The organism is Microbacterium sp. MYb62, from assembly GCF_002979475.1.
GTDB lineage: Bacteria > Actinomycetota > Actinomycetes > Actinomycetales > Microbacteriaceae > Microbacterium.
In genome coordinates, this window is record NZ_PCOY01000006.1 from 1 (window position 1) to 55961 (window position 55961).

Genomic DNA, 55961 nt, shown 5'->3' on the forward strand with positions numbered 1-55961 from the left:
TCGGCAGCGTCCGATGCTGCAGCACATCTATGAGCGTCGGGAAGAAGCCCTCCACCCCCTGACTGGCGTTACCCGTGACGTAGAAGATCCGCACACCGGTCGCGTTGTTGAGCCCGATCGCGAGGAGCACGATGGCGAACGCCGCCACGACGATGGGGATGTTCAGCGTGATGATGCTCGTGGCCTGGCCGATGCGGTCGGCGAGCTTGTACTGCCGCGATGCCGTGTAGACGCCGAGTGCGATGCCGAGGATCGTCGTGATGATGGTCGCGCCGAGAACCAGCTCGGCACTGACCCACATGCGGTACGAGACCTGCTCGTTCACGGATCCGCCGGTCGGGCTCACGCCCCAGTCCCAGCGGAGCAGGATGCCGGTGAGCCACGTCCACCACCGTTCGATCAGGGGGACGGTGTCGCTCAGATTGCGGGGCTCGAGGACATTGACGATCTGCTCTTCGGTGAGTGGAGGGCGTCGTCCCACGTAGTTGCTGCGCGGATCGAGGAATCCCCACGCCAGGAAATACGTGAGGTTCGTCGCGACCACGATCATCAGCAGCCAGCCGAGTGCTCGGCGGAGGAGGTACTTGATCAAGGGGTCAGTCTTTCTCTTCTACAGACGCGCTCGGGATCTTCCGACGCAACGCTGAGCCAGTTGGATTCTCAATCACCATCCACCGTCTTCCGCGATGCGACGGGCCATCACGGGGTCTGTGACGGAGTCTTATCGCTTACGGGATCCGGTGTCAGGATTTATCCCGGGCAACTTCGGGAGACTATCACCGGTATGCCGGAATCGGGGATTAGCACCCCCTGACCGTACAATCGAGTGGACATGTCCCCACGCGCTCACACCCCGCTTCAGCCTGCTTCGACGCCCGCTGCGCAGATCCGCAATTTCTGCATCATCGCCCACATCGATCACGGCAAGTCGACCCTCGCCGACCGCATGCTCCAGATCACCGGAGTCGTCTCGGATCGAGACATGCGCGCGCAGTACCTCGACCGCATGGACATCGAACGCGAGCGCGGCATCACGATCAAGAGTCAAGCGGTGCGCATGCCCTGGGAGCTCGACGGCCAGACCGTCGCGCTGAACATGATCGACACGCCTGGCCACGTCGACTTCACCTATGAGGTCTCCCGCTCGCTCGCCGCCTGCGAAGGAGCGATCCTGCTCGTCGACGCGGCGCAGGGGATCGAGGCGCAGACACTCGCGAACCTGTACCTGGCGCTGGAGAACGACCTCCACATCATCCCGGTGCTGAACAAGATCGATCTGCCGGGAGCCGACCCGGAGAAGTACGCGAAGGAGCTCGCGTCACTCATCGGCGGCAAGCCGGAGGATGTGCTGCGTGTCTCCGGGAAGACCGGCGTCGGCGTCGAGGAGCTGCTCGACCGCCTGGTCAAGGAGATCCCCGCCCCGAAGGGCGATGCGGATGCACCTGCCAGGGCGATGATCTTCGACTCCGTGTACGACGCCTACCGCGGCGTGGTCACCTACGTGCGCATGGTGGACGGAAGCCTGTCACCGCGCGAGCGCATCCAGATGATGTCGACCGGCGCGAACCACGAAGCGCTCGAAGTCGGTGTGTCGAGTCCTGAGCCGACGCCGACCAAGGGGCTGGGCGTGGGCGAGGTGGGCTACCTCATCACGGGCGTGAAGGATGTGCGGCAGTCGAAGGTCGGCGACACCATCACGACGTCGCGGAAGCCGGCGGCGCAGGCCCTGCCCGGCTACACCGACCCCAAGCCGATGGTCTTCTCCGGCCTCTACCCGATCGACGGCAGCGACTACGCCGAGCTGCGTGAAGCGCTCGACAAGCTCAAGCTCTCGGATGCGTCCCTCGTGTACGAACCCGAGACCTCGGTGGCGCTCGGCTTCGGCTTCCGCTGCGGTTTCCTCGGTCTGCTGCACCTGGAGATCATCACGGAGCGTCTGGCTCGCGAGTTCGACCTCGACCTCATCACGACCGCACCCAGTGTGATCTACGAGGTCCTCACCAGCGACACCGGCGAGACCGTGACCGTGACGAACCCGAGCGAGTACCCGGACGGGCGCATCGGCTCGGTGTCAGAGCCGATGGTCAAGGCCGCGATCCTGCTGCCCAAGGACTACGTCGGCACCGTCATGGAACTGTGCCAGTCGCGCCGAGGAACCCTGCTCGGTATGGAGTACTTCTCCGAGGAGCGCGTCGAGCTGCGCTACAACATGCCGCTCGGCGAGATCGTGTTCGACTTCTTCGATCAGCTGAAGTCGAAGACGCAGGGCTACGCCTCACTCGACTACGAGCCCTCCGGACAGCAGGAGGCCGACCTCGTGAAGGTCGACATCCTCCTCCAGGGCGAGAAGGTCGACGCGTTCAGCTCGATCGTGCACCGTGACAAGGCCTACGCCTACGGCACGATGATGGCCGAGCGCCTGCGCAAGCTCATCCCTCGCCAGCAGTTCGAAGTGCCCATCCAGGCCGCGATCGGCGCGCGCATCATCGCCCGCGAGACCATCCGTGCGATCCGCAAGGACGTGCTCGCCAAGTGCTACGGCGGTGACATCACCCGCAAGCGCAAGCTCCTCGAGAAGCAGAAGGAGGGCAAGAAGCGCATGAAGATGGTCGGTCGCGTCGAGGTCCCGCAGGAGGCGTTCATCGCCGCACTGTCCGGCGACGTCGAGGGCAAGGACAAGAAGTAGAACGTGCCGTTTCCGGCGTACGAGCGCGGGATGACGCGTCACCCGATCGCCAGTGCGCCGGAGGGGATGCGGGTGTCCGAGCACTCGACCGTGGTCGCGCCTGCAGAGCGTGATGCCGTGGCGGCAGTGGTCAGGTCGTGGGAGTTCAAGCGCCGGGCCGGATTCGAGGTTCCGGCAGACGCACCGACTCCCGGTCTCGAGGGGATGCTCGCGAAGCGGCTCTTCGGCATCCGATTCGTCGAGCCCGTGCGCGTGGTCTGGGCCGATGAGAGCGGATTCGGCTACGAGACGCGACCCGGGCACCCGATCTATGGCGAGGAGTCGTTCCGGATCGACGAGGGGGGAGTGTTCACGGCGCGGTCCGTCTCCCGCCCGTCGACCTGGTTCTGGCGGCTGCTCGCGCCGGCGCTGCGCCTGGTCCAGCGCGCCACCCACGCCCGCTACGTGCGGATCGTGCAGGCTGCCGCGGCCTCTTCGCGCTGAGGGTCCGGAGCAGCGGGCCGTTCGGCACGCTCCGAGAAGCCCGTCAGGCGGGTATGTGTCGGCTTGCGGCGCGTGGGGGGTGTTCGCTCAGGTAACGCGAAGTAGGGTGGAAGTCATGCGGCGCGGGACTTTCCGAGACGACACGGTGGACTATGCGGCCGTGGGTGCGACCCATGCGCCGGATCTGATGCAGTACCCCCCGGAGCGCAGCATCCCGGCGGAGGAATCCTGGCGGATCGGCAGTGGCGTCGAGCGCTTCCAGACCGCCGGCGAGGCCCTTCTCTCGTGGACCGCCCAGCGTGCTGCGGGTCTGTCCGTCGAAGACGTCCGTCCCGCTCCCGGCCCTGCCTATGCGGGGGTGAGCTTCGATGCCGAGGGCAACCCGATCGCACCGAGCAAGCGCGACGTCGAGCCGCGATACGACGCGGAGGGCATGCCGTTCGTCGGCGCGGGGATGACCCTGCACCTGCGCGGACGCGTGGGTGGCATGCGAGCCGACTCCGAACTCCGCGTGATCTCGGTGACGGAGGAGACCCGACGCATCGGCTTCGTCCTCGGGACGGTCGGCGGATCGGTCGTCAGCGGCGAGGAGTCCTTCGACGTCGACTGGCGCGAGGACAATGACGAGGTCTGGTTCACGGTCCGTGCCTTCGATGCGCCGAACGGCCTGCTCTACCGCACGATCCCCGCGCTCGTGAAGCGCCGTCGCCGCGAGCTCTTCGCGCGCTACCTCCGCGCGATCTCCCCGCTGTACGCGACCCCCCTCTGATGGCGGGACCGCTTCCCCTGGGCGATCCTGCGCCGACGGACGGCCATCTGCCCGTCGACCTGCCCATCGACACGAGCGTGCCGTTCTCGGCCTACCTGCACATCCCCTTCTGCACGGTGCGCTGCGGGTATTGCGACTTCAACACCTACACGTCGACCGAGCTGCGCGGGGCGAAACAGGAGGACTACGCGTCGACCCTGATCGCCGAGATCGCCCTCGCCCGTCGGGTGCTGTCCGACGCAGGGGCGCTGCGGCCCCTCGACACCGTCTTCTTCGGCGGCGGCACGCCGACGCTGCTGCCCGCGGGCGACCTCGCACGCATGCTCGAGGCCGCGACCGGCGCCTTCGGCCTGGTCGAGGGCGCCGAGGTCACCGTCGAGGCGAACCCCGACACGGTGACCCCCGCGGTCGCGCGGACGCTCGCCGAGGCCGGTGTCACGCGGATGTCGGTCGGCATGCAGTCGGCTGTGCCGCATGTGCTCGCGGCCCTCGACCGCACGCACCGCCCGGAGAACGTGCGCACCGCCGTCGCCGCCGCGAAGGACGCCGGCCTCGCGGTGAGTGTCGACCTGATCTACGGGGCACCGGGGGAGTCGCTCGCCGACTGGGAGGCCTCACTCGACGCCGCTCTCGAGCTCGAATCCGACCACATCTCCGCGTACGCGCTCATCATCGAGGACGGGACGAAGCTCGCCCGTCAGATCCGCCGCGGCGAGGTCACGACCCCCGACGACGACCTGCAGGCGGACATGTACGAGCTCGCCGATGCGCGCCTCGCGGCCGGCGGCTTCGACTGGTACGAGGTGAGCAACTGGGCGCGCTCATCGGCAGGCGCAGGCTCGGGTGACAACCGTTCGCGGCACAATCTCGCCTATTGGCGCGGCAACGACTGGTGGGGTTTCGGGCCGGGCGCGCACAGCCACATGGCGGGCCTGCGCTGGTGGAACGTGAAGCATCCGGCGGCGTACGCGCAACGGCTCGCAGCGTCGGAATCCCCGGCGGCCGGCACCGAGCGACCGGATGACGAGTCCCGGACCCTGGAGCGCATCCTGCTGCTCAGCCGCATCCGTGAGGGGATCGCCGTCGAGGATGTGCCGGCCGGGAACCGGAGCCGCGTCGCCGGACTCATGGCCGACGGACTCATCGACCCGGTCGCCGCCCTTCAGGGGCGCATCCGGCTGACGCTCCGCGGACGCCTCCTCGCCGACGCCGTCGTGCGCGAGCTGACGGACTGAAGTCGGCGGGGGTCATCCCGGGAGCAGATCCATCCCCGCGGTGCGGCGCTGCGACACCGTCGTGCTGACGGTGTCGAAGAGACGCGTCCGGCGCTCGGAACCGTAGGACGGCCAACCGGGGTCGCCGTCGGTGACGAAGCCGACCCACGCGGCGTTCATCTCGGCGGCGAGCTGCGGCGGGGCTTCGGGCCCGGCCATGCGTCTGGCTTCTTCATCGCCGAGGCGGTCGAACACGAATCCGAGCTCGAGCGCATGGGCGGCGCGCAGATCGCGCACCGGACTCGACCATGCGAACTCGTAGACGTACGTCGACGCAGGGCGCGCCGCCGCCACACGGCTCAGGGGCGCCCGCAGCATCAGATCCGTGACGAGCTGCCCGAACACCTCGCCGGTGCTCGCTCCGGGGAACGCGGACCGGTATTCGGCCACCGCGCGACGGGGGATCCGCGAGAGGAGCCGGGCGGCCTGCAGCTTGAGCTCGCTGATCCCGGCCAGTGCCTCGGGCGGGAACCACAGGCGATACTCGTCCGTGTTGCTGCCGATCAGAAGGGGGGTGTCGATGGTCCCGAGCACCTCGTGCGGCGATCGTGGCAGACTCTCCTGGTCGATGGCGAACTGGAACCCCGGCGCTCCGCCGAGCGGTGACGAGCCCGCGGACTGGGCCTTGCGCGCATCGAGCAGCTGCTCGGGCGTCAGGGCGGCGAACGAGTCCCGGTCGGTGCGGACACCGAGCCGCTTCGCGAGCTGCGCCGTCACCCGTCCCGCCTTCTTCGCCGTCTGCGCCTGGAGCGGACCCGACTCGATGATCGCGCGGTCGATCAGAGCCCGGGAGTCGTCGCGCGACAGGAGACCCGCGACGATGGCCCCGCCGGCGGACTCGCCCATGGCCGTGATCCTGGCCGGGTCGCCGCCGAAGGCCGTGATCTCGCGGTGCACCCATTCCAGCGCCGCCGCGGCATCGCGCAGACCGAGGTTGCGAGGAGCCCCGTCCAGGACCGAGAAGCCCTCCGAGCCGAGACGGTAGTTGATCGAGACGAAGACGATGCCGGCCTTCGCGAACACCGTGCCGTCGTAGAGCGGCAGTGCGGCGGTGCCGCGTTCGAGCGCCCCGCCGTGGATCCACAGGAGGACAGGGGCCGCGGAGGCGTCGGCGGGGGCCCAGACGTTCGCGGTGAGGATGTCGTCGCCGGCGATGCGCACGGATCCCAGCAGCTCTCCGATCGCGCCCGCGTACGGGACCTGAGGCGGCGTCGGGCCGAACGCCGTCGCCTCCCGCGGACCCTCCCATGGGGCGACCGGCTGCGGAGCGCGGAACCTGTTCTCCCGGAACGGGGCGGCTGCGTACGGGATGCCGAGATAGCGGACGATCCCGTCCCGCTCTGAGCCGCGGACGATGCCGCTCGACGGGGTGGCCTGGGGCGAGGTGGTCATGAGCGTCATCCTAGAGTTGTGCGCCGGTGGTACGGAGGATACGGAGCTGCACGGGGTAGGATTGGCACTCTGAACGTCCGAGTGCCAACGGAAGGGAAGGGTGATGGTCACCGAGCGAGGACTCCAGGTTCTCCGCGCGATCGTGCAGGACTACGTCGAGACCCACGAACCCGTCGGCAGCCGCTCCATCGTGGACCGCCATTCCTTCGGAGTCTCGGCGGCGACGATCCGCAACGACATGGCGTTGCTCGAGGACGAGGAGCTCATCACCGCTCCGCACACCTCGTCCGGCCGTGTGCCCACCGACAAGGGTTACCGCGTCTTCGTGAATCATCTGGCCCAGCTGCGGCCGCTCTCGTCAGCCCAGCGCTCCGCGATCGAGTCGTTCCTGGGTGAACCGGCCGATCTCGACGATCTGATGGTTCGCACCGTGCGGGTGCTGACACAGCTCACCGGGCAGGTCGCACTCGCGCAGTACCCGTCGTTCGCGCGCGCCCACGTCACCCACGTCGAACTCGTGGCGCTCGCGCCGAACAGACTGCTGATCGTGCTCGTGACCGATGCCGGCGGCGTGTCGCAGCGCATGGCGCTCGTGCCCGAGGCGATCGACGAGAGCGACCTGGCGGCGCTGCGCGCGCGCTTGGCCGCGCTGATCACCGGGCAGGCGATCAGCGAGGCATCGGATCGGCTGCAGACGCTGATCGCCGCCGAGGAGACGCCGAAGGACCGCGTCCTGCGAACGCTCGCCGTCGTCGTGATGGACGAGCTCAGCGGCTTCCGGCAGGAGCGCCTGGTGATGGCGGGCGCCGCGACGCTCGCACGTCGCGAGCACGACTTCCGCGGCAGCATCCATCCGCTCCTGGAAGCGATCGAGGAGCAGGTGACGCTGCTGCGTCTGATGAGCGAGATGGTCACGGACGAGCACGGTCTCGCGGCCAGCATCGGCACGGAGAATGCGCCGTTCGGCCTCGGCGAGGCATCGATCGTCGCCAGCAACTACGCCGCGCCCAGTGGCACGGCGCGGGTCGGCGTGATGGGGCCGACCCGAATGGACTACCCGAGCAATCTCGCGGCAGCGCGGGCGGTCGCCCGCTACCTGTCGCGGATGCTCGATGAAGACGAGGCCGGCCGCTGACGCGGTCGCCACGAGAAGACACACGCAGAAGGGCGATTGTGGCGGACCACTATGAGGTTCTCGGGGTGTCCCGAGACGCTTCCACCGATGAGATCAAGAAGGCGTACCGACGTCTCGCGCGACAGCTGCACCCGGATGTGAATCCCGGAGAAGACGCGGCGGAGCGGTTCAAGCTCGTCACGCACGCGTACGACGTGCTCAGCGATGACGACTCCCGACAGCGCTACGACATGGGCGGCGGAGACGGCGCCGCCGGCAACTTCGGCGGTTTCGGCGGTTTCGGCGACATCTTCGAGACCTTCTTCGGCGCCTCCCAGGGTGGCGGACGCGGCGCGCGTCCGCGTTCGCGCCGTGAGCGCGGACAGGACGCCCTCGTCCGCGTGACGCTCGACCTCGGCGATGTCGTGTTCGGCGCGCACCGTGACATCGACGTCGACACCGCGGTGCTGTGCGAGACGTGCCAGGGCTCCTGCTGCCAGGAGGGCACCTCTCCGGTCACGTGCGACATCTGCGGCGGCTCAGGTCACGTGCAGCGCCAGGTGCGGAGCCTGCTCGGCAACGTCGTCACCTCTCAGCCCTGCGGCACCTGCGAGGGATACGGCACCACCATCCCGTACCCCTGCGGCACCTGTGGCGGTCAGGGTCGGGTGCGTTCGCGCCGTACCGTCTCGCTCGACATCCCGGCCGGAGTCGAGACCGGCCTCCGCCTGCAGCTGCCCGGTTCGGGCGAGGTCGGCAAGGCGGGCGGCCCCAACGGCGACCTGTACGTCGAGGTGACCGTGAACGCGCACGCGGCATTCAGTCGCGAGGGCGACGATCTGCTCGCCACGCTCGAAGTGTCGATGACCGACGCGATCCTCGGCACCGAGACCACGATCCAGGGGCTCGACGGCGAGGTCGATCTGGAGATCCGCCCCGGCGTCCAGTCCGGTGACGTGCTGACGATCAAGGGCCGCGGGATCACGCCGCTGCGGGGAACGCAGCGCGGTGACCTGCGCGTCGGCGTGCAGGTGCTGACGCCGACCAGGCTCGACTCCGCACAGCGGGCGCTGATCGAGGACTTCGCGAAGAAGGCGAAGTCGCCGGAGCCGCAGCTCGCGCAGTTCCAGCAGGGGTTGTTCTCGAAGCTCCGCGACCGCTTCCGCAGCCACTGATCATGGCGCTGCACTTCCTGGTGACCGCAGCGACGGATGCCCGTGTCGGCGACCTCGTGTCGTTGTCGGGGGCCGAGGCGAAGCATGCGGCCGTCGTGCGTCGCCTTCGCGTCGGCGAGGCGGTCACGGTCGGCGACGGTGCCGGGGTGTGGCTGGCGGGGACTGCGGAAGAGGTGTCGCCCTCACGCGTCGACGTCCGCATCGCGGAGCGTGTCGAGTACCCTGCTGCGACGCCGCGGATCGTGCTGGTCCAGGCGCTCGCGAAGGGCGACCGTGATGAACTCGCGGTGCAGGCCGCGTGTGAACTCGGCGTCGACGAGATCGTCCCCTGGCAGGCGGGCCGCAGCGTGTCCCGCTGGGAAGGACCGAAGGCCGTGAAGGGCCGGGAGCGGTGGGCGACGATCGTCCGTGAGGCCGCCAAGCAGGCCCATCGCGCCTGGGTTCCCGAGGTCGCCGCGCCGGTCTCGACCACGCAGCTCTCCGGACGGGCGAGCTCGCAGCGCGTGCTGCTGCTCGACCCGACGGCATCCGTACGTCTGTCCGAGATCGAGCCGGACGGTCGTGATCTGGTGCTGGTCGTCGGACCGGAAGGCGGGATCTCCGACGAGGAACTCGATCGTCTGACGGCGGTGGGGGCCGAGCGCGTGCTCCTGGGCGACACGGTCCTGCGCACCTCGACCGCCGGTCCTGCGGCGATCGCGGTGCTGTCGGTGGCGCTCGGACGATGGTGACGGCCCGTTTCGCGGACGCCGGACTCAGGGCTGCGCGGGCGCGTCGGTCAGTAGACTTGACGGCATGACGGACACCTCGATCTTCACGCGCATTCTGAACGGGGAGATCCCGGCCGAGATCATCGGCGAGACCGACCGCCTCTTCGCCCTGCGCGACATCGCCCCGCAGGCGCCCGTGCACCTCCTCGTCGTCCCGAAGACCGCGGAGTACCGCGACGTCGCCGAGCTCGCAGCGGGTGATCCCGGGCTGCTGGCCGCGATGGTCGCCTTCGCGAAGGAGCTGGCCGCGACGCACACCGAGGACGGCGACTTCCGTCTCGTCTTCAACACCGGCGCGAACGCCGGACAGACCGTATTCCATGTCCACGCCCACATCCTGGCCGGCGGACTGACCGAGAAGAGTGTCGGTGCCTGAGAATCACGAACCGCAGGAGCGCAGCCTGCACGGCCGCTCGCCCGAGTCCGTCGAGAAGATCTATGCGGACGGCGTCGCGATGGTGCAGCTGCTCGGCCCGCAGGATCGTCTGCTGCGGATGCTCGAGAAGGAGCACCGGGACGTGGAGGTGCTCGTGCGGGGCAACGAGATCACGCTGAGCGGAGATGCGGATGCGGTCGCGAAGGCGAAGGCGCTCGTCGACGAGCTGCTCGCCATGACCAAGGCCGGGCATGATCTGGCACCGAGCGATGTCTCGAGTTCGGCGCGCATGCTGCGACAGGAGGGCGGGCCGCGTCCGAGCGAGGTGCTGGGCGAGGCCATTCTGACGACACGCGGCAAGGTCATCCGTCCGAAGACCCTCGGGCAGAAGGAGTACGTCGACGCGATCGAGGAGAACACCATCGTGTTCGGCATCGGTCCCGCCGGAACGGGCAAGACCTACCTCGCGATGGCGAAGGCCGTGCAGGCGTTGCAGCGCAAAGAGGTCACCCGCATCATCCTGACCCGTCCCGCCGTCGAGGCGGGGGAGCGGCTCGGGTTCCTGCCCGGCACGCTCACGGACAAGATCGATCCGTACCTGCGACCGCTGTACGACGCTCTCAACGAGATGATGGACCCGGAGATCGTGCCGCGTCTGATGGCGACGGGGACGATCGAGGTGGCACCGCTCGCCTACATGCGCGGGCGCACACTGAACGACTCCTTCGTCGTGCTCGACGAAGCACAGAACACCACTCCCGAGCAGATGAAGATGTTCCTGACACGTCTCGGCTTCGGCACACGGATGGTCGTCACCGGCGACATCACCCAGGTCGACCTTCCGCAGGGATCGTCCGGGCTCCGTCTGGTCACGCGGGTGCTCGACGGCATCGACGACATCCACTTCTCCCGCCTCACCAGCGACGACGTCGTGCGGCATTCCCTGGTCGGACGCATCGTCGACGCATACAGCGAATACGACGAGAAGCGCACGGCGCAGCGGTTCGAGCGCGAGCAGGCGGCCGAGTTCGCGAATCGGGCCGACCGCAGGGGAGCACAACGACCAGGACCACGGGACCGCATGCCGAAACGAGGACTCTCATGATCGAGATCAACAACGAGTCGGCCATCGACGTCGACGAGACGGTGCTGCAGCGGCTGACGGACTTCAACCTCGCACAACTGCATGTCAGCCCCGACGCCGAGGTGGCGATCGTCCTCGTCGACGAAGGCGCCATGGAAGCCCTCCACGTGCAGTGGATGGACGAGCCGGGCCCGACCGACGTGCTCAGCTTCCCGATGGACGAGCTCCGCCCGGGAACCGAGGACCGCCCCACCGCTCCCGGTCTGCTCGGCGACATCGTGCTGTGCCCGCAGGTCGCCGAGACGCAGGCGCAGGCGGCGCGACACACGCTGATGGATGAGCTCATCCTGCTCACCACGCATGGACTGCTCCATCTGCTCGGTTTCGATCACGCCGAGCCCGACGAGGAGCGTGAGATGTTCGGACTCCAGAAGGAACTCATCCAGGGCTTCGCCGCTGCTGAACGTCGACGATGACCGCGACTCTGCTCCTCATCGCCGCCGTGCTGCTGGTGGCTTTCGGCGGTCTCATGGCAGCGATCGACGCTGCGTACGGGGTCACCTCGCGCGCCGGCCTCGCCGATATGGCGACGGAAGGTCGCCGGGCCGTGGCGTTGGGCCGTATCGCGGCGGACCTCGACGCCCACGTCAATGCCGTGGCCTTCATCCGCGTCCTGGCGGAGGTCACGGCCGCCGTGCTGGTGACGGTCGCCTTCACGATCCTGATCGAGAACAACTGGTGGGCGATGCTCGCGGCCGCCGTCCTGATGACCGCGATCACCTTCGTCCTCGTGGGCGCGAGCCCGCGATCATTCGGGCGTCAGCATGCGGAGGGCATGATCCGTGGCACCGCCTCGATCGTGCGCGGACTCCGCATTTTCCTCGGCCCGCTCGCCCAGGGCCTCGTCCTGCTCGGGAACCGGGTCACCCCCGGCACCGGTCGCAGCTCGTTCACGAGCGAGGATCAGCTGCTGAGCATGGTCGACGAAGCCGCGTCGAACGATCTCATCGAGGAGGACGACCGCGACCTCATCCACTCGGTGTTCGACTTCACCGACCAGTTCGTCCGCGCCGTGATGGTTCCCCGCACCGAGATGGTGACCGTCGACGCCACCGCGACCACGGACGAGGCGATGTCCCTGTTCCTGAACCGCGGTGTCTCGCGGATACCCGTCGTCGACGATGACGCCGATGATGTCGTCGGGGTGCTCTACCTCAAGGATCTCGTGCAGTTCGCGTACCGCGACGACAGCGCCTGGCGTGCGGCCTCCATCCGTCCCATCGCGCGTCCTGCGACGTTCGTCCCGGAGTCGATGCGCGCGGAGACCCTGCTGCAGCAGATGAAGCGCGACGCCGTCCACGTGTGCCTGGTGATCGACGAACACGGCGGAATCTCCGGGCTCGTCACGCTGGAGGACCTGATCGAGGAACTCGTCGGCGAGATCTCCGACGAGTACGATCAGGTATCCGCTGAATTCGTCGACCTCGGTCACGGGCGATACCGCGTGAGCGCACGGCTCTCGCTGGAGGATGTGGGTGATCTGTTCGGCCTCGAGCTCGAGGACGAGGACGTCGATTCGATCGGCGGACTGCTCGGCAAGGCGCTCGGTCAGGTTCCGCAGCCCGGTGCAACGGCCGTCGTGGAAGGCTTGGCCCTCACGGGCGGGGCCTCGCGTGGGCGCGGTCGCGGCATCGCGACGGTATTCGTGGAACGTGCACCAGGGGAACCTGATGCTTCGCAGGATGAAGGAGATCGACACGATGACTGACGACACCAGAAGCGGGTTCGTGACTTTCGTCGGACGCCCCAACGTCGGGAAGTCGACGCTGACGAACGCCCTCGTCGGTGAGAAGATCGCCATCACGAGTGAGAAGCCGCAGACCACCCGCCGCGCCATCCGCGGCATCCTGAATCGTCCTGAGGGGCAACTCGTCATCGTCGACACCCCGGGGATCCACAAGCCCCGCACCCTCCTCGGCGAGCGGCTGAACGACCTCGTCGAGCAGGTGCTGGGCGACGTCGACGTGATCGGGTTCTGCGTCCCGGCGAACGAGAAGGTCGGTCCTGGTGACCGCCGGATCGCCGCATCGCTCGACGGATACCCGCGGGCGAAGAAGATCGCGATCGTGACGAAGATGGATACCGCGGGACGGGACGAGGTCACCGAGCGCCTCCTGGAGGTCGACGCGCTGCGCGAGGACTGGGCCGCGGTGATCCCGCTCTCCGCGCTGACGCACGAGCAGCTCGAGGTTCTGTCCGACGAGATCCTGACGTTGATGCCGAAGGGGCCGGCGCTCTATCCCGAGGGCGTCACGACGGATGAGTCGCAGGAGGACCGCATCGCGGAGATGATCCGCGAGGCCGCCCTCGAGGGTGTGCGTGACGAGCTTCCGCACTCGATCGCGGTCATCATCGACGACATCGCACCGCGGGAGGGCACGGACCTGACCGATGTCCACGCGTCGATCGTGGTGGAACGCGACAGCCAGAAGGCGATCATCATCGGACACAAAGGCAAGCGGCTCAGCGAGGTGGGTGCGCGCGCACGCGTCGGCATCGAAGAGCTGCTGGGGACGCGTGTGTTCCTGGGCCTGCACGTCAAGGTCGCGAAGGAGTGGCAGCGCGATCCGAAGCAGCTCGGCAGGCTCGGCTTCTGAGATGAAATCGAGTGACACGTCGAGGGCGGCGGGAAGACCGCCGACCCCGACGACATGAGTGGTCGCAGCGAAGACCCGAATCCGCTGCGAAACGAGGTCTTCAGCCGAGTGTTCGACGAGCACTGGGCAGCGGTGCGGCACCACATCGAGGGTGTCGTCGGCGCGGAGGAGGAAGTCACCGAGATCGTTTCGGAGGTCTTCCTCCTCGCGTGGTCGCGGCTCCGGCCGACTCGGCCGCCGGGTCGAGTGTGGCTGCTCCGCGCGGCGGATCGTCGCCTGCGCGCGCGTCCGGGGAGGACATCCCTGCCGCACAGCGCTCTCGACGCCGTCCATGTCGGTGTCTCCGGCGATGAGTCGACGCCCGGACGCACGGGCCGTGTCGAAGTCATTCGAGCTTTGGCTGTCCTCACCCCGTCCCAACGGCGTATCATCATGCTCACGTACTGGGATGGACTCGCGGTGGGGGAGATCGCGGAGCTGTTGCGCGCTTCTGAGTCCCGGGTGCGGAAGACGCTGATCCGCGCGCAGGACCGCCTGCGGGCGGAGCTGGGCCTGGAGGGGCTGATAACGGGTGATGACTGAGAACGCCGTGCTCGAGCGGATGCTGAGCGACGCCGACCCTGCACCGACGCCGCGTGATGCGATGCCTGATGCGACGGCGCTCGCGACGCGCGACCGCATCCTCCGCACAGGCGCCGCTCCGAAGCGCCGTCGGACGCGGGCGATCGGCTGGGCAGGCGGGCTCGCCGCCGTCGCCGCCTCCACGGCCTTGGCCGTCGCCGTCTTCTCACCGCAGGGTGCCGCCGTGGCCGCGACGCCTTCGCCGCTGGACTTCAACGGGGCGAACACTATCGCGCAGCTCGTGGACGAGGCCGGGACGGCGCTCTCGCACACCGCGGGCCCGACCGAACCCTCGCGAACCGTCAGGACGGCCTCCTGGGGGTTCCAGGTCGACGTCGACACGAAGACGACGACCGTCGTGCCGCAGCTCTCGACGCTGACCTGGGAGGCGGACGGCTCCGGGCGGATGATCATCATCGCGGGGGTCCCGTACGATCCTGCGGATGCGGTCGCCAGCAACGCCGCAGAAGTGACGAGCAGCGGAGAGGTGGTCACCGATCTGGTGATGGCACCGGGCGACTTCGAGACGCCCTGGACGGCGGTCCCCGGCGAGACGCGTGAAGACATGGTGGCCATGCTCCGCGCGTTCGGGATGCCCGAAGAGCCGACGGCGTTCGATGTGGAGATGGCGCTGGCCTCGGTCCTCGACCAGTGGACTCTGACGGACACGCAGCATGAACTGCTGCTTCACCTGCTCGAGGAAGCCGGCGGCGGTGACGCGCTGGGCACGACGAACGACAGGCTCGGCCGCCCCGTGACGGGGGTCCGGGTCCAATCACCCGACGGTGCGGTGAGCGACCTGGTCCTGGTGTCCCGCGACACCGGACGGATCGTCGGAGTCGAGCGCACGGTGCTGAAGGCCGATGACGTGTTCCCCGCAGGCGCGATCATCTCGTATCAGATGTGGGATCTCGATGAGGAGACTGTTCGATGAAACGCACCACCGCTCTCGCCGCTGCCGTGCTCGGTCTGGTCCTGACCTTCGGGGCTGCCCCGGCCATGGCCTCGGTCCCTGACGATCGTGACGTCGACCCCCTGGTCGCAGCGATGCTCGAAGAGGTGCCCGGTGGCGTGCTCCTCGATGCGAATCATGCTGTGTGGCCAGAGTTGGACATGGAGCTCCGTGTGCCCAGCGCCTCCGGAATCTCCGCGCGTTCGGTCGGGACCTGCGCGACCGGGAAGTTCTGCGCATACAACGCGTCGTCCCTCGGAGGGGGCTCCCTCACCTTCGGCACGTGCGCCGTGCACTCGATCGCGTCGAGCTTCACGGTGAAGTCGGTCGCCAATGCCCGCGCCTCCGGATACGTCCAGGTCCGGAACGGCACCACGGTGCTCAGCAGCGTGAACGCCGGGACCTGGGGGAATGTCTCCGGCTCGGTCACCAACCTCCGGTGCATCCTGTGAGCGATGCCGACGTCGACGCCGTCCGCAGCTCTCCCTCTGGCCGAGCACTGGATCGCGACGGTCTGGGGGCCTCCTGACACCTGGGATCTCGTCGAGGAGAGCGTCCCGGAGCCCGGCGTCGGCCAGGTGACGATCCGGGTGCGCGCGGCAGGTGTGAACCCGGCTGACGCCAAGCATGTCGCGTCGGCGCGGCCGGGCCTCGCGCTCCCGACCCCGATCGGATACGAGGTGTCGGGTGAGCTCAGCGCGATCGGTCCTGACACGCGGATCGGTTCCGGAGCAGCGACCATCGGCGAGGATGTCATCGCCTTCCGGGTGCGCGGAGGCTATGCGACGGAACTCACGGTCCCGGCCGAGAAGGTCTTCGCGAAGCCCTCCACGCTGACGCACCCGGAGGCGGCGAACCTGCTCCTCGTCGGCACCACCGCGGCAGAGATGCTCGCCGTGGTCGGTGCCGCACCGGGGGAGACGATCCTCCTCCACGGGGCATCCGGTGCCGTCGGCGTCAGCGTCCTGCAGCAGGCCCGGCTGCGCGGAGTCCGGGTCATCGGAACAACGAGCACAAGCCGCTTCGACGAGGTGCGCAGGTTCGGGGGCATCCCGGTGGCCTACGGGACGGGCCTCGCAGATCGGGTTCTCGACCTCGCCGATGCACCGATCGCGGCTGCCCTCGATGCCGTCGGCACGGATGAGGCCGTCGATGTGTCCCTCGACCTGGTCGCCGATCGCCGGCGCATCGTCACGATCGCCGCTTCGGCGCGCGCCGCGTCCGACGGCATCCTCGCGATCGCCGGCTCACAGCCTGCGAGCGCGCGCTTCCGCGACGGGGCGCGCAGCGAGCTGATCGCGCTGGCGCAGAACGGGGACCTCGTCGTCCCGGTCGCGCGGACCTTCCCACTCGATCAGGCGCCGGTAGCCCACCGGCTCCTGGCGACCGGGCATCCGGGCGGCAAACTCGCGCTGATCCCCTGAGTCAATCGATCTCACGCAGGGCCGACGTCACGAACACCGCATCCGCGTCGTATTCCGCATCGGCGGCTTCCTGGATCGTGCCGTCGTCCCACACGACGGTCAGCCAGACGTACCCCCGCTCCGACCCGAGAGCGAGCGCGTCGGTATCGAGTCGTGCCGCGATGTCGTCCTGGATCCGGGCGAGCTCCTCCGTCGGCGTCTCGCCCGTGGTGCCGCCGGACGGATCATCCGGCGCGACCGGGTCGTACAGCGCGAGCATGATCGGCGGGTCGGTGTTCGTGAGTCGCTCGCCGTCGTAGGTCGCGTACACGGCATACGCGCCCCAGGTGGTCTCGCCGCTGGTCTCGCTGCCGTCGACGCCGTCCCATGACCATCCGTCGAGGGGCACGCCGCTGCACTGCGGCGGGAAGGACTCCATGATCGGTCCCATGCACAGCTGCACGTCGCCGGCGACGTCGAGGACCGTGCCGACGCCGATGACGCGCCCGTCCGGCAGCTCGGGCTCGACGCTCTCCAGGCGCTGATCCGAGGGGACGCTCGTACTCGACGGCACGGCCATGCCGGCGGTGCCTGTCGCGCACGCGCTCAGGAACAGGAGGCCGACGGCGGATGCCGCGGCGACGGCCAGGCGACGCTGCGATGTGCTCATATGGGGGAGTGTCACGGGCGCCGGAATCGTCTCGACTCCGTCGAAACCGCGTCGGCATCCCTGCTAGCATGACCACATGCCTTTCGGCGGTCTGCTTCTTCTTAGCTGCCGCGACGAGTCCTAAGAGCTAGGGCCTTCCTCGTCGCGGCGCTTGTGTTGGCCCGTACATCTTGACGAAGAGAAGAAGCCCATCATGCAGAACACTCAGCGCCCGTCCGCGATGCCGATCCACAAGTATCGGCCGTTCCACGAGCAGATCAACGTCCACCTGCCTGACCGCACCTGGCCAGACGCCCGCATCACCCAGGCTCCGCGCTGGTGCGCCGTCGACCTCCGCGACGGGAACCAGGCGCTGATCGACCCGATGTCGCCCGAGCGCAAGCGCGTCATGTTCGAGCTCCTCGTCAGCATGGGCTACAAGGAGATCGAGGTCGGCTTCCCCTCGGCGAGTCAGACCGACTTCGACTTCGTCCGGCAGCTCATCGAAGAGAACCTGATCCCCGATGACGTCACGATCCAGGTGCTGACCCAGGCGCGCGAGCACCTGATCGCCCGCACCTACGAGTCGATCGCCGGTGCCAAGCAGGCCATCGTCCACCTCTACAACTCGACGAGCGTGCTGCAGCGCGAGGTCGTCTTCCGCACCGACAAGCAGGGCATCATCGACATCGCGCTCGAGGGAGCGCGGCTGTGCCGGCAATTCGAGAAGACGATCCCGGACACGAAGGTCTACTACGAGTACTCGCCGGAGAGCTACACCGGCACCGAGCTCGAGTTCGCGGTCGACATCTGCAACCAGGTGATCGAGGTCTTCGAGCCCACACCGGACCGCAAGGTCATCATCAATCTGCCCGCGACGGTCGAGATGGCCTCTCCGAACGTGTACGCCGATTCGATCGAGTGGATGAGCCGCCATCTCGCGCACCGGGAGAACGTGATCCTCTCGCTGCACCCGCACAACGACCGCGGCACCGCGATCGCGGCGGCGGAGCTCGGCTACATGGCGGGAGCCGACCGCATCGAAGGATGCCTGTTCGGCAACGGCGAGCGCACGGGCAACGTCGACATCGTCGCGCTGGGCATCAACCTGTTCACGCAGGGCATCGACCCGCAGATCGACTTCAGCGACATCGATCAGGTCAAGCGCACGGTCGAGTACTGCAACCAGCTGCCCGTGCCCGAGCGCAGCCCGTGGGCCGGCGACCTGGTCTTCACTGCGTTCAGCGGATCGCATCAGGACGCGATCAAGAAAGGCTTCGAGGCCATGGCGGTGCGCGCCGAATCCGAAGGCGTCACCGTCGACGACATCGAATGGGCCGTGCCGTACCTGCCCATCGACCCGAAGGACCTCGGTCGCTCGTACGAGGCCGTCATCCGCGTCAACTCGCAGTCCGGCAAGGGGGGCGTCGCCTACCTGCTGAAGGCGGACCACGCGATCGACCTGCCACGCAAGCTGCAGATCGAGTTCTCGGGTGTCGTGCAGGCGAAGACGGATGCCGAGGGTGGTGAGGTGACGAGCGAGCAGATCTGGTCGATCTTCAACGACGAGTACCTGCCGGCGGTCGACACCGCGGCGAAGTGGGGCCGCTTCGAGCTGCTCGCGACGCAGACCCGCAGCGACATGTCGGGTGACGTCGTTCTCGACGTCGTCCTGCGCGACGACGACCAGCAGGTGTCGGTCACGGGCAACGGCAACGGTCCCGTCGCGGCGTTCGTCGAGGTGCTGCGCGGCCAGGGCTTCGACATCACGGTGTACGACTACGTCGAGCACGCTCTCAGCGCCGGTGGCGACGCGCAGGCAGCGGCCTACGTCGAGCTGCAGGTCGGCGACCAGCGCCTGTGGGGCGTCGGCATCGACGGCGACATCTCGACAGCGTCGTTGAAGGCGATCGTCTCGGGTGTGAACCGCTCGATCCGCACGCGTCAGCAGGAGCTCGCGACGGTCTGATCGGCCGTCTCAACGTCGGCGGCCGGGACCCCCTGGAGGATCCCGGCCGCCGTCGTTGTGCGCGGTGTCGTCGGTGTCAGCGGCTCATTCGACCCATTGCACCAGTTGCCAGATGAGTCCGTTCGGATCCGCGAACTGGCAGTAGCGCTCACCCCAGGGCTCGGTCTCCGGGGGAGTGACCACCCGTGCTCCTGCCTCGGCGATGCGCGCGAAGTCGCGGTCGATGTCGTCCACGACGAACACGAGCAGTGTGCCTTCTCCCGCGGATCCGGCGATTTCCTGCGGACGGAAGGTGCTCAGCCCGGTCTCGAGGAAGATGAGGTTCGGCGGCGAGTCCGGATGTTGCAGAGAGACGAAGCCCTCCGCGGACATCGCCTCCTCGAAGCCGAAGTGGGTCTTCGCGAACGACGCGGACGCGGCGACGTCGGCGACGTTGAGCGAGATGGCGGTCTGGGTGATGTTCATGGCTCTCCTGTCATAAACTACGTACAACGTACAGAGTTAAGTGATCGAGGGGCGAGGATATTCCGAGATGGCCGAGAACCTCGTGGATCTGCTCTGGCGGAAGGACGCCTCCCCCCGTACGACCGTGCGTCGCGGGCCCCGGGCCCGTCTTTCGGTCGATGAGGTGGTGGCCGGAGCGATCGAGCTCGCCGACACCCAGGGGGTCGACGCGATGACGATCCGTGCCCTGGCGCAGTCGCTCGAACTCACGACGATGTCGATCTACACGCATGTCAGCAGTCGGGCGGACCTGCTCGTCCTGATGGTCGACGAGCTGCACGCGAGGATGCCGGCCACCTCGGATGAGGGGGCGGGGTGGCGCGCACGCGCGCGTCGGGTGGCCGAGGACAATCTCGCGCTCTTGCGCGCGCACCCGTGGATGTCGGACATCGACGACGCGAGGGTCGCGGTCGGCCCCGGCACGATCGCGAAGTACGACCGCGAGCTGCGGGTGTTCGAAGACACCGATCTCGCCGATGTCGAGCGCGACGCGGCATTGTCGTTCGTCCTCGACTTCGTCGCGGCGACCGCGTCGAGAATGCGTGAGAGCGCGGAACGGGAGCAGTTCGGGCCCTTCTGGGCCGAGGCAGCACCGCGGCTGTCGACGTACCTCGGTGACCGATTCCCCCTCGCGCAGTCCGTCGGACGCGCGGCCGGCGAGGCGATGGACGGTCCCTATGACGCCGACGTCGCGTGGAGGTTCGGCCTGGGTCGCGTGATCGACGGGCTCGCCGGCATCATCTCGGATCGCTCCGCACGCTGAGCGCGTATCGCCGTGGGTCTCAGGCGTCGGCGCTGGGCTTCACGATCGCGATGGCACCGGTCTCGGCAGCGACCTTGCGGCGGTAGATGCGGCGCTGCTCCGGCAGAGAGACGTCGAACGTCACCGCGAGGATACGGATCACCGTCGTCACGGCGATGCCGACGACCGCGGCGATCGTGATGGGCATTCCCAGCGCCACCGCGATCACGATGAACGTGCATCCTGCGCCGGCGGCGACCGCGTACAGCGATCCGACGTGCATGATGGCGGTCGGGAGTCCCATCAACATGTCGCGGAGCACACTGCCGCCGACCGCGGCACAGACGCCGATGAAGACGGCCGGGACCTCGGGGATCCCGAAAGCGAGGGCCTTGCTCGTCCCGAAGGCCCCGAACATACCGATCACCACGGCATCGAGTACCACGATCGCGGTGTTCAGCCGGGTGAAGAGCCCCGCGAGCAGCATGCCGAACAGCGCCGCGCCACCCGCGGTCACCAGGTACCACTGGTTCTGCAGGGTCGCAGGAGTCTGCCCGAGCAGGATGTCGCGGATCAGACCCCCGCCCATCCCGATCATGATGCCGATGATCGCGACACCGAGCCAGTCGAGCCGCCGCTGGCCCTGGAAACCCGAGGCGAACATCGCGCCCTGGACGCCGCCGAGGCCGACGCCGAGCAGGTCCGCCCACAGCGGAATGGTGAAGAGCGGTTCGGTCACGCGTCCATTCTCCCGCACGGAGGATAATCGAAGGGTGCCCACCTACCGAGACGAAGCGGTGATCCTGCGCACCCACAAACTCGGTGAGGCGGATCGCATCGTCATCATGCTCTCGCGACGGCACGGCAAGGTCCGCGCGGTGGCGAAGGGGGTGCGTCGGACGTCGTCGAAGTTCGGCGCCAGGCTCGAGCCGTTCATGGTCGCCGACGTGCAGCTCTACCAGGGCCGCTCGCTCGACATCGTGCAGCAGGCCGAGTCCCTCGGCTCCTACGGCACCGACATCGCCGCGCACTACGACCGGTTCACGGCGGCGAACGCCATGGTCGAGACGGCCGACCGGCTGAGCGACGCGGAGGCGACTCCCGATCAGTACCTGCTCCTCGTGGGCGGACTGCGGGCTCTGTCGCGCGGAGAGCATGTGGCCCGGAGCATCCTCGACTCGTATCTGCTGCGTGTGATGTCGCTGTCGGGATGGGCGCCCTCGCTCGACGAATGCGCACGCTGCGGCACGCCGGGGCCGCACTCGCGGTTCGTCGCCCAGCTCGGCGGACTGGTGTGCCAGAACTGCGCTCCTGCCGGGAGCCCGCGTGTCGCCGACAAGACCCTGATGCTGCTCCGCGCCCTGATCGCGGGGGAGTGGGACGTCATCGACGCTTCCTCCCACGCCGACACCGCCGCGGCGTCGGGACTCGTCTCCGCCTACGCCCAATGGCACCTGGAGCGCGGCATCCGCTCGCTCGCCCACGTGTCCGACATCCCTTCGGAAGGAGAACGGTGAGCCCGAAGCCGTACACGCACAAGGATGCCGTGGCCTATCGCCCGCTGGACTGGACGGGCGTGCATCCGCCCGCGTTCCGGGCCGTCCCGGAGCACGTCGCGATCGTGATGGACGGCAACGGCCGCTGGGCCAACCGTCGAGGACTCAACCGCATCGAGGGCCACAAGGCGGGCGAGGAGGTGCTCCTCGACGTGGTCGCCGGAGCCATCCAGGCCGGCGTGAAGCACCTCTCCGTCTACGCGTTCTCCACGGAGAACTGGGCGCGCTCTCCGGAGGAGGTCCGCTTCCTCATGGGGTACAACCGCGACGTGCTGCATCGGCGCCGTGACCAGCTCAACGAATGGGGCGTGCGGATCCGATGGGCCGGGCGCAAGCCGCGGCTCTGGGGGAGCGTCATCAAAGAGCTGCAGTACGCCGAACAGCTGACCAGGGGCAACGACGTCCTCACCCTCACGATGTGCGTCAACTACGGCGGAAGAGTCGAACTCGTCGATGCGATGCGGGCGATCGCCGACGACGTCGCCGCCGGACGGGTGAAGCCGAAGGCGATCACCGAGAAGATGATCCGCCGGAACCTGTACGTGCCGGATATGCCGGACGTCGACCTGTTCCTGCGCAGTTCGGGGGAGCAGCGCACCTCGAACTTCCTGCTGTGGGAGTCGGCCTACGCCGAGATGGTGTTCCTCGACACGCTCTGGCCCGACTTCTCGCGCGAGGAACTGTGGCGCGCGATCGGCATCTACCTGTCGCGTGATCGGCGCTTCGGCGGCGCGATCGACGTTCCCGACGCGTCGGCCTGACTACGCAGCCATCGCTCCGTCTCCCGCGGATGACGGAGCCGCACGATGGTGAGGTGCGGGAAGCGCTCGGCGTATCCCGGCATCCGCTCGGCCCAGTGCCCCAGGGTCTTCGTCTGCCACGCGAGGATGTTCTCCTCGGGATCGTCGCCGAACATCCTCCAGATCGGCTTCTCGACGTTGTCGTTCCACATGCGGGTGCGCAGGATGCTGCGGCTAAGGGTGCGCCTGATCAGACGGTTGCGCACCACGCGGTAGGGGTAGTCGAGCCAGAGGGCGAGTTCCGCGCGCGGGGTGAGGACGGCGTCCGTGCCCTTGCTCGTGTACTGCCATTCCGTGATCCATCGGTCGTCGGCGGCGAACGCGCGCACGTCGTCGAGGAATTCGGTCCGCGGCGTCCAGTTCGGGCCGTGGAACAGGCCGTCGATCTCCACGTGGCGGAGATCCCACATCGCGCCGACACGACCGGCCAGGTTGGTCTTCCCCGACCCGGTCACACCCGCCACGAGCACGCGCACGGGCCGGAACGGCAGCGGGTCGTCGGCGGAGAGCATCCGAGAATCCTACCCGCGGGGCGCAGCTCCCTCGGAATAGCTCACAGGCGTATGCGGTTGGATGAAAGTGTGACTGAACCCATCTCCATCGACATCTGGTCCGACATCGCCTGCCCGTGGTGCTACATCGGCAAGCGCAACCTCGAGAAGGGTCTCGAAGCGGTCGCGGCCGATGAGGACGCGCCGCAGGTCAACATCACCTTCCACTCGTTCGAGCTCTCACCGGACACGCCCGTCGACTTCGACGGCGACGAGATCGACTTCCTCGCCGGACACAAGGGCATGCCGCGCGAGCAGGTCGAGCAGATGCTCTCCAACGTGACGGGCGTCGCCGCCAACGCGGGACTCGAGTACCGCTTCGATCTGCTGCAGCACACCAACACGGTGAAGGCGCACGAACTGCTGCACTTCGCGAAGGCCGAGGGCCTCCAGCACGAGATGGAGGAGCGGCTGATGTCCGCCTACTTCACCGAGGGCAAGCACGTCGGACGTATCGACGACCTCGTCGAGCTCGCGACCGAGGTCGGTCTCGATGCGGACCGCGCCCGAGCCGCGCTCGAGAGCGACCAGTACCTTCCGGCTGTACGTCAGGATCAGGCCCAGGCGCGCGCTTACGGCATCCAGGGCGTGCCGTTCTTCGTGGTCGACGGCCAGTACGGCATCAGCGGCGCGCAGCCGCCCGCCGCGTTCGAGAACGTGATCCGCGACCTCTGGTCGAAGCGCGGCGAGTCCGCGTCCGAGGCTGCCGCGGTCTAGCGGGTCAGCGCCGCTTCGATCGCGCTGACGATCTCGGGGGCGTCCGGCTTCTGCTTCGGACGGAAGCGCAGGACGTCCCCGTCCGGCAGCACGAGGAACTTCTCGAAGTTCCACTCGACGCGACCGGCCTTGCCACCGGCGTCCGGCGTCTCCTTGAGTGCCTTGTAGAGGTCGGAGGCGTTCTTGCCGTTCACCTTGACCTTGTCGTTGACCGGGAAGGTGACGCCGTAGGTGGTCGAGCAGAACTCGAGGATCTGATCGACCGAGCCCGGCTCCTGACCGAAGAACTGGTTGCACGGGAAGCCGACGACGGTGAACCCGCGATCACCGTACAGGCGCTGCAGCTCCTCGAGCTGCTCGTACTGCGGCGTGAGGCCGCACTTCGAGGCGACGTTCACGACGAGCACCACATCGGCGCCCAGATCGTCGAGCGTCTTATCCTCGCCCCGAGCGTCGGTGAAGGGGATCGAACGGAGCGCGGAATCGGTCATCTTCACAGCTTAGATCGCCGCATCCCTCCCGGCTCCGCGTCTGGGAGAATGGACAGGACATGACTCTCGCCACCGCCCCCGCCCGCCCCCTCCGCATCGGTCCGATCGATCTCGACGTGCCGGTCGTGCTCGCGCCCATGGCGGGCATCACCAACACCGCCTTCCGGCGTCTGTGCCGTGAGTACGGCGCCGGGCTCTATGTGAGCGAGATGATCACCTCGCGTGCGCTGGTCGAGCGCAACGAGACGACCATGCGGCTCATCCGGCATCATGAGTCCGAGACTCCACGCTCCATCCAGCTCTACGGCGTCGACCCGAACACGATCGCCGAAGCCGTGCGCATCATCGTCGCCGAGGATCACGCCGACCACATCGATCTCAACTTCGGCTGCCCCGTGCCGAAGGTCACACGTCGTGGTGGGGGAGCAGCGCTCCCCTGGAAGTCGAAGCTCTTCGCCGACATCGTCGATCAGGCCGTCAAGGCTGCGGGCGATGTGCCGCTCACGGTGAAGATGCGCAAGGGCATCGACAAGGACCACCTGACATTCCTCGACGCGGGACGCGCAGCGGAAGATGCTGGAGCCGCCGCGGTCGCCCTGCATGCGCGCACCGCCGGCGAGTTCTACTCAGGATTCGCCGATTGGAATGCGATCGGCGAGCTCAAGCAGGCCGTCACGAGCATCCCCGTGCTCGGCAACGGCGACATCTGGTCGGCCGACGACGCGGTGCGCATGATGGCGCAGACGGACTGCGACGGCGTCGTGGTCGGTCGCGGGTGCCTCGGGCGTCCGTGGCTGTTCGGCGAGCTGGCCACCGCTTTCGGAGGCGAGGGCAAGACGGTCGATGCCACCCTCGGCTTCGTCGCCGACGCGTTCCGCCGTCACGCAGAGCTCCTGGTCGAGTTCTTCGAGGACGAGGACCGCGGGTGCCGAGACATCCGCAAGCACGTCTCCTGGTACTTCAAGGGCTACCCCGTCGGCGGGGACATCCGCACCGGGCTCGCCACGGCATCCAGCCTCGCGGAGATCGACGACTTCCTCGGACGCCTCGATCGCGCGGCACCGTACCCTGGGGCCGATGCCGAGGGACAGCGTGGTCGATCCGGACACCCCAAGCGCACGGCGCTGCCGGACAAGTGGCTGGAGTCGCGCGAACTCGCGTCGTCGGCCTCGGAGATGATGCGTGGAGCGGAGATCGAGAACAGTGGTGGTTGACCCTCAGGTCGGCCTGCGCGCCGACGGTTACGACGCGCGAGACGCCGAGCGCTTCTTCGCGGAGACCCATCGATCCGAACGCAACGACTTCGCCCGCGACCGGGCGCGCGTCCTGCACTCCGCAGCTCTGCGGCGCCTGGCCGCGAAGACGCAGGTGCTGAGCCCGGCCAGCACCGCCGACTTCGCCCGCAACCGCCTGACCCATTCACTCGAGGTCGCGCAGGTCGGTCGCGAGCTCGCCGTGGCGCTCGGCGTCTCGGCCGACGTCGTCGACACCGCCTGTCTCAGTCATGACCTCGGCCACCCGCCCTTCGGTCACAACGGCGAGCGTGCGCTCAACGAATGGGCCGAGCACATCGGCGGGTTCGAGGGGAATGCCCAGTCGCTGCGCATCCTCTCGCGGCTCGAGGCGAAGGTGCTCGACGACGACGATCGCTCCGTGGGCCTGAACCTCACCCGCGCCAGCCTCGATGCGACCTGCAAGTACCCGTGGACCGTCGACAGTCCGGTGCCGGATCCGGGTGGGCGTCTGAAGTTCGGCGTGTACCCCGAGGACGAGGCCGTGTTCCGCTGGATGCGTGAGGGAGCCCCGGGACGGCTCCGGTGCATCGAAGCCGAGATCATGGATCTCTCCGACGACATCGCGTACTCCGTGCACGACTTCGAGGACGCGATCGTCAACGGCTACGTGGATGTCGCCCAGCTCGCCGACCCGCACCAGCACGACGCACTCGTCGGACGCATCCAGCAGTGGGTGGGGTACGACTTCACTCGCGACGAGCTGGCGGACGCGCTGTACCGCCTGTCGTCCCAGCCGATGTGGCTGGCGTCGTTCGACCGTTCCCGGCAGGCACTCGCCCGTCTCAAGAACCTCACGAGCGACCTGATCGGGCGCTTCGCCAAGGCCGCGGTCGCGGCCACCAAAGAGGCCTACGGCAGTACCGCACTGGTGCGCTACAACGCCCATGTCATCGTGCCGCGGGTGATCGAGGTCGAGATCGCCGTCCTCAAGGGCATCATGGGCCAGGCCATCGTGACGATCGAAGCCCGCAAAGGCGTCTACAAGGAGCAGCGGCGCGTCCTGAAGCGGCTCGCCGACGCCCTCTGGTCGACCGACGCCCTGTGGTCCGCCGGGTCCGATGTGCTCGAGCCGGCGTTCGCCGCGGACTTCGTCGCGGCCGAAGACGACGCCGAGCGCGCCAGGGTCGTGGTCGATCAGATCGCGAGCCTCACCGATCAGAGTGCGATCGACTGGCACAACCGCCTGGTCGGTGAGATCGATCCGGCCGAGGTCGGCATCTGGACACCCCGTCACGCTCGCCCCGGCGCCCGTGCGCATGCCGAGAGGCGGCCCGTCGCCGAAGGGGCGCACTGATGCCGCGGATCCTGCAGGCCGATGTCGACGAGGTGAAGGCGCGCACGAACATCGCCGACATCATCGGTGAGCGCGTCGCCCTCAGATCCGCGGGCGTCGGATCGCTCAAGGGGCTGTGCCCCTTCCACGACGAGAAGAGCCCCAGCTTCCACGTGCGCCAGCAGGTCGGCTACTACCATTGCTTCGGCTGCGGGGAATCGGGAGACGTCTACTCGTTCCTTCGCGAGATGGACCATGTCAGCTTCACCGAGGCGGTCGAGCGCCTCGCCGGTCGCATCGGGTACACCCTGCACTACGAAGACGGCGGGGCGGCGCCCGAGACGAGTGGTCGCAGCCGCCTGTATGCCGCGAACACCGCCGCGGCGGAGTTCTTCCGTGCGCAGCTGCTCACACCGGACGCCGAGGCCGGTCGCCGCTTCCTCGGAGAGCGCGGTTTCGATGCGGGCGCGGCCGCGCACTTCGGCGTGGGCTTCGCGCCGCGTGGCTGGGACGGCATGCTCAAGGCACTCACCGCGCAGGGCTTCACACGTGAGGAACTCAGCAATGCGGGTCTGGTCTCGACCGGGCAGCGCGGGGTGTACGACCGGTTCCGCGGGCGCCTGGTGTGGCCGATCCGCGACGTGTCAGGGCAGACGATCGGCTTCGGTGCGCGCAAGCTGTTCGACGACGATCAGGGGCCGAAGTACCTGAACACCCCGGAGACGCCGATCTACAAGAAGGCGCAGGTGCTGTACGGGCTCGACCTCGCCAAACGGGACATCGCACGAGGGGATCCTCGGCGGGTGGTCGTCGTCGAGGGGTACACCGATGTGATGGCGTGCCACCTCGCGGGCCTCACGACGGCCATCGCGACCTGCGGCACGGCATTCGGCACCGAGCACATCAAGGTGCTGCGCCGCGTGATGGGCGACGACAACGCCTCGGGCGAGGTGGTCTTCACTTTCGACGGCGACGAGGCGGGACAGAAGGCGGCGTTGCGCGCCTTCACGGAAGACGATCGATTCAACGCCCAGACGTTCGTCGCGGTCGCCCCGGACGGGCTCGACCCGTGCGACATGCGGCTCCAGCGGGGCGATGCGGCGGTGCGCGGGCTGATGGACACGAAGCAGCCGATGTTCGAGTTCGCGATCGATCGCAAGCTCGCCGGATTCGACCTGTCGACCGTCGAGGGGCGGGTCGGCGCACTCCGCGCCGCCGCGCCGATCGTGGCGGAGATCCGCGACCAGCTGCTGCGTCCCGGCTATGAGCGGGTCCTGGCCCGTCGACTCGGGATGGATCCGACCGAGGTGCGCAGTGAGGTCGAGCGCGCGGCCCGCGGCGGACCCGCACCGCAGCAGGTGCGGCGCGAGGCGCCCCAGATCGACGCCGTGACCGGCGCGCCCGTCGTCGCACCCGTCACTCTGGCGAGTCTGCCGCGCAGCGCCGATGTCGCGGTCGAGCGTGACGCGCTGATGGGGGCGCTGCAGTACGGCCACCAGATCGATCAGGCACTCCTGAACAGGGCACTGGGTGCCCCGTTCCGCACGCCGGGACTCGATGCTGTGCGTGAGGCCGTGGCAGCCGCGCCCGACCGCGCGAGGGCGGGGTGGGTGACCGAGGCGGTGAACGGTGTCCGCGAGCCCTACCGCTCGCTCGCGGGGGAGCTGCTGATGACGCCGTTCCCTGCGCGCGACGAGGAGCGGGCCGTCGCCACCGTGGCCGATCTCGCCCGTCGTCTCGTCCTTCGCCAGCTCGAGCAGGAGAAGCAGGAGCTCCTCGGAGCCGTGCAGCGCGTCCCGGCAGACTCCGACGGTGGCAGGGCGCTGCGGATGCGACTGCGCGACATCGATGCGGAGCGTCAGCGGTTCGCCGAGTCGTAACCCTGACCGGCCTCGCGCAGAGGGCAGGATGGAGACATGTCCCGCAGGCCCGAATCCACGAACACGATCGACTGCTCGGATCTGGTGATCGATCGGATCGGCCACGGGATGCCGACCCGCGCCGTCGACGGCGTTACCTTCTCTCTCGCCCCCGGCGGGCTGATCTGCGTCGCAGGACCCACCGGGTCGGGAAAGTCGACGCTGGTCGCCGCTCTCGCCGGATCGACGGATCCCTCGGTCAAGGTCGTCGGCGGGCGTGCGCAGGTGTGCGGGGTCGATGTACGCCGGCCAGGGCGCAAACACCGCATCCTCACGTATCGCACCGGATTCGTGCCGCAAGGCGCGGGCGCCGACCTGCCGCCGCGGCTGACCGTGAACGAGGTGATCGCCGAGCCGATCCTCGTCCGGGAGCGGAAGGTGAACTCGAAGGCGCTCTCGATCCGTGTGGCCACGCTCCTCGACGAGCTGCACCTGCCGCTCGGTACGGCCGCGAAGTTCCCCTACGAGCTCAGCGCGGGCATGCGGCAGCGCGTGGCGATCGCTCGCTCGTTCGTTCTCGAGCCGAAGGTCCTCATCGCGGACGAAGTGCTCGCGAACCTCGACCTCGAGGTTCGGCCGGTGGTCTTCGACGCCATCACGCGGCGGCGGAAGGAGCAGTCGATGGCGGCGCTCCTCGTGACCAACGATGCCGATTTCATCCGCGAGCTGAACGCCGAGACGCTCATGCTCCGCGGTGGTCATGTCGTGGCCCGCGGCGTGGGGAAGGACCTGCTGTGGGTTCCGAACGCCGAGTCGGATTCCCGCCCCTGACCCCGACACGCCCGGAAGGCGCATATGCCGCCCCGGTGTCATGAACGGGCTCCGGAGTTTGCTAAGCTTGTCGAGTTGCCCGCGCAGCGGAGCACATTCCTCGGTAGCTCAATTGGCAGAGCAGCCGGCTGTTAACCGGCAGGTTCTTGGTTCGAGTCCAAGCCGGGGAGCCAACGAGAAAGCCCCCTCCATGGAGGGGGCTTTCTCGTTTCCTGACCGAAGTTCTGCTGACGCTTGACTTGCACCAAGAAGGGCCCCGCCGATGGCGGGGCCCTTCTTGGTGAAGCGGTGGGTCAGCGTGCAGCGCCGGCCAGCGACCCTTCGACCTGTCCAGCGGGGTCGAAGATCAGGCACTGGATCACGCGATCGTTGCTCTGCTCCCAGGACTGCTGAGTGGGCGTGAGCGTCGTCACGTCGAGTGCCGAGTCGTCGTAGCTGAGGCCGACGAACGAGGTGTACGCATCTCCGATGCACTCCTGCGACGCCGCATCGATGTCGGCATCGGCGAACTCGGCGTCCGGCATGGTGATCTCGTAGTAGACCTCCTGGTCGTGCGGGTCGGTGCACGGGAGGACGCTGGCGTCGGTGAGCATCCCCGTGCCGGTGTCGAGCATGCAGTCGCCGATCTTGACCGCGAAGACGTCGACGCTCGCGCTCTCGGTGACCTGACCGGTCTCCTCGTCACGGTCGGCATCCCCGGAGCCGCTGCCCAGGATGCCGTTGATCGCGCTGCAGCCGGTCAGCGCGACCGAAACCGCCACCGCAGAACCCGCGAGCATCAGGGCACGTCGCGTGCGCATCTTCATCATGATTTGTTCCCCTCCGAAAAACGTGATGTGGAGGCATGCGAAAAGCCCCCGCCGCGAACACGCTAACGTCCGGCGAGTCTATGACGCAACTTGAAGGATGCTGTGGGCTCGCTGAGAACCAGCCACGTGGGCGGTCATCGCGGTCGGCGGAGTGACGCCCGAGGCGGGAGGAGCGGGATCACCCTTCGAGGTCGTCGACTCCCGGCATCCAGCTTGCGCCTGGACGCCCCCACCCGCGCTTGCGGGCGATCTTCTGCGCGGTCTTCCAGTCGCCGTCGGACAGGCGATCGACGTACAGGATGCCGTCGAGGTGATCGAACTCGTGCTGCATGATGCGTGCGCGCCACCCGTCGACGTCGATCGAGACCGGCCGCCCGTCCAGGTCGGTCGCGGTCACGCGGACCCGCTCCGAACGTCGCAGGGGGAAACGCTCGCCGGGGAACGAGAGGCAGCCTTCGGACTCCAGCTCAGGGTCCGGCGCACCGGGTTCGAGCGGAACCATCCAGAGCACGGGGTTGATGAGGACACCGCGCCAGGGCTGGTCCTCGTCATCGACGTAGGCGTAGGTGTAGATGCGCAGCGGGACCCCCACCTGCGGGGCGGCGAGTCCGACGCCGGGGGCGGTGTCCATCGTCTCGAACATGTCGGAGACGAGGGCGCGGACGTCGTCGGTGATCTCGTCGACGGGGGATGCGGGGGAGTGCAGGACGGGGTCGCCCATGATGCGAATCGGAAGTACAGCCACGTCACAACCCTAGTCGGCGGCACTCGCCAGGTAGGGTCGTACTGTGAATGCTGGGGTGTGGATGAACGCGGTCGAGGACGTCGGCGATCAGCTCGTCGGCGCCTTCCAGAACCCCGGCCTGCTGCTCGGCATTCCGCTCGCTCTCGCAGGCGCCGTCTTCATGTCGCTCGGTGCGCAGTATCAGCATCGCGGCGTCGAGAAGGTCGAACGTCTCAGCGGCTCCAACGGTGCTTCGGGGTTGAGCTTCGATCAGCTCAAGCGTCTCCTCACCCGTCCGTCCTGGCTCATCGGCACTCTCATGCTCGGGCTCGCCGTGATCTGTCAGCTCGCCGCCCTCGTGAAGGCGCCGCTGATCGTCGTGCAGCCTCTCGGAGCGATCGCGCTCGTCATCACCACTCTGCTCAACGCGCGTGTCACCGGTCATTCCCCCACCAAACAGTCGCTCACGGCGATCGTGGCCTGTGTGGGCGGCATCTTCCTGTTCGTCTTCTTCGCCGCGATCTATGCCACGGAGCAGGACGTCACCGACCGCGAGCTCTTCGTGATCCTGGCTCTCCTCCTGGTCGTCATCATCATCCTCGGAGCCTGCTGGCTCATCCTCCGTCATCGGATGCGCGCGCTTTTCTACATCATCGGCGCCGGCATCCTCTACGGCTTCGTCGCGACCCTCGCGAAGGTGATCATCAAGCGCATCGAGGCGGGGCAGTTCGAGTGGATCACAGGCGTCTGCCTGCTCGCCCTTCTTGCGGCATTCGCTGTCGGAGCGTACTTCGTGCAGACGGCGTACAGCTCGGGTCCGCCCGACCTCGTGATCGCCGGTCTCACCGTCGTCGATCCGATGGTCGCGGTGCTCATCGGTATGGTCGTCCTGGGCGAGGCCGCTGCTGCACCGTGGTGGGTGTTCGTGATCTTCGCGATCGCCGGAGCGATCGCCGTGTGGGGCGTCGTAGGCCTCGCCCGCTATCACCCGCAGGTGCTCAGCGACAGTCAGGAACTGGGCATCCCGCGAGGCAGCACGCCGAGCGGTTCTGCGCAGAGCGGGCACGACGCGGCCGCGCCTTCGTCGTCCGCCCCCACGGATGCTCCGGAGCGCACAGAAGGCTCGGGAAGTCCGGAAGCGCCTCCGTGGCACGGCGGGCCGTCAGAGCGCTCGTAGAGCCCTTCTGAACCGTCCGTGGTGGTGCGGACTCAGTACGCCTGATCGATCAGATCGACCGACACCTCGGAGGCTGCGGCCTCGTCCACGAAGAACACGGTGCGCTTGCGCCCCTTGGCTCCGGCGGCGGGCACGCTCGTGTAGCTGGCTCCCGCGAGGGCGAGTCCCAGGGCCGAGGCCTTGTCCGCGCCCGTCAGCACGAGCCACACGCGCTTCGACGAGTTGAGCACGGGCCGCGTCAGGGTGACGCGCTCGGGGGGCGGCTTGGGCGAGTCGCGCACGGCCAGGACAGCGGCATCCGTCACCGTGACCTCCTCCCGATCCGGGAAGAGCGAGGCGATGTGGCCGTCGGGGCCGACCCCCAGGAAGCACACCGCGAAGGAAGGCCAGGGGTGCTCGTCGGTGCCGAATCGGGCGAGTTCGGCAGCATATGCGGCCGCGGACTCGTCCAGCGTGAGCCCGCTGTCGGGGCCGGCGACCTCGTGCACGTTCTCCGCGGGGACCGGGATGTGGTCGAGCAGAGCCTCCCGCGACTGCAGCGAATTGCGGTCGGCGTCGTCACGCGGCACGAAGCGCTCGTCACCCCACCAGAAGTGCACGAGTGTCCAGTCGATCTCCGCCGTCCGCGGGTGCGCGGCCGCGGCACGCAGGACGGCACCGCCCATCGAGCCACCCGTGAGGGCGATGTGCGCGATCCGACCGTTGCGTGTCCGCGCACGGACGCGCGTCAGAAATCGATCGGCTACTCGGGTGGCGAGGTCGGCGGGCGTGGCTTCCACCACGACCCGCTTCTCGGCGGACGATGTCGTCATCGACGTCACTCTCCTGTCTCGGGCGGACCCAGCTTCTCCCAGCCCTCGGTGATGACTCGACCGTACAGGACGTCGGGATCGAGCCGGCGCAGCTCCTCTGCGAGGCACTCGCGAAGAGTGCGTCGCGGCAGGTGCAGGTCGTGGTTCGGCTGCCCGGGCTGCGTGAGCACGGCGAGACCCGGCGTCGGGCGCTCCAGGAGGATGTCCCCGGACTCGCGCGTCAGGCGCACCGACTTGATGCCCTCCGCCCAGTGCTCGGGGTCTTCGTACGACCATCGCACCGGAACATCCAGTGCCATCTGCAGCCACGCGGCCAGCAGAGCGGTCGACGGCGATGCCGCGGCACCGCGCACCTCGACACCGGTGATCGGCTCGTACGGCGGCTGGTCGAGCACTGCCGCGAGCTGCTCGCGCCAGTGGGTCAGGCGCGTCCAGGCCAGGTCGGTGTCTCCGGGGGCATGGGTCTCCCCGAGGAGTGCGAGCCGGTCGCGGACGTCATTCGCCGTGGCGGCATCCGTGATGCGTCGCTGGGCGATCTTGCCGAGCGGCGATTGCGCGGGCGCCACCGGCGCCGCCTCGGGCCACCAGGCGACCACGGGAGCGTCCGGCAGCAGGAGGCCGGTGATGAGGCTCTCCTCGTTGCTGGCGGCGTCTCCGAAGGCCCGCAGCACGACGACCTCGCTGGCGCCGGCGTCCCCGCCGACACGGATCTGCGCGTCGAGCCGGGAATCGCCCTCGCCGGTGGTGATCACGATGACGCGCATGGGGTGCTCACGCGAGGCATCGTTCGCGGCGTCGATCGCTGCCTCGGCGACGCCGTTGCGCGCAGCGATCACGAGGGTGAGCACGCGGCCCAGGGCGACGGCGCCGCCCTCTTCGCGCACCTTGACGAGCTGCTTCGCGACCTGGCTGACGGTCGTGTCGGGAAGGTCGATGATCACGGGCGTCTCCAGACTCGTCCGTCGCGGGCCAGGAGGTCGTCGGCGGATGCCGGTCCCCACGAGCCGGGCGCGTACTGCTCCACCGGGCCGCCCTCGGCCGCCCAGTACTTCTCCACGGGGTCGAGGATCTTCCAGGAGAGCTCGACCTCCTCGTGCCGCGGGAACAGCGGCGGGTCGCCCAGGAGGACGTCGAGGATCAGGCGTTCGTAGGCCTCGGGGCTCGCCTCGGTGAACGCGTGGCCGTATCCGAAGTCCATGGTCACGTCGCGGACGTTGGTGCCGCTGCCCGGCACCTTCGACCCGAAGCGGATCGTTACGCCCTCATCCGGCTGCACGCGGATCACGAGGGCGTTCTGGCCGAGTTCCGAGGCGTTCCCGCGCCCGAACAGGTGCTGAGGCGCGCGCTTGAAGACCACGGCGATCTCGGTCACCCGGCGTCCGAGGCGCTTGCCCGTGCGCAGGTAGAACGGCACATCCGCCCAGCGGCGCGTGTCGATCTCGAGCTTGATCGCGGCGTACGTCTCCGTGGTCGATTCGGGGTTCATCCCCTCCTCTTCCAGGAAGCCGGTGACCTTCTCGCCGCCCTGCCATCCGCCCGCGTACTGGCCGCGCGCGGTCGCGAGGGAGAGATCGTCCGGGACATGCACCGCGGCGAGGACCTTCTCCTTCTCGGCACGCAGGTGTTCGGCCGAGAGGCTGATCGGCTCCTCCATCGCGGTGAGCGCGAGCAACTGCAGCAGATGGTTCTGGATCACGTCACGGGCCGCACCGATGCCGTCGTAGTATCCCGCTCGACCGCCCACGCCGATGTCCTCGGCCATGGTGATCTGGACGTGGTCGACGTAGTTGCGGTTCCAGATCGGCTCGTACAGCTCGTTGGCGAAGCGCAGTGCCAGGATGTTCTGCACCGTCTCCTTGCCGAGATAGTGGTCGATGCGGAAGATCGAGTCGGCAGGGAAGGCCACTTCGAGTGCGGCGTTGAGCGCCCGCGCCGACTCGAGGTCGTGGCCGAAGGGCTTCTCGATCACGACGCGACGCCAGCGCTCGTCGTCGTCGCTGTTCTCGCCGACGAGTCCGGATTCCTTCAGCTGCTTGGCGACCAGCGGGAAGTCCTTCGGCGGGATGGACAGGTAGAACGCGTGGTTGCCCATCGTCCCCCGTTCGACATCGAGCTTCTCGATGGTCTCCCGGAGCTTGCGGAACGAGTCCGGATTGTCGAACTCGCCCGACACGAAGCGGATGCCCTGCAGGAGCTGGGTCCACGTCTCCTCGCGGAACGGTGTTCGCGCATGCTGCTTGACGGCGTCGTAGACGACCTGGGCGAAGTCCTGGTCCTCCCAGTCCCGACGGGCGAACCCGACCAGGGCGAACCCGGGAGGGAGCAGCCCGCGGTTGGCGAGATCGTAGACCGCGGGCATCAGCTTCTTGCGTGACAGGTCTCCGGTGACGCCGAAGATCACGAGGGCGCTGGGCCCGGCGATCCGGTTGAGACGGCGGTCATCGGGGTCACGCAGCGGGTTGTGCCCGCGCGAGATGGGAACAGACATCGGTGGGGGATTCTCCTGCTGTTACTTCTGTGCGGCTTCGAAGAGGGCGAGCACGTCGTCCGAGGACTCGGTGATCGTCAGCGTGACGACGGGGCGGCCGTGCTCGGCGAGCACCGCCGCGTCACCCGCGGCCTGAGCCTGGATGAGCTGCCCGAAGGTGAAGGGGCGATCGGGGATCTCGAGATCGACGTCGGTGCGCTCCAGGATCTGGAGGAACACGCCCTGCGCAGGCCCGCCCTTGTGGTACTGGCCGGTCGAGTGCAGGAATCGCGGTCCCCATCCGAACGTGGTCGGTCGTCCCGAGTCCGCCGCGACGAGCTCGCGCAGCCCCTGGAGCTGCGGAACCTCGAGGCGGTTGACGTAGGCCTGGATCGACACGTAGCCGTCTGCCGGGAGCTGCGCCCAGAGCGCGTCGAGCACGCCCTCGACGGTGCCGGACGCAGCGAGAGCCGGATCCGAGACCCGCACCTCGACACCGTTCTCGACGAACGCGGGAGCGGTCGGCTCCGGGCGGGCATCGAGGAGGCCTCGGGCCGCGATCTTCGCCGACTCGACGTCGGGCTGATCGAACGGGTTGATGTGCAGCAAGTGGCCGGCGATCGCCGTCGCGTACTCCCAGACGATGAGCTGGGCGCCCAGCGTTCCGCTCACGAGGATCTCGCCCTCATGGCGCTCATGCAGGTGGAACTCGTTGGCGTCGTCGACGAGGCGCACGATCTGCAGGTCGGCGGGCACCGGGTCGAGCTCGGGGGAGACCGGGAGCAGGACGACCGGGAGGATTCCCGTGCCCTCCTTGCCGGTCGATTCCGCGATGAGCTGCTCGATCCAGTCGGGAAGGCCCTTGATGTGCGTGCCGTCGGTGATCAGGCCGAGCTTGTCGCGCCGCGGATTCGTCGCGGCGATCGCCGCGCCCAGCCGGAGGGCGGGGTTCTCGGCCGAGTCGACGGCGACCTCGAGCAGCGAGGCCTCGGCCTCGTTCAGCAGCTCGTCGATGTCGACACCGGCGAGGCCGGACGGGACCAGACCGAAAGCGGTGAGCGCCGAGTAGCGTCCGCCGACGTTCGGGTCCGCATTGAAGACGCGGTACCCGGCCTCGCGGGCCGACACGTCGAGCGGGGAACCGGGGTCGGTGACGACCACGATGCGCTCGACGGGATCGATGCCGAGGTCGCGGAACGCCGCCTCGAACGTCCGGCGCTGCGAGTCTGTCTCGACGGTGGAGCCCGACTTCGACGACACGACCAGCACGGTGTCGGCGAGCCCCTCGTCGAGAGCGGCGAGCACCTGGCCGGGAGCCGTCGAGTCGAGGATCGTCAGAGGCACGCCGGCGGTCTGCGCGATGACCTCGGGGGCGAGGGAGGAACCGCCCATGCCCGCGAGGACGACACGGGTGACGCCCTTGGCATTGAGGTCGGCGCGCAGTGCGACGATCTCCGCGACCAGCGGGCGGGAGACCGACACGGCCTCCACCCAGCCGAGACGCACGGAGGCCTCGGACTCGGCGTCGGGACCCCAGAGGGTGGCGTCGCCGCCGGTGATGCGCGAGGCGATCAGATCGTGGACGAGGCTGGGGACCGTCTCCTCGATCGCGGCGCGCGCGGCGCCGGACGTGTGGATCGAGAACGTCATCGCTGTGCCTCCAGTGCCTCGGCCACCTGACCGAGCAGGTCGTGCCAGGAGTCGATGAACTTCGACACGCCTTCGTCCTCGAGCACCTGGGTGACATCGGCGAGGTCGATGCCCACGGCGGCGAGGTCGTCGAACACCTGGTGAGCTTCCGCGTAACCGCTCGTGATGGTGTCCCCGGTGATCACTCCGTGGTCGAACGTGGCCTCGAGGGTCTTCTCGGGCATGGTGTTGACCACGCCCTCGGCGACCAGCTCGGTCACGTACAGGGTGTCGGGGAGTGCCGGATCCTTGACGCCGGTGGATGCCCAGAGCGGACGCTGCAGGTTCGCACCGAGCGCGATCAGATCCTGTGCGCGCTTCTCCGCGAACTTCTGCTCGAAGAGCTCATAGGCGAGACGCGCGTTGGCGAGTCCGGCCTTGCTCTTGAGCGCCTCGGCTTCGGGGGTGCCGATCGCGGAGAGGCGCTTGTCGGTCTCGGTGTCGACACGCGACACGAAGAACGATGCCACGGAGTGGATGCTGGACAGGTCGAAATCGCCGCTGTGCGCACGCTCCAGGCCGGTCAGGTACGCGTCGATGACGTCGGCGTAGCGCTCCAGGCTGAAGATCAACGTGACGTTGACGCTGATTCCCGACGCGATCGCCTCGGTGATCGCGGGCAGGCCCGCCTTGGTCGCGGGGATCTTCACGAGGAGATTCGGGCGGTCGATCTTGGCCCACAGCTCCTTCGCCTGAGCGACGGTGCCTGCGGTGTCATGCGCGAGGTCAGGGGAGACCTCGATCGAGACGCGACCGTCGACGTGGTTCGACGCCTCCCAGACAGGCCGGAACACGTCGAGTGCGTCGCCGACGTCCTGGGTGGTGGCGGCGAAGACGGCCTCCTCGGCGCTCGCGCCGGATGCGGCGAGCTCCGCGACCTGCGCGTCGTAGGAGGTGTTGCTCTTGTCGGTGATCGCGTTCGCGAAGATCGTGGGGTTGGTCGTGACACCCACGACGTTGCGCGACGAGATCAGATCGGCGAGGTTGCCGGAGGAGATGCGGGTGCGGGAGAGGTCGTCGAGCCAGATGCTGACGCCGGCGGCGGCGAGCTGTGCGGTGGGGGTGCTCATGCGTTCTCCTTGGTGCTGTTGGCCGCGATGGTCTCGCGGGCGGCCGCGATGACGGCCTCGGTGGTGATGCCGAACTTCTCGAAGAGGGTCTTGTAGTCAGCGGAGGCGCCGAAGTGGTCGATGCCGACCGAGCGGCCGCGGTCGCCCACGATGCCGCGCCAGCTGAGCACGGAGCCCGCCTCGACCGAGACGCGGGCGGTGACGGAGGCCGGCAGCACGCTCTCGCGGTATTCCGCGTCCTGCTCGTCGAACCACTCCAGCGACGGAGCGGAGACGACGCGCACGTTCACGCCCTCGCCTGCCAGCGCCTCGCGGGCGTTCACTGCCAGCTGCACCTCGGATCCGGTGGCGACGATGATGACGTCGGGCGTGCCGTTCGGGGCCTCGGCGAGGACGTACGCGCCCTTGACCGCGTTCTCCGCCGAAGCGAAGACGTCTCCAGAGGCTGCACCTTCGCCACGCTCGAACACCGGGATGTTCTGGCGGGTCAGGGCGATGCCTGCGGGACCCTCGTGGCGACGGAGGATCTCCAACCACGTGGCAGCGGTCTCGTTCGCGTCGGCAGGTCGCACGACCGTGAAGTTCGGGATCGCGCGGAGCGTCGCGAGCTGCTCGATCGGCTGGTGGGTGGGGCCGTCCTCACCGAGGGCGACCGAGTCGTGCGTCCAGACGAAGATGCTCGGCACGTTCATGAGCGCCGCGAGGCGCACCGACGGGCGCATGTAGTCGCTGAAGATGAGGAAGGTTCCGCCGAACGCGCGCGTCGGGCCGTGCAGCACGATGCCGTTGACGATCGCTCCCATGGCGTGCTCACGGATGCCGAAATGCAGCACGCGGCCGTACGGGTTGCCCGACCACTCGTGGGTCGACCACTCCGCGGGGATGAACGACGGTGCGCCCTTGATGGTGGTGAGGTTCGACTCGGCGAGGTCGGCCGAGCCGCCCCACAGCTCGGGGAGCTCTGCGGCGAGGGCGTTGATGACCTGGCCGGACGCGGCGCGGGTCGACACCTCCTTGCCGGACTCGAACACGGGGAGCGCGCTCGTGATGTCGGCGGGGAGCTCCTGCGCCTCGAGGCGGTCGAGCAGCGCCTTCTTCTCGGGGTTCGCGGTGGCCCAGGCGTCGAACGACTCCTGCCAGGCGGCACGGGTCTCTGCCGCACGCGCGGCGAGACCGCGGGTGTGCGCGATCACGTCGTCGGCGACGGCGAAGTTCTGCTCGGGGTCGAAGCCGAGGACCTTCTTGGTCGCGGCGAGCTCGTCCGCGCCCAGAGCGGAGCCGTGGATCTTGCCGGAGTTCTGCTTGCCGGGCGACGGCCAGCCGATGATGGTCTTGAGGATGATGAGCGACGGCTTCGAGGTCTCGCCCTTGGCGGCCTCGATCGCGGCGAACAGCTCGGCGACGTCTTCGACGTACTCGCCCGTCTTCTTCCAGTCGACGACCTGCACCTGCCAGCCGTAGGACTCGTAGCGTGCGGCGACGTCCTCGGTGAAGGCGACGTTCGTGTCGTCCTCGATCGAGATCTGGTTCGAGTCGTAGATCGCGATCAGGTTTCCGAGCTGCTGGTGGCCCGCGAGCGAGGAGGCCTCGCTGGTCACGCCCTCCTGCAGGTCGCCGTCGCCGGCGATCACGTAGACGAAGTGGTCGAACGGGCTCGTGCCCGCTGCGGCCTCGGGGTCGAAGAGGCCGCGCTCGTAGCGGGCGGCGTAGGCGAAGCCGACCGCCGAGGCGAGACCCTGTCCGAGAGGACCGGTCGTGATCTCGACCCCCTTGGTGTGGCCGTACTCCGGGTGGCCCGGGGTCAGCGAGCCCCACGTGCGGAGAGCCTTCAGGTCATCGAGCTCGAGTCCGAAGCCGCCGAGGTACAGCTCGACGTACTGCGTGAGCGAGGAGTGCCCTGCGGACAGGATGAAGCGGTCGCGGCCGAGCCAGTCGACATCGGTCGGGTCGTGACGCAGGACCCGCTGGTAGAGGAGGTACGCGGCGGGAGCGAGGCTCATCGCTGTGCCGGGGTGACCGTTACCGACCTTCTCCACGGCATCAGCCGCCAGGATTCGTGCGGTGTCCACCGCGCGTCGATCGATCTCATCCCACTGCAATTCCGACACGTTCATGCCCTTTCCGACAGTTTCGAGGGCGCCCGTATTCCCTGGCGCATCCGCATCATCACGGAGAGGTGTGCACATCGCCGGGCGCGCGAGTGTTTTCAGCATAGCGGTGACGTGAGATGCGCTACGCGGGCCCGCGAGCCGGATGACGTCATCCCGTGTCATACACTGGAGAGGTTGTCCGGTCACATGTGCGGAGGAGGCGATCGATATCTCGACGATGTCTGATCAGACCGTGAGGAAGTCGTCGGTCGGTCGCACGGTGAAGGCCTACGTCACCCTCACCAAGCCCCGTGTCCTCGAGCTGCTGCTCGTGTCGACGGTGCCGGTGATGTTCCTGGCACAGGGCGGGTTGCCGAACCTGTGGCTCGTGCTCGCCACCGTCATCGGCGGCTCTCTGAGCGCCGGTTCCGCCGCCTCGTTCAACATGTACCTCGATCGTGACATCGATGCGCACATGCACCGCACCGAGAACCGTCCGCTGGTCACCGGCGAGGTCAGCGCGCGCGGCGCGCTCATCTTCTCGTGGACACTGGCGATCGCCTCGACCGCGTGGCTGCTCGTCACGACGAACTGGCTCACAGCGACCCTCTCGGCGACGGCCATCTTCTTCTACGTCGTGATCTACACGATGATCCTCAAGCGCCGCACCGAGCAGAACATCATCTGGGGCGGCATCGCTGGCTGCTTCCCCGTGCTCATCGGCTGGTCCGCGGTCACCGGCTCGCTCGACTGGCCGGCCTTCATCCTCTTCCTCCTGGTCTTCCTCTGGACGCCGCCGCATTACTGGCCGCTGTCGATGAAGTACAAGGACGACTACGAGGATGTCGACGTGCCGATGCTCGGGGTCACCCGCAACGCCTCGCAGGTCGGTCTCCAGGTGATCCTGTACGCCTGGGCGACGGTCGCGTGCTCCCTGCTCCTGGTCCCGATCGCGGACATGGGGCTCGTCTACACGGTCTCCGCCACCGTGTTCGGCGGCTGGTTCATCTACGAGTCGCACCGCCTCTACAACCGCGCGGTCCACGGGACGGAACCGCGTCCGATGCGGGTGTTCCACGCCTCGATCACCTACCTGACGCTGATCTTCGTCGCGGTCGCGATCGACCCGTTGCTGCCGTTCTGATCACCTCTTCGTAACGACGAAGCGGCGCCGATTCCTCGGCGCCGCTTCGTCGTTCGATCGACGGGTCCTGTCGGTCAGTCGCGTGTGGCGGAGGGGGTGGCGTCGTCCGCCTTCTCCGCGGTGTCGGCGACGACGTCGGACTCGGGTGCGGTCTCGGCGACCGGTGCCGGCGTGGTGTCGACCGGTGCGCGGTTCTCCTCGGCCTCAGTGGTCCAGTCGATCGCCTCGACGACGGCCGGAGCCGGAGTGGGGACGAGCGAGCGCGCGGCGACGAGTCCGAGCGTCAGCAGGATGCCGACGATTCCGGCGGCCAGCACGCCGGCACCCACGACGACGAGCGACTGGCCGACGTAGACCTCGATGCCCGTGGCGGTGCCATCGAGCAGCGTGGACGTCATCGTGGCGATCTGGCCGGAGATCAGCCATCCGCCGACCGCGGTCGCGGCGAGGGAGACGACCAGCAGGAGCCAGAAGCCGATGCTTCGTGAGAGTGACTTGTTCATACCGGCATACTGGCCGACGTCCTGATGAGTCGGCGATGCGCGGCCTGTGGATCGCCTGTGCGGGTCAGTCCGCAGCGGCCACCGGACGCTTCAGATGCAGCACCACGACGGTGTACGCCGCAGCGGAGAGCGAAGCGAGGACCATGTGGATGCCGACGAGCAGCGGGGGGAGCCCTTCCCTGGCCTGCCATACGCCGACGCCGACCTGCACCAGGATCGCGACCACCAGCACCAGGAGCCAGCGTCGGGGTTCCAGACGGAGCACCCACGCGGAGACGGTCAGGAACAGCACCAGCGCCGCCAGGATGTATCCCGGCCACGAGTGCACGTGGGCGAGCACCGTCGCATCGAAGCCGTGGCGCAGCACGTCGGCGTCGCCGGAGTGCGGACCGGATCCGGTCGTCAGCACACCGAAGACGATCGTGACGGCCAGCGCGAGTCCGGTCACATGGGTGACGGCCGCGAACCACACGGGCACGGCGCGTTCGCGCGGACCGGGGGAGGTCTTCAGCCGCACGAGGAACGCGGCGGTGATGCACACCAGCAGCAGCGATGACGTGTAGTGGAAGCCCACGATGAAGGGGTTGAGCCCGGTGAGCACGGTGATGCCGCCGACGAGGGCCTGTGCCACCACCCCGATGAGCGTGAGCCACGCGAGCAGGACGAGGTCGCGTCTGCCGGGTGCCGTGCGCACGGAATGAACCGCAGCCGCGATGACCGCGACGAGGAGCACGCCGGAGGCGATGGGGAAGGCCGGGACGTGGAAGGGAGCGGCGATCGCGTAGGCGATACCGGCGGCGACGATGCCGCCGGCCGCGAACCAGAGCGCGCTGACGAGGCCGCGCTTCCCGCTGAAGAGGTGCAGGACCAGGAGTACGACGGCGAGGGCGATGATGCCGACCACGCCGGTCATCAGGCGGTTCCCGAACTCGATGATCCCGTGGATGCCCTGCACCTCGAGGATCGGCACGAGGGAGTCCGGGGTGCACAGCGGCCAGTCCGAGCACCCGAGGCCGGATCCGGTGAGCCGCACCGCGCCGCCGGTGCCGATGATGATCGTCTCGCTGAGGAACGACAACCACGCGAAGACCGTCAACGCACGTCCCCAGGACGCGGAGCGCGGGGGGATCGCCCGCGTCGTCGAGGTGGCGGGGATCATCGTCTCGGGCATAAGTCCTCCGGACCGCACGAGACGTGGCGGGCATGGCCCGTCTGTCAGGCGGAACCTGTAGAATCGGATTGTTGCGATGAGCGCTGACAGCGCTGCAGCATCGTCAACAGTTTAGGCGCGATGGAAGCGCCGGTGATGAGGGCCCACCAACGGCACCCGCTCCCGCAGACTCGACGGGGATCAGGTGTGTCGGGGCGGATGACACCGTTTGGGACCTGTGAGGAGAGTGTTGGATGTCGGATGTGCTGATCGACCGCCCGGAGCTTGACGGACTGGGGGTGTACGAATTCGGCTGGCACGATGCGGATGCTGCGGGTGCCATCGCGAAACGCGGCATCTCCGAAGACGTCGTCCGTGGGATCTCGGGCCTCAAGAACGAACCCGAATGGATGCTGAAGACCCGCCTCAAGGGATACCAGCTCTTCGGACGCAAGCCGATGCCGACCTGGGGTGCAGACCTCAGCGAGATCGACTTCGACAACATCAAGTACTTCGTCCGCTCCACCGAGAAGCAGGCGCAGACGTGGGAAGACCTTCCCGCCGAGATCCGCGAGACCTACGAGCGCCTCGGCATCCCCGAGGCCGAGCGTCAGCGGCTCGTCGCCGGTGTCGCGGCTCAGTACGAGTCCGAGGTCGTCTACCACCAGATCCGCGAGGACCTGGAGCAGCAGGGCGTCATCTTCATGGACACCGACACGGCGCTGCGCGAGCACCCCGAGTTCTTCGAGGAGTACTTCGGCACCGTCATCCCCGCGGGCGACAACAAGTTCGCCGCGCTGAACACGGCCGTGTGGTCGGGCGGCTCGTTCGTCTACGTCCCCAAGGGCGTGCACGTCGAGATCCCGCTGCAGGCCTACTTCCGCATCAACACCGAGAACATGGGGCAGTTCGAGCGGACGCTGATCATCGCCGACGAGGACAGCTACGTCCACTACATCGAGGGCTGCACGGCCCCGATCTACAAGTCGGACTCCCTGCACTCGGCCGTCGTCGAGATCATCGTGAAGAAGAACGCCCGCGTGCGGTACACGACGATCCAGAACTGGTCGAACAACGTCTACAACCTCGTCACCAAGCGTGCCGTGGCCTACGAGGGCGCGACCATGGAATGGGTCGACGGCAACATCGGCTCCAAGGTGACGATGAAGTACCCGTCGATCTACCTGATGGGCGAGCACGCCAAGGGCGAGACGCTCTCGGTCGCCTTCGCCGGTCCCGGTCAGCACCAGGACGCGGGTGCCAAGATGATCCACATGGCGCCCTACACGCAGTCGTCGATCGTCTCGAAGTCGATCGCGCGAGGCGGCGGACGTGCCGGCTATCGCGGTGAGGTGCGAGTGGATGCCGCGGCACACCACTCCGCCAACACGGTGCGCTGCGACGCTCTGCTCGTCGACACCAAGTCCCGCTCCGACACCTACCCGGCGATCGACATCCGTGTCGACGACGTGCAGCTCGGCCACGAGGCCACGGTCTCGAAGGTGAGCGAGGAGCAGCTGTTCTACCTGCAGTCCCGCGGCATGCCCGAGGACGAGGCGATGGCGATGATCGTGCGCGGCTTCATCGAGCCGATCGCGCGGGAGCTTCCCATGGAGTACGCGATGGAACTGAACAAGCTCATCGAGATGGGCATGGAAGGATCGGTCGGCTAGTGACGGCCTCGACGACAGCGCCTGCCGAGGCGCAGCACACCAACGCGCCCGAAGGCGCACACATCGACCCGGCGGCGCAGGTCGCCGCCGCGGGCTTCGTGCCCGTGCAGACCCGTTCGGAGCGTCCCCACTCCTTCGACCCCGCCGACTTCGGCACGCCGACCGGGCGCGAGGTCAACTGGAAGCACACTCCCGTGGCGAAGCTCACCGGTCTCTTCGTCGACGAGGAGGGTGACGCGGACGCGGTGACCTACGGGCTCGACGCCGTCGAGGCGTTCCTCGAGCCGTCCGAGGGGGAGGAGGGCGCGTACGGCGAGTTCTTCCGTCCCGAGGATCTCCCGAGCGCTCTGGCCTGGAAGCGCGGTCCGCGCGGTCTCCACATCCAGCTGCCGGCGGAAGCCGAGCTCGCCGAGCCGCTCATCGTCCCGATCGAGGGCACCGGTGCCGGGAAGCGCGCGTTCGGGCAGATCCTCATCGAGGCGCAGCCGCATTCACGAGGCACGGTCGTGCTCGACCACTCGGGTTCGGCGCAGTACGCGCAGAACATCGAGATCATCGTGCGCGATGGCGCGAGCCTCACCGTCATCAGCCTGCAGCGCTGGGACGACGACGCCGTGCACGCGTCCGCCCATCAGGCGACGGTCGGTGCGGATGCGACGCTCAAGCACTTCGTGATCAGCTTCGGCGGAGGCGTCGTGCGCGTGAACCCGAGCGTCGAGCTCACGGGCGCCGGTTCCGAGGGCTACCTGTACGGCCTGTCCTATGCGGATGCCGGGCAGCACCTCGAAAGCCAGGTCTACCTGCACCACAAGGGGCCGCACACCAAGGGCGACGTCCTCTACAAGGGCGCGCTGCAGGGCGCGGGCGCGCACAGCGTCTGGATCGGCGATGTGCTGATCGGCGCGGACGCCACGGGCACCGACTCGTACGAGGCGAACCGCAACCTGGTCCTGACCGAAGGCGCTCGCGCCGACTCGATCCCGAACCTCGAGATCGAGACCGGCGACATCCTCGGCGCCGGTCATGCGAGCGCCACCGGTCGTTTCGACGACGAGCAGCTCTTCTACCTGCAGGCCCGCGGTATCACCGAGGAAGAGGCGCGACGGCTCGTCGTGCTCGGATTCCTCACCGACATCGTGCAGCGCCTCGGCATCCCCGCCCTCGAGACCGAGCTGCTGGCGGCGATCGAGGCGGAGCTCGCCGAGGTGAGTGCATGACCGCCGAACGTGTCTGCGGTGTCGCCGACCTCGAGCAGGACATGCCTTTGCGCGTGGACCCGGGAGGCGTGCCCATCACGGTGATCAAAGACGGCGAGGGAGTCATCCACGCCATCGGCGACACCTGCACCCACGGCGACATCTCGCTGTCCGAGGGCTTCGTCGAGGGCGACACGGTGGAGTGCTGGGCACACGGCTCCGCCTTCTCGCTGCTCACCGGCAAGCCCCAGAATCTCCCCGCATATGAGCCCGTCCCGGTCTATGTCGTCCAGATCGACGGCGACGACGTGCTCATCGATCCGACCGTTATTAAGGAAGTCTGAAGAATGTCTGTTCTCGAGATCCGCGACCTGCATGTGACGGTCGAGACCGATGCGGGGACCACCCCGATCCTCAACGGAATCAACCTCACCATGAACACCGGTGAGACCCACGCCATCATGGGACCCAACGGTTCCGGCAAGTCGACCCTGGCGTACACGATCGCCGGCCACCCGAAGTACACGGTGACTTCCGGCTCGATCACGTTCGACGGCCAGGACGTCCTGGAGATGACCGTCGACGAGCGTGCCCGCGCAGGGCTCTTCCTCGCGATGCAGTACCCGGTCGAGATCCCCGGCGTCACGGTGACCAACTTCCTGCGTACCGCCAAGACGGCCCTCGACGGCGAAGCGCCGGCGATCCGCGGCTGGACCAAGGACGTCAAGGCGGCCATGTCGAACCTGCGCATGGACCCGAAGTTCGCTCAGCGCAACGTCAACGAGGGCTTCTCCGGCGGCGAGAAGAAGCGCCACGAGATCCTGCAGCTCGAGGTGCTGAAGCCGAAGTTCGCGGTCCTCGACGAGACCGACTCCGGTCTCGACGTCGACGCGCTGAAGATCGTCTCCGAGGGCGTCAACCGCGCGAAGGAGTCCACCGGCCTCGGCGTGCTGCTGATCACGCACTACACGCGCATCCTCCGCTACATCCGGCCCGACTTCGTCCACGTGGTGGTCGCGGGCAAGATCGTGGAAGAGGGTGGCCCTGAGCTCGCAGACCGGCTCGAGAACGAGGGATACGACCGTTTCCTCGACCCCGCAGCCCCGATCGAGGCGTAGGCTGATCGCATGACAGCGACCCTCACGGACGAGAAGTACGATGCGGTCACCGAGGCGCTCAAAGACGTCATGGACCCGGAGCTCGGGATCAACGTCGTCGACCTCGGCCTCATCTACGACCTCGCCTGGGATGACGAGAACGATGCTCTCGTCATCCACATGACGCTGACCAGCGCCGGGTGCCCGCTCACCGACGTGCTCGAGGACCAGACCGCCCAGGCTCTGGACAGTGTCGTCGACCGCTTCCGGATCAACTGGGTCTGGATGCCGCCGTGGGGTCCGGAGCGGATCACGGACGACGGGCGCGACATGATGCGCGCCCTCGGCTTCGCGATCTGACCCCGGACGGGCGACCCGCCGCACGGCGGTCTCGACGCGCGCATCGGATCGGATGACACGGCGCTGGCGCGTGTCAGGACATCGGGAGAACGAATGCTTCAGGTGAAGGCTCTGCCTCTGGCGGAACTCCGCGAGCGCAGCAGTGAGAAGTGGCGGGAGTACCCCGCGGATGTCCTGCCGCTGTTCGTCGCGGAGACCGACTTCCCCCTGGCGCAGGCAATCTCATCGGCGCTGCAGCGTGCCGTGGAGATCGGCGATACCGGGTATGTCGCTTCGCGGACGCCGCTCGCCGAGTCCTTCGCGGCGTTCGCGGCTCGGCGCTACGGGTGGGAGCCGGATCCTGCCCGCATGCGCAGCACCGCTGATGTGAGCATGGGGATCGTCGAGATCCTCCGCCGGGTCACGCAGCCCGGTGAACGGGTCGTCGTCACACCTCCGGTGTATCCGCCGTTCTACGATCTGGTCGCCGAAGCGGGCGCCGAGGTCGAGCGGGTTCCGCTGCGCGACACCGGAACGGGCTGGGAGCTCGATCTCGACGGGATTCGTGCGGCCTTCGACGACGGTGCGACCGCGATCCTGCTCTGCAATCCGCACAATCCGACCGGAACGGTGCACGATCGGGAGAGCCTGGCCGCGCTCGCGGAGCTGGCGGACGAGTTCGGTGTCGCGGTCGTCTCTGACGAGATCCATGCGCCGCTCGCTCAGCCGGGGACCGGCTTCACCCCGTTCCTGGCGGTGAGCGACGCGGCGCAGCGGGTGGGTTACGCGATCGTGAGCGCCAGCAAGGCGTTCAACCTCGCCGGGCTGAAATGTGCCCTCATGGTCACGGCCGACGAGCAGACGAGCGCTGTCGTTCGCGGGCTGCCGGTCGAGGTCGAGTGGCGCACGGGACAGTTCGGTCTGCTCGCCGCGGTCGCGGCCTTCTCCGAGGAGAGCGACCCGTGGCTCGACGGACTTCTGCGCACCCTGGATGAGAATCGGGTACTCCTGGAAGACCTTCTCGCCGCTCACCTTCCCGGGGCGCGTTATCGGATGCCGGATGCCGGGTACCTCGCGTGGATCGATCTGTCTGCGATGGAGTGGGGCGACAACCCGGCGCGACGCATCCTGAGGGATGCCAAGGTCGCCCTGCACTTCGGTCCGGCCTTCGGCACGGAGGGCGCCGGTCATGTGCGACTGAACTTCGGGACCAGCCCGGAGATCCTGACCGAGGCCATCGAGCGCATCGCGGCGCTCGTGGGCCGATGACCACCCCGGCCGACACCGCGACGATCTGGGATCGCCATCGCATCTGGGTGACGCTCGGTGCGGTCGCGCTGATCTTCCTCGCCGCGATCGAGGCGCTCGCGGTGACCACCGTGATGCCGATCGTGAGTCACGCGCTCGACGGAGAGGCGCTGTTCGCCGTCGCGTTCGCGGGGACGCTCGCCACGAGCGTGATCGGCATGGTCGCCACCGGCGCCTGGTCGGACGCCCGGGGTCCCCGCGGCGCACTGTATGTGGCGGTGACCCTCTTCATCATCGGGCTGCTGATCTCGGGCTTCGCGGTGACGATGCACCAGTTCCTGATCGGACGGCTGGTGCAGGGCCTGGGTACGGGTGGGCAGACCGTCGCTCTCTACGTCGTGGTGGCACGGCTGTATCCGCCGCATCTGCACGGACGCATCTTCGCAGCCTTCGCCGCGGCCTGGGTCGTGCCCTCGATGATCGGGCCGTTCCTCGCCGGAGCGGTGGCCGAGTATCTCGACTGGCGTTGGGCGTTCCTCGGCGTCGCAGTCCTCACCGGCGCGGCATTCCTGATGATCGCCGTGCGGCTTCGCGGTGTGGACCTCGGCCGCGGTGAGCCGCAGGATCCGCGCGCGCTCCTCATCCGTCTGGCGCTGGCGATCGTCGTGGCGGTCCTCGTCGTCGTGATCGGATTCTCGGCCGAGGAGGATCCGGTGATCGGATGGCCGGTCGCTCTCGGGGCCGTCCTGGCGATCGGATTCGCCGTACTGCCGCTCCTGCCTCGGCGCACCCTGCGCGCGGGAACGGGACTGCCCAGCGTGGTGCTGATGCGCGGGATCGTCGCGGGAGCGTTCTTCGCCGCCGAGGCATACATCCCCTACCTGCTGATGAAGAAGTTCGATTTCAGCGCGACCTGGGCGGGCATCGCGCTGATGCTCGCCGCCCTGGCCTGGGCCGGCGCCTCGGCGCTGCAGGGAAGATTCGGCGAGCGGCTGGGCAACCACCGCATCACTCTGCTCAGCCTCAGCTCCCTCCTGATCGCGCTTCTGTGCGTGCTCGCCGCCGCGGTGCTCGATGTCTCGGCGGCTGTCGTCGTGCTGGGGTGGGCGTTCGCCGGAGGGGGGATGGGGCTGCTGTATCCGCGTCTCACCGTGCTGACTCTGGCGTACTCGGACGAGACGAATCAGGGATTCAACTCCTCCGCGCTCTCGATCTCGGATGCGACGGGATCGGCTGTCGCGATCGCACTGGCCGGGCTCGGGGTCGCATCCCTCGGGGGAGAGGCCGCCGCATTCGGCGTGGTCTTCGCCTTCTGCATCGTCCTCGCTGTGCTCGCCGTGGTCCCCGGACTCAGGCTCGGGCACGCGGCGGAGTCGCCGACGTACTGAGGCCGCCTGCGAGGGCTGCGACACCGAGGTCGAAGACCCGGTCGAGTCCGGCGGTGACATCGGCCTCTCCCGCATCGGGCAGCGCGCCGTGGCTGTCGGCATGCATGCGCTGCTGCACGAGGGTGGCGTGTCCGAGCACGAAATGCAGGAGGGCGGCACCGCGGTCGTCGGCTTCCGTCGCGCCCTGAGCGCGCAGCGCCTCCGTCAGCACCGCCTGAGCGTGCGAAGAGCCGAGCTGGAGGGCGTAGGTGCTGAGCACGAGTTCCGCGCCGTCGCGGTACGAGAACAGCGCGTCGCGGATGCCGCGTGCGGCGGCGAGGACGCCGTTGCTCCCGCGGGGGATCGAGGCCGTGATCCGGTCGGCGAGTTCGGCGAGCAGCTCCTGCTTGTTCGCGAAGTGCCAGTACAGTGCGCTGGGCTGAACGTCCAGTCGCGCGGCGATGCGGCGCATCGAGAGGTCAGCGAGCCCGACCTCGTCGAGAAGGGCGAGCGCACTCCGGGCGACGCTGTCTCGATCGTGTCGTGCCGGATTGGGCTCTGGGCTCATGCTCCGATTATAGTGAACGACGTTCAGGTGAACGGTGTTCAGGTGTGAATCGAGAGCGAGAGTCGACATGGTGTCCACGCAGCGCGCACAGGCGACGATCGCGCTGGACAGGGTCTCCGTGCAATTCGACGGCCGCCCGGTGCTGCGAGACGTCACCGTGGAGCTGAGCGCCCCGACGATCGCCGTCATCGGGGCGAACGGATCGGGGAAGTCGACGTTCGCTCGGTTGTTGAACGGTCTCGTCGCCCCGAGCAGCGGAACGGTGTCCGTGCACGGACGGGACTCGATGCGCGACCGCGCAGCGGTCCGTCGGCAGGTCGGGTTCGTGTTCACCAACCCCGATGCGCAGATCCTGATGCCGACGCCGGCGGAAGATCTGGCGCTGTCGCTACGCGGTCGGTCCCCGTTCGACACCGCCGCCCTCGTGCGGGCGACTCTGGAGGCCCACGGTCTCGGTGACCATGCGGACGTTCCTGCGTCGAGTCTGTCCGGGGGACAGAAGCAGATGCTCGCCTTGGCCTCCGTGCTCATCACCGAACCCGCGCTGATCGTGGCGGACGAGCCGACGACGCTTCTCGATCTGCGCAATGCCCGCCGCATCGGCGACCTGCTCCTCGCGCAGCAGGCGCAGGTCGTGGTGGTGACCCACGACCTCGAACTGGCCGCGCGTTGCGCGACGGCGGTGCTGTTCGATGACGGACGGGTGAGCGCCACGGGGGAGCCGGCGATCGTGATCGACGCGTATCGCCGGGCGTGCGCATGATCTCCCTGTACCTCCCCGGCACCGGCGTCCTCCATCGAGCTCCCGCCGGGGTCAAGCTCGCGATGCTGGCGATCGGCGCCCTCGTGCTCTCGCTGTATCCTCACGATCCCGTGAGTATCGCGGTGGCACTGATCGTGGTCCTCGGGCTGTACCGTGTCGACGGCCTCCCGTTCCGCGTTCCGCTGGCCGAGATCTGGCGTCTGCGCTGGATCGTCCTGGTGCTCGCCGCCGCCCTGTTGATCTTCGTCTCGCCCACAGCCGCGTGGATCAACACGGGTAGGGTCGTCGCGGTGCTCCTCCTGGCGGGTCTGCTGACCCTCACCACCCGGATGTCCGATCTGCTCGCCGTGCTGCAGCGCCTCGTGAATCCGCTTCGCCGTCTCGGACTCGATCCGCAGGCTGTGGCGCTCGCGATCTCGCTGACGCTCACGACGATCCCGGTGATCGCCGGCTTCGCCGAGCAGGTGCGGGAAGCGGAGCGGGCCCGCGGCGTGCGGCTGGGAGTCCGCAGCGTCCTGCCGCCGCTCGTTCTGGCGCTGCGCCACGCGGACGATGTGGGCGACGCTCTGGCGGCGCGGGGCATCGGCTGAGACCTAGGCCGGTACGAGGACTCCCGCTGCGGCCGACGGCGCGTTCGTCTCCTGAGATGCGAGACGGAGAGCGGTGAGGAGCAGCGCGACGGCGATGAGCGCGGTGGCGACGGACGTGCCGAGGACCAGCAGCAGCACGACGCCGAGAAGACCGCTCAGCGCGCCGGCGACCAGCCGCCGCCGCGATGCCGTCGCGTGTGGCGCGGGGTGCGACTCGAATCGGGTGAATGCGACCGCGACGAGAGCCGTGAGTGCCACAGCGGTCGCGAGCCAGAGAGGGCGGGCCGCCCACCAGTCGGTGCTGTCGAGTGCCGGCAGCACCGCTCCCGTGGTGAGGGCGTACACCGCCGTGGCGCCGGCCATCAGGAGGAGGACGGGCATGTGCCACAGGTAGATCGTCATGGTGCGGACGGTCACGAAGTCGGTGAACGCGGCGACGCTCCGCCGGCGACTGAACCGCTCGAGGCGTCCGCGGTGCAGCGAGAGCAGACTCGTGTGGGCGACGCCCACGAGGAGCAGCGCTGCGGTGGGCGGGTTGATGTTCGCGATGAGGTCGGGGGAGTACACCCCTGTTGCGAACGTCACGACGAGCAGGAGAAGCGCGGCGACGCCCGCGGATGCGCGGACCCGCCTGCTGAGCCTGTCGATCCGTCCGTCGGCGAGGAAGAAGCCGAGCTGCTGCAGTGCCATCCAGACGAAGGCGAGGTTCAGGAATCCGAGCCCCTCGAGGCCGGTCGCTGCGCGCAGCACGTCGACCGCGAGCGCCGCGAGGGCGAGGATCCCGATGGTGCGGTACGGCGCTCGCTCGTGCGCAGCGGCGAGCAGGGGGAGCAGCGCCTGGCAGAGCAGGAAGACACCCAGGAACCACAGCGGCTGCCCGTAGCGGAACCCCGCGGTCGCGATGAGCTCGGCCGGGACGCCGAAGACGGTGAGCAGCGCCAGGCCGACCCCGACGATCGCGATCGTGAAGACCGCGGGCCGCAGCAGTCGATGCACACGACCCGCGACGAACCCGACCGCCGTGCCGCCGCGCTGCTGCATCCGTCGGTACGCGAGGAGCCCGGAGAATCCTCCGATCACGAAGAACAGCGGCATGACCTGGAGGAGCCAGCTGAGCGGTGCGATCCATCCGGTGCCGTCGCTGGCGTTGTCGAAGACAGGACCGGCGTCGGTGACGGTGACGCCGACCATGATCGCGTGCAGGAGCACGACGCCCAGGACGCACAGCGCCCGGAGGAAGTCGATCCCGGTGTCCCTGGATGCGCGACGGGGCGCTGCCGGAGCGGCGGTGTGCGACGCCTGGACGATGGCCATGGTTCCTCCTCGGGATCGGTGTCCCAGGAGACTATGGACGCGGTGGCGGCGGAGACATCACCCTCGGGTGCCGTTCCGACCCCCTACGACGGGGTGAGTCAGGACGAGGGCTCGACCAGTCCGGTGTCGTAGGCGAGGATCACGGCGTGTACGCGATCGCGCAGGTTCAGCTTCGCGAGCACCTTCCCGACGTGCGTCTTCACCGTCTGCTCGGCGATGAAGAGATCGGCGGCGATCTCGGTGTTGGACCTGCCCTTGCCGATCAGGATGAGCACCTCGCGTTCGCGATCGGTGAGTTCGGCGAGGGCGGTCGCCGAACGCGGCGCGCGCGGCCGGCGACCGGCGAACTGCTCGATCATGCGTCGTGTCACGCTGGGGGCGAGGAGCGCATCCCCGCCCGCGACGACCCGCACGGCGTGCACGAGTTCCTCGGGCAATGCGTCCTTCAGCAGGAATCCGCTGGCACCGGCCTCGAGGGCGTCGTACACGTAGTCGTCGATGTCGAACGTCGTGAGCATCAGGATCCGTGGCACATGTGCGGCGGGGTAGGACGGACCGAGGATCCGACGCGTCGCCTCGATGCCGTCGAGTTCCGGCATCCGCACATCCATCAGGATCACGTCGGGGTCGAGACGTGCGGACAGGGCGACGGCCTCGGCGCCGTTCGCCGCCTGTCCGGTGACACGGATGCCGTCATGCGCGTCGAGGAGCGCGGCGAACCCCGCTCTCACCATCGCCTGGTCATCGGCGATGAGCACGGTGATCGTCACGGGTTCTCCTTGTCGAACGGGGCGGATGCAGGCGTGGCGGAGGGGGCCGGATCGAGAGGGAGCACGGCATCGACTTCCCAACCGCCGTCGTCTGCGGGGCTCGCGGAGAGGCTTCCTCCGAGGATCTCCGCGCGCTCGCGCATCCCCCGCAGACCGTAGCCGCCGCCATGCCCTTCAGAGCTGCGCGGCGGTGCGGCGTTGTGCACGCGGATGCGGATGCTGCGGGCCTCGGCGTGCAGCCGCACGCCGATCCGGGCACCCGGTGCGTGCCGCACGGCATTGCTCAGGGCTTCCTGGACGATGCGGAACGCGGCGATCTGCACCGCGGGGGAGGCCGAGGCGGCGGCATCGCCGCCCTCGATCGCGAGGCCGACCTCGACGCCGGCGCGGCGGATGCTGTCGACGAGAGCGGGGATGTCGGCGATGCCCTGCTGAGGTGCCAGTTCGGCGGTCTGATCCTCGGTGCGGAGAACACCGAGCATGCGCCGCATCTCGGTGAGCGAGCCACGCGCGGTCGCGGCGATGTCGTCGAACTCGGCGGTCGCCGCATCGCTGAGTTCAGGGATCCGGTACCGCGCCGTCGACGCCTGGACCTGGATCACCGACATGCTGTGCGCGACGACATCGTGCAACTCCCTGGCGATCCGGGTGCGTTCCTCGACGAGCGCTCGTCTGGCCTCTTCGAGCGCGCTGTGCTCCTTCTCGCGCGTCAGCTCGGCCGCGACCCTGACGCGGCCGGCGACCAGGGCCGCGATGAGGAACATGGCAGATGCGACCGCGGTCGTCACGATGAGATCGGCCGTGGCGCTGGCGGACGACTCGGGAAGGGCCACCATGTCGGTCCGGAGCACGGGGGCGAGGAGGGAGACGATCGCCCCGAGGAGGAGAGCGAACGCGCCGAGCCGCGCACCATGCAGGAAGGTGACCACGCCGACGAAGAGCACGAAGACGAGAAGCGCGGGGACGGACCACGGCCAGGGGGACTGGATCGCCAGATCCGACACGACGGTGAGGGGCAGGGTGAGAGCGCCGGCCGTGAAGAGGGCGATCGCCCAGGCCGGGCGGGTGATCGCGAGCAGCGGGGAGGCGCACAGCGCGGCACCGAGGATGAACGACAGCGCCAGTGGTGTCCCGTACAGAGCGGTCTGGAGGGAGACGAGGACGGCGTACAGCGCCACGACCGCCGCGCACAGTGCCACGAAGGCGGCGGCGCGACGGCTGATCCGTTGGCGGCGCGGTGTGCGCTCTCGTCGGCGTGCCATGACTGTCATCCTGCCAGCTGCGGGGCCGGCTCGCGGCGGCGACGGGCCGCGGCGATCCGGTCGATCACGAAGCCGATCACGAGGGCGACGACGATGCCGAGCCCGGCGCTGAGCAGCGGCTGATCCTTGATCCAGGCGCCGGCGAG

The 55961-nt window shown here is 68.3% G+C and carries 57 protein-coding genes, 1 tRNA gene and 1 pseudogene (1 of these 59 running past the window's edge); 37 read left to right on the top strand and 22 right to left on the bottom strand.

What is annotated here, in order from left to right:
* A pseudogene (locus CQ042_RS08320) lies at window positions 1–592 on the bottom strand (ABC transporter permease); the annotation flags it as partial.
* Window positions 593–832: 240 nt separating this feature from the next.
* Between CQ042_RS08320 and lepA the strand changes: the two are divergent.
* The 4 genes from lepA (at window position 833) to hemW (ending at window position 5173) form a co-directional block, all read left to right on the top strand.
* A complete protein-coding gene (gene lepA, locus CQ042_RS08325) occupies window positions 833–2686 on the top strand; it encodes a translation elongation factor 4 (protein WP_105670021.1) in 1854 nt (617 codons plus the stop codon).
* A gap of 30 nt (window positions 2687–2716) precedes the next feature.
* A complete protein-coding gene (locus tag CQ042_RS08330) occupies window positions 2717–3169 on the top strand; it encodes a DUF1990 family protein (RefSeq protein WP_105670022.1) in 453 nt (150 codons plus the stop codon).
* Window positions 3170–3284: 115 nt separating this feature from the next.
* Window positions 3285–3938, top strand: coding sequence for a DUF1990 family protein (locus CQ042_RS08335; RefSeq protein ID WP_105670023.1), 654 nt, complete (start codon window positions 3285–3287; stop codon window positions 3936–3938).
* Window positions 3938–5173 (top strand): radical SAM family heme chaperone HemW, encoded by a 1236-nt coding sequence (gene hemW, locus CQ042_RS08340; RefSeq protein ID WP_105670024.1) that lies wholly within the window; start codon window positions 3938–3940, stop codon window positions 5171–5173. The genes CQ042_RS08335 and hemW overlap by 1 nt, the downstream gene beginning before the upstream one ends.
* A gap of 12 nt (window positions 5174–5185) precedes the next feature.
* On the opposite strand, the gene CQ042_RS08345 is transcribed toward hemW, so the two are convergent.
* Entirely contained in the window at window positions 5186–6604 is a 1419-nt protein-coding gene (locus CQ042_RS08345; RefSeq protein ID WP_258132146.1) for a carboxylesterase/lipase family protein, read from the bottom strand.
* A gap of 103 nt (window positions 6605–6707) precedes the next feature.
* On the opposite strand from CQ042_RS08345, the gene hrcA reads away from it, so the two are divergent.
* The 12 genes from hrcA to CQ042_RS08405 all read left to right on the top strand — a co-directional run bounded on the left by hrcA (window position 6708) and on the right by CQ042_RS08405 (window position 16777).
* Complete coding sequence (gene hrcA, locus CQ042_RS08350; protein ID WP_105670026.1) at window positions 6708–7739, top strand: heat-inducible transcriptional repressor HrcA; 1032 nt, start codon at window positions 6708–6710, stop codon at window positions 7737–7739.
* 38 nt (window positions 7740–7777) lie between these two features.
* Window positions 7778–8893 carry a molecular chaperone DnaJ gene (gene dnaJ, locus CQ042_RS08355; RefSeq protein WP_105670027.1) on the top strand — a complete coding sequence of 372 codons (1116 nt, stop codon included), beginning with the start codon at window positions 7778–7780 and terminating at the stop codon, window positions 8891–8893.
* A 2-nt stretch (window positions 8894–8895) separates the two neighbouring features.
* Window positions 8896–9624, top strand: a complete 729-nt coding sequence (locus CQ042_RS08360) for a 16S rRNA (uracil(1498)-N(3))-methyltransferase (protein ID WP_105670028.1) — start codon at window positions 8896–8898, stop codon at window positions 9622–9624.
* A 64-nt stretch (window positions 9625–9688) separates the two neighbouring features.
* Window positions 9689–10039, top strand: coding sequence for an HIT domain-containing protein (locus tag CQ042_RS08365; RefSeq protein WP_105670029.1), 351 nt, complete (start codon window positions 9689–9691; stop codon window positions 10037–10039).
* Between the two features lie 79 nt (window positions 10040–10118).
* The gene (locus CQ042_RS08370) at window positions 10119–11144 is read left to right on the top strand and encodes a PhoH family protein (RefSeq protein ID WP_258132170.1); all 1026 of its coding nucleotides are present in this window, start codon (window positions 10119–10121) and stop codon (window positions 11142–11144) included.
* On the top strand, window positions 11141–11599 hold the full coding sequence (gene ybeY / locus CQ042_RS08375; RefSeq protein ID WP_105670030.1) for an rRNA maturation RNase YbeY: 459 nt from the start codon (window positions 11141–11143) through the stop codon (window positions 11597–11599). Before CQ042_RS08370 ends, ybeY begins: the two co-directional genes overlap by 4 nt.
* Entirely contained in the window at window positions 11596–12891 is a 1296-nt protein-coding gene (locus CQ042_RS08380; RefSeq protein ID WP_105670031.1) for a hemolysin family protein, read from the top strand. The genes ybeY and CQ042_RS08380 overlap by 4 nt, the downstream gene beginning before the upstream one ends.
* Entirely contained in the window at window positions 12884–13780 is an 897-nt protein-coding gene (era, locus tag CQ042_RS08385) for a GTPase Era (protein ID WP_181157501.1), read from the top strand. Before CQ042_RS08380 ends, era begins: the two co-directional genes overlap by 8 nt.
* A 54-nt stretch (window positions 13781–13834) precedes the next feature.
* Entirely contained in the window at window positions 13835–14362 is a 528-nt protein-coding gene (locus CQ042_RS08390; protein WP_105670033.1) for an RNA polymerase sigma factor, read from the top strand.
* Entirely contained in the window at window positions 14355–15335 is a 981-nt protein-coding gene (locus tag CQ042_RS08395) for a hypothetical protein (RefSeq protein ID WP_105670034.1), read from the top strand. The genes CQ042_RS08390 and CQ042_RS08395 overlap by 8 nt, the downstream gene beginning before the upstream one ends.
* On the top strand, window positions 15332–15805 hold the full coding sequence (locus tag CQ042_RS08400) for a hypothetical protein (RefSeq protein WP_105670035.1): 474 nt from the start codon (window positions 15332–15334) through the stop codon (window positions 15803–15805). The genes CQ042_RS08395 and CQ042_RS08400 overlap by 4 nt, the downstream gene beginning before the upstream one ends.
* A 3-nt stretch (window positions 15806–15808) precedes the next feature.
* On the top strand, window positions 15809–16777 hold the full coding sequence (locus CQ042_RS08405; RefSeq protein WP_105670036.1) for an NADP-dependent oxidoreductase: 969 nt from the start codon (window positions 15809–15811) through the stop codon (window positions 16775–16777).
* Between the two features lies 1 nt (window position 16778).
* Here CQ042_RS08405 and CQ042_RS08410 read toward each other — a convergent pair whose 3' ends face one another.
* Window positions 16779–17426, bottom strand: a complete 648-nt coding sequence (locus tag CQ042_RS08410; protein WP_258132149.1) for a hypothetical protein — start codon at window positions 17424–17426, stop codon at window positions 16779–16781.
* Window positions 17427–17619: 193 nt separating this feature from the next.
* Here CQ042_RS08410 and leuA point away from each other — a divergent pair, with 193 nt between their 5' ends.
* Window positions 17620–19374, top strand: a complete 1755-nt coding sequence (gene leuA / locus CQ042_RS08415; RefSeq protein ID WP_105670038.1) for a 2-isopropylmalate synthase — start codon at window positions 17620–17622, stop codon at window positions 19372–19374.
* A gap of 84 nt (window positions 19375–19458) precedes the next feature.
* On the opposite strand, the gene CQ042_RS08420 is transcribed toward leuA, so the two are convergent.
* A complete protein-coding gene (locus CQ042_RS08420) occupies window positions 19459–19839 on the bottom strand; it encodes a VOC family protein (protein ID WP_105670039.1) in 381 nt (126 codons plus the stop codon).
* A 67-nt stretch (window positions 19840–19906) separates the two neighbouring features.
* Here CQ042_RS08420 and CQ042_RS08425 point away from each other — a divergent pair, with 67 nt between their 5' ends.
* Window positions 19907–20641, top strand: coding sequence for a TetR/AcrR family transcriptional regulator (locus CQ042_RS08425; protein ID WP_105670040.1), 735 nt, complete (start codon window positions 19907–19909; stop codon window positions 20639–20641).
* A gap of 19 nt (window positions 20642–20660) precedes the next feature.
* Here CQ042_RS08425 and CQ042_RS08430 read toward each other — a convergent pair whose 3' ends face one another.
* On the bottom strand, window positions 20661–21359 hold the full coding sequence (locus CQ042_RS08430) for a trimeric intracellular cation channel family protein (RefSeq protein ID WP_105670041.1): 699 nt from the start codon (window positions 21357–21359) through the stop codon (window positions 20661–20663).
* A 34-nt stretch (window positions 21360–21393) separates the two neighbouring features.
* Here CQ042_RS08430 and recO point away from each other — a divergent pair, with 34 nt between their 5' ends.
* Both recO and CQ042_RS08440 read left to right on the top strand, forming a co-directional pair.
* Window positions 21394–22137 (top strand): DNA repair protein RecO, encoded by a 744-nt coding sequence (recO, locus tag CQ042_RS08435; RefSeq protein WP_105670042.1) that lies wholly within the window; start codon window positions 21394–21396, stop codon window positions 22135–22137.
* On the top strand, window positions 22134–22937 hold the full coding sequence (locus tag CQ042_RS08440; protein WP_105670043.1) for an isoprenyl transferase: 804 nt from the start codon (window positions 22134–22136) through the stop codon (window positions 22935–22937). Before recO ends, CQ042_RS08440 begins: the two co-directional genes overlap by 4 nt.
* Here CQ042_RS08440 and CQ042_RS08445 read toward each other — a convergent pair.
* Window positions 22877–23488 carry an AAA family ATPase gene (locus CQ042_RS08445; RefSeq protein WP_105670044.1) on the bottom strand — a complete coding sequence of 204 codons (612 nt, stop codon included), beginning with the start codon at window positions 23486–23488 and terminating at the stop codon, window positions 22877–22879. The genes CQ042_RS08440 and CQ042_RS08445 overlap by 61 nt on opposite strands.
* A 69-nt stretch (window positions 23489–23557) precedes the next feature.
* Here CQ042_RS08445 and CQ042_RS08450 point away from each other — a divergent pair, with 69 nt between their 5' ends.
* Window positions 23558–24244 (top strand): DsbA family protein, encoded by a 687-nt coding sequence (locus CQ042_RS08450; RefSeq protein ID WP_105670045.1) that lies wholly within the window; start codon window positions 23558–23560, stop codon window positions 24242–24244.
* On the opposite strand, the gene CQ042_RS08455 is transcribed toward CQ042_RS08450, so the two are convergent.
* A complete protein-coding gene (locus CQ042_RS08455; RefSeq protein ID WP_105670046.1) occupies window positions 24241–24735 on the bottom strand; it encodes a glutathione peroxidase in 495 nt (164 codons plus the stop codon). The genes CQ042_RS08450 and CQ042_RS08455 overlap by 4 nt on opposite strands.
* A gap of 59 nt (window positions 24736–24794) precedes the next feature.
* Here CQ042_RS08455 and dusB point away from each other — a divergent pair, with 59 nt between their 5' ends.
* The 5 genes from dusB to CQ042_RS08480 all read left to right on the top strand — a co-directional run bounded on the left by dusB (window position 24795) and on the right by CQ042_RS08480 (window position 30166).
* Window positions 24795–25949: a tRNA dihydrouridine synthase DusB gene (dusB, locus tag CQ042_RS08460; protein WP_105670047.1), complete on the top strand. Its 1155-nt coding sequence runs from the start codon at window positions 24795–24797 to the stop codon at window positions 25947–25949.
* Window positions 25939–27324: a deoxyguanosinetriphosphate triphosphohydrolase gene (locus tag CQ042_RS08465; RefSeq protein WP_105670048.1), complete on the top strand. Its 1386-nt coding sequence runs from the start codon at window positions 25939–25941 to the stop codon at window positions 27322–27324. Before dusB ends, CQ042_RS08465 begins: the two co-directional genes overlap by 11 nt.
* A complete protein-coding gene (gene dnaG / locus CQ042_RS08470) occupies window positions 27324–29183 on the top strand; it encodes a DNA primase (protein WP_105670049.1) in 1860 nt (619 codons plus the stop codon). Before CQ042_RS08465 ends, dnaG begins: the two co-directional genes overlap by 1 nt.
* Before the next feature lie 36 nt (window positions 29184–29219).
* Entirely contained in the window at window positions 29220–29993 is a 774-nt protein-coding gene (locus CQ042_RS08475; protein ID WP_105670050.1) for an ATP-binding cassette domain-containing protein, read from the top strand.
* A 97-nt stretch (window positions 29994–30090) separates the two neighbouring features.
* Window positions 30091–30166: transfer RNA gene (locus CQ042_RS08480), tRNA-Asn, on the top strand.
* A gap of 120 nt (window positions 30167–30286) precedes the next feature.
* Here the strand turns inward: CQ042_RS08480 and CQ042_RS08485 are convergent.
* A complete protein-coding gene (locus CQ042_RS08485) occupies window positions 30287–30802 on the bottom strand; it encodes a hypothetical protein (RefSeq protein ID WP_105670051.1) in 516 nt (171 codons plus the stop codon).
* Between the two features lie 178 nt (window positions 30803–30980).
* The gene (gene def, locus CQ042_RS08490) at window positions 30981–31547 is read right to left on the bottom strand and encodes a peptide deformylase (protein ID WP_105670052.1); all 567 of its coding nucleotides are present in this window, start codon (window positions 31545–31547) and stop codon (window positions 30981–30983) included.
* A gap of 61 nt (window positions 31548–31608) precedes the next feature.
* Between def and CQ042_RS08495 the strand changes: the two genes are divergently transcribed.
* The gene (locus tag CQ042_RS08495) at window positions 31609–32703 is read left to right on the top strand and encodes a DMT family transporter (RefSeq protein WP_105670166.1); all 1095 of its coding nucleotides are present in this window, start codon (window positions 31609–31611) and stop codon (window positions 32701–32703) included.
* Window positions 32704–32735: 32 nt separating this feature from the next.
* Here CQ042_RS08495 and pgl read toward each other — a convergent pair whose 3' ends face one another.
* From pgl to tkt, 6 genes are read right to left on the bottom strand one after another with little or no spacing between them, the layout of a single operon-like run.
* A complete protein-coding gene (gene pgl, locus CQ042_RS08500; RefSeq protein ID WP_181157502.1) occupies window positions 32736–33515 on the bottom strand; it encodes a 6-phosphogluconolactonase in 780 nt (259 codons plus the stop codon).
* Window positions 33516–33520: 5 nt separating this feature from the next.
* On the bottom strand, window positions 33521–34456 hold the full coding sequence (locus tag CQ042_RS08505) for a glucose-6-phosphate dehydrogenase assembly protein OpcA (RefSeq protein ID WP_105670054.1): 936 nt from the start codon (window positions 34454–34456) through the stop codon (window positions 33521–33523).
* The gene (gene zwf, locus CQ042_RS08510) at window positions 34453–36003 is read right to left on the bottom strand and encodes a glucose-6-phosphate dehydrogenase (RefSeq protein WP_105670055.1); all 1551 of its coding nucleotides are present in this window, start codon (window positions 36001–36003) and stop codon (window positions 34453–34455) included. The genes CQ042_RS08505 and zwf overlap by 4 nt, the downstream gene beginning before the upstream one ends.
* Before the next feature lie 21 nt (window positions 36004–36024).
* The gene (locus tag CQ042_RS08515; protein ID WP_105670056.1) at window positions 36025–37632 is read right to left on the bottom strand and encodes a glucose-6-phosphate isomerase; all 1608 of its coding nucleotides are present in this window, start codon (window positions 37630–37632) and stop codon (window positions 36025–36027) included.
* On the bottom strand, window positions 37629–38741 hold the full coding sequence (gene tal / locus CQ042_RS08520; RefSeq protein ID WP_105670057.1) for a transaldolase: 1113 nt from the start codon (window positions 38739–38741) through the stop codon (window positions 37629–37631). Before tal ends, CQ042_RS08515 begins: the two co-directional genes overlap by 4 nt.
* Window positions 38738–40849: a transketolase gene (gene tkt, locus CQ042_RS08525; protein WP_105670167.1), complete on the bottom strand. Its 2112-nt coding sequence runs from the start codon at window positions 40847–40849 to the stop codon at window positions 38738–38740. Before tkt ends, tal begins: the two co-directional genes overlap by 4 nt.
* A 220-nt stretch (window positions 40850–41069) precedes the next feature.
* Between tkt and CQ042_RS08530 the strand changes: the two genes are divergently transcribed.
* Window positions 41070–41975, top strand: a complete 906-nt coding sequence (locus tag CQ042_RS08530) for a heme o synthase (RefSeq protein WP_105670058.1) — start codon at window positions 41070–41072, stop codon at window positions 41973–41975.
* A 74-nt stretch (window positions 41976–42049) separates the two neighbouring features.
* On the opposite strand, the gene CQ042_RS08535 is transcribed toward CQ042_RS08530, so the two are convergent.
* Entirely contained in the window at window positions 42050–42478 is a 429-nt protein-coding gene (locus tag CQ042_RS08535) for a tetraspanin family protein (RefSeq protein WP_105670059.1), read from the bottom strand.
* 64 nt (window positions 42479–42542) lie between these two features.
* Entirely contained in the window at window positions 42543–43649 is a 1107-nt protein-coding gene (locus CQ042_RS08540) for a heme A synthase (RefSeq protein ID WP_105670060.1), read from the bottom strand.
* A 233-nt stretch (window positions 43650–43882) separates the two neighbouring features.
* On the opposite strand from CQ042_RS08540, the gene sufB reads away from it, so the two are divergent.
* The 7 genes from sufB (at window position 43883) to CQ042_RS08575 (ending at window position 50569) form a co-directional block, all read left to right on the top strand.
* On the top strand, window positions 43883–45301 hold the full coding sequence (gene sufB / locus CQ042_RS08545; RefSeq protein ID WP_105670061.1) for a Fe-S cluster assembly protein SufB: 1419 nt from the start codon (window positions 43883–43885) through the stop codon (window positions 45299–45301).
* Entirely contained in the window at window positions 45301–46518 is a 1218-nt protein-coding gene (gene sufD, locus CQ042_RS08550) for a Fe-S cluster assembly protein SufD (RefSeq protein ID WP_105670062.1), read from the top strand. Before sufB ends, sufD begins: the two co-directional genes overlap by 1 nt.
* Window positions 46515–46841: a non-heme iron oxygenase ferredoxin subunit gene (locus CQ042_RS08555; RefSeq protein WP_017830403.1), complete on the top strand. Its 327-nt coding sequence runs from the start codon at window positions 46515–46517 to the stop codon at window positions 46839–46841. Before sufD ends, CQ042_RS08555 begins: the two co-directional genes overlap by 4 nt.
* A gap of 3 nt (window positions 46842–46844) precedes the next feature.
* A complete protein-coding gene (sufC, locus tag CQ042_RS08560; protein WP_029261756.1) occupies window positions 46845–47615 on the top strand; it encodes a Fe-S cluster assembly ATPase SufC in 771 nt (256 codons plus the stop codon).
* Between the two features lie 9 nt (window positions 47616–47624).
* Window positions 47625–47954 (top strand): metal-sulfur cluster assembly factor, encoded by a 330-nt coding sequence (locus tag CQ042_RS08565; RefSeq protein ID WP_021200756.1) that lies wholly within the window; start codon window positions 47625–47627, stop codon window positions 47952–47954.
* A gap of 93 nt (window positions 47955–48047) precedes the next feature.
* A complete protein-coding gene (locus CQ042_RS08570) occupies window positions 48048–49202 on the top strand; it encodes a MalY/PatB family protein (protein WP_105670063.1) in 1155 nt (384 codons plus the stop codon).
* On the top strand, window positions 49199–50569 hold the full coding sequence (locus CQ042_RS08575; protein ID WP_105670064.1) for an MFS transporter: 1371 nt from the start codon (window positions 49199–49201) through the stop codon (window positions 50567–50569). Before CQ042_RS08570 ends, CQ042_RS08575 begins: the two co-directional genes overlap by 4 nt.
* On the opposite strand, the gene CQ042_RS08580 is transcribed toward CQ042_RS08575, so the two are convergent.
* The gene (locus tag CQ042_RS08580; RefSeq protein ID WP_105670168.1) at window positions 50532–51116 is read right to left on the bottom strand and encodes a TetR family transcriptional regulator; all 585 of its coding nucleotides are present in this window, start codon (window positions 51114–51116) and stop codon (window positions 50532–50534) included. The genes CQ042_RS08575 and CQ042_RS08580 overlap by 38 nt on opposite strands.
* A gap of 67 nt (window positions 51117–51183) precedes the next feature.
* Between CQ042_RS08580 and CQ042_RS08585 the strand changes: the two genes are divergently transcribed.
* Both CQ042_RS08585 and CQ042_RS08590 read left to right on the top strand, forming a co-directional pair.
* Window positions 51184–51879 (top strand): energy-coupling factor ABC transporter ATP-binding protein, encoded by a 696-nt coding sequence (locus CQ042_RS08585; RefSeq protein WP_105670065.1) that lies wholly within the window; start codon window positions 51184–51186, stop codon window positions 51877–51879.
* Window positions 51876–52469, top strand: coding sequence for an energy-coupling factor transporter transmembrane protein EcfT (locus CQ042_RS08590; protein ID WP_105670169.1), 594 nt, complete (start codon window positions 51876–51878; stop codon window positions 52467–52469). The genes CQ042_RS08585 and CQ042_RS08590 overlap by 4 nt, the downstream gene beginning before the upstream one ends.
* A gap of 3 nt (window positions 52470–52472) precedes the next feature.
* Here the strand turns inward: CQ042_RS08590 and CQ042_RS08595 are convergent, their stop codons facing one another.
* From CQ042_RS08595 to CQ042_RS08610, 4 genes are all read right to left on the bottom strand, one after another.
* Window positions 52473–53783 (bottom strand): acyltransferase, encoded by a 1311-nt coding sequence (locus tag CQ042_RS08595; RefSeq protein ID WP_105670066.1) that lies wholly within the window; start codon window positions 53781–53783, stop codon window positions 52473–52475.
* 98 nt (window positions 53784–53881) lie between these two features.
* Complete coding sequence (locus CQ042_RS08600) at window positions 53882–54553, bottom strand: response regulator transcription factor (RefSeq protein WP_105670067.1); 672 nt, start codon at window positions 54551–54553, stop codon at window positions 53882–53884.
* Window positions 54550–55815, bottom strand: a complete 1266-nt coding sequence (locus CQ042_RS08605; RefSeq protein WP_105670068.1) for a sensor histidine kinase — start codon at window positions 55813–55815, stop codon at window positions 54550–54552. The genes CQ042_RS08600 and CQ042_RS08605 overlap by 4 nt, the downstream gene beginning before the upstream one ends.
* 5 nt (window positions 55816–55820) lie before the next feature.
* A protein-coding gene (locus CQ042_RS08610; protein ID WP_105670069.1) for a DedA family protein crosses the window boundary here: on the bottom strand, window positions 55821–55961 show its final stretch. It continues 477 nt past the right edge of the window; only the last 141 of its 618 coding nucleotides appear in the window; its start codon lies off the right edge, out of view; the stop codon is at window positions 55821–55823.

Bases quoted from the DNA above. Each gene is read 5' to 3' on its own strand.
- lepA (WP_105670021.1), top strand. From the start codon at position 833: ATGTCCCCACGCGCTCACACCCCGCTTCAGCCTGCTTCGACGCCCGCT.
- CQ042_RS08330 (WP_105670022.1), top strand. From the start codon at position 2,717: ATGACGCGTCACCCGATCGCCAGTGCGCCGGAGGGGATGCGGGTGTCC.
- CQ042_RS08335 (WP_105670023.1), top strand. From the start codon at position 3,285: ATGCGGCGCGGGACTTTCCGAGACGACACGGTGGACTATGCGGCCGTG.
- hemW (WP_105670024.1), top strand. From the start codon at position 3,938: ATGGCGGGACCGCTTCCCCTGGGCGATCCTGCGCCGACGGACGGCCAT.
- CQ042_RS08345 (WP_258132146.1), bottom strand. From the start codon at position 6,604: ATGACCACCTCGCCCCAGGCCACCCCGTCGAGCGGCATCGTCCGCGGC.
- hrcA (WP_105670026.1), top strand. From the start codon at position 6,708: ATGGTCACCGAGCGAGGACTCCAGGTTCTCCGCGCGATCGTGCAGGAC.
- CQ042_RS08360 (WP_105670028.1), top strand. From the start codon at position 8,896: ATGGCGCTGCACTTCCTGGTGACCGCAGCGACGGATGCCCGTGTCGGC.
- CQ042_RS08365 (WP_105670029.1), top strand. From the start codon at position 9,689: ATGACGGACACCTCGATCTTCACGCGCATTCTGAACGGGGAGATCCCG.
- CQ042_RS08370 (WP_258132170.1), top strand. From the start codon at position 10,119: ATGGTGCAGCTGCTCGGCCCGCAGGATCGTCTGCTGCGGATGCTCGAG.
- ybeY (WP_105670030.1), top strand. From the start codon at position 11,141: ATGATCGAGATCAACAACGAGTCGGCCATCGACGTCGACGAGACGGTG.
- CQ042_RS08380 (WP_105670031.1), top strand. From the start codon at position 11,596: ATGACCGCGACTCTGCTCCTCATCGCCGCCGTGCTGCTGGTGGCTTTC.
- era (WP_181157501.1), top strand. From the start codon at position 12,884: ATGACTGACGACACCAGAAGCGGGTTCGTGACTTTCGTCGGACGCCCC.
- CQ042_RS08390 (WP_105670033.1), top strand. From the start codon at position 13,835: ATGAGTGGTCGCAGCGAAGACCCGAATCCGCTGCGAAACGAGGTCTTC.
- CQ042_RS08395 (WP_105670034.1), top strand. From the start codon at position 14,355: ATGACTGAGAACGCCGTGCTCGAGCGGATGCTGAGCGACGCCGACCCT.
- CQ042_RS08400 (WP_105670035.1), top strand. From the start codon at position 15,332: ATGAAACGCACCACCGCTCTCGCCGCTGCCGTGCTCGGTCTGGTCCTG.
- CQ042_RS08405 (WP_105670036.1), top strand. From the start codon at position 15,809: ATGCCGACGTCGACGCCGTCCGCAGCTCTCCCTCTGGCCGAGCACTGG.
- CQ042_RS08410 (WP_258132149.1), bottom strand. From the start codon at position 17,426: ATGAGCACATCGCAGCGTCGCCTGGCCGTCGCCGCGGCATCCGCCGTC.
- leuA (WP_105670038.1), top strand. From the start codon at position 17,620: ATGCAGAACACTCAGCGCCCGTCCGCGATGCCGATCCACAAGTATCGG.
- CQ042_RS08420 (WP_105670039.1), bottom strand. From the start codon at position 19,839: ATGAACATCACCCAGACCGCCATCTCGCTCAACGTCGCCGACGTCGCC.
- CQ042_RS08425 (WP_105670040.1), top strand. From the start codon at position 19,907: ATGGCCGAGAACCTCGTGGATCTGCTCTGGCGGAAGGACGCCTCCCCC.
- CQ042_RS08445 (WP_105670044.1), bottom strand. From the start codon at position 23,488: ATGCTCTCCGCCGACGACCCGCTGCCGTTCCGGCCCGTGCGCGTGCTC.
- CQ042_RS08455 (WP_105670046.1), bottom strand. From the start codon at position 24,735: ATGACCGATTCCGCGCTCCGTTCGATCCCCTTCACCGACGCTCGGGGC.
- dusB (WP_105670047.1), top strand. From the start codon at position 24,795: ATGACTCTCGCCACCGCCCCCGCCCGCCCCCTCCGCATCGGTCCGATC.
- dnaG (WP_105670049.1), top strand. From the start codon at position 27,324: ATGCCGCGGATCCTGCAGGCCGATGTCGACGAGGTGAAGGCGCGCACG.
- CQ042_RS08475 (WP_105670050.1), top strand. From the start codon at position 29,220: ATGTCCCGCAGGCCCGAATCCACGAACACGATCGACTGCTCGGATCTG.
- CQ042_RS08485 (WP_105670051.1), bottom strand. From the start codon at position 30,802: ATGATGAAGATGCGCACGCGACGTGCCCTGATGCTCGCGGGTTCTGCG.
- CQ042_RS08495 (WP_105670166.1), top strand. From the start codon at position 31,609: ATGAACGCGGTCGAGGACGTCGGCGATCAGCTCGTCGGCGCCTTCCAG.
- pgl (WP_181157502.1), bottom strand. From the start codon at position 33,515: ATGACGACATCGTCCGCCGAGAAGCGGGTCGTGGTGGAAGCCACGCCC.
- zwf (WP_105670055.1), bottom strand. From the start codon at position 36,003: ATGTCTGTTCCCATCTCGCGCGGGCACAACCCGCTGCGTGACCCCGAT.
- CQ042_RS08515 (WP_105670056.1), bottom strand. From the start codon at position 37,632: ATGACGTTCTCGATCCACACGTCCGGCGCCGCGCGCGCCGCGATCGAG.
- tal (WP_105670057.1), bottom strand. From the start codon at position 38,741: ATGAGCACCCCCACCGCACAGCTCGCCGCCGCCGGCGTCAGCATCTGG.
- CQ042_RS08530 (WP_105670058.1), top strand. From the start codon at position 41,070: ATGTCTGATCAGACCGTGAGGAAGTCGTCGGTCGGTCGCACGGTGAAG.
- CQ042_RS08535 (WP_105670059.1), bottom strand. From the start codon at position 42,478: ATGAACAAGTCACTCTCACGAAGCATCGGCTTCTGGCTCCTGCTGGTC.
- CQ042_RS08540 (WP_105670060.1), bottom strand. From the start codon at position 43,649: ATGCCCGAGACGATGATCCCCGCCACCTCGACGACGCGGGCGATCCCC.
- sufB (WP_105670061.1), top strand. From the start codon at position 43,883: ATGTCGGATGTGCTGATCGACCGCCCGGAGCTTGACGGACTGGGGGTG.
- CQ042_RS08555 (WP_017830403.1), top strand. From the start codon at position 46,515: ATGACCGCCGAACGTGTCTGCGGTGTCGCCGACCTCGAGCAGGACATG.
- sufC (WP_029261756.1), top strand. From the start codon at position 46,845: ATGTCTGTTCTCGAGATCCGCGACCTGCATGTGACGGTCGAGACCGAT.
- CQ042_RS08565 (WP_021200756.1), top strand. From the start codon at position 47,625: ATGACAGCGACCCTCACGGACGAGAAGTACGATGCGGTCACCGAGGCG.
- CQ042_RS08570 (WP_105670063.1), top strand. From the start codon at position 48,048: ATGCTTCAGGTGAAGGCTCTGCCTCTGGCGGAACTCCGCGAGCGCAGC.
- CQ042_RS08575 (WP_105670064.1), top strand. From the start codon at position 49,199: ATGACCACCCCGGCCGACACCGCGACGATCTGGGATCGCCATCGCATC.
- CQ042_RS08580 (WP_105670168.1), bottom strand. From the start codon at position 51,116: ATGAGCCCAGAGCCCAATCCGGCACGACACGATCGAGACAGCGTCGCC.
- CQ042_RS08585 (WP_105670065.1), top strand. From the start codon at position 51,184: ATGGTGTCCACGCAGCGCGCACAGGCGACGATCGCGCTGGACAGGGTC.
- CQ042_RS08590 (WP_105670169.1), top strand. From the start codon at position 51,876: ATGATCTCCCTGTACCTCCCCGGCACCGGCGTCCTCCATCGAGCTCCC.
- CQ042_RS08595 (WP_105670066.1), bottom strand. From the start codon at position 53,783: ATGGCCATCGTCCAGGCGTCGCACACCGCCGCTCCGGCAGCGCCCCGT.
- CQ042_RS08605 (WP_105670068.1), bottom strand. From the start codon at position 55,815: ATGGCACGCCGACGAGAGCGCACACCGCGCCGCCAACGGATCAGCCGT.